Raw genomic sequence first — 56,238 nt, forward strand, 5'->3', positions numbered from 1 at the left:
CCAGCACGTCGTCGACGCGCACGCCCTCGCGGTCGGCGAGCTCGAGGATCTCGCTGCGCAGGGTGCCGTCTGGCAGCGACGAGAAGTCGTTGAAGAGCGGCTCGACCAGCACGGGGTAGGCGAACGAGCCGACCAGCACCAGCACCCCCAGCACACCGCCTGCCGCCGCCGGCCAGGCCCGGGCCCACCGCCGCGCGCAGCCCACCAGCATGAGCACCACGACGGAGGTGAGCACCACGTCGAGCGCCTCGTTGCGCACCAGGTCGGCCGCGAAGCCCGCCCACGACTGGTGCGAGAGTCCCTCCTCGAGCACCCGGCGACGCAGCAGCACGGCGAACGGCAGGGTCACCACCCGCCCCAGCACGTCGAGCGCGGCCACCGCCAGCACCGACCGCCACCACCACGGACCGCGCAGGCGCCCGACCACGCGGGCGCCCCACGGCCCCAGGCCCAGCACCAGCGCGACCGCGAGCGAGACGGCCAGCGACGAGTAGCGCCACAGCATCGAGACGCGCGAGAACTCCTCGGCCCGGGCGATCTCGGCGGCGGTGAAGACGTCCTCGGGCGCGGCCGGGCGCAGGGGGCCGCCGGGCACCGGGTCCCAGGGCACCAGCCACCACGCGAGCAGGACGAAGGTCGCGAGCCCGACGACCAGGACGCCGAGGGCGACCCGGCGGGCCGACGGCCCGGAGGGGCTGCGGGCGTCGGACGCGCCCGCGTCGTCCGGCTCGGTCGGCGCGGTCGTGCTCACCGCACCAGTCTGTCAGCCCGCCAGCTCGGTCAGCCGGGCGCGCCAGAGCCGGGTCAGCCCGGCGACGTCCAGCCCGAAGCCGCGGCGCAGCCCGGCCTCGACGTCGGCGCCGCCGGCCGTCTCCTCGTAGAGCCGCACCAGGGCGGCCTCTCCCCCGCGGTCGGCCAGCACCACGCAGGCCAGCCAGGCGCTCTCGTACGCCGCGCCGAGGTGGGTCGAGGCCTCGTCGAACTCCGCGGCTCCCGGCAGCTGGCGGGGCGCGCCGTCGCGGCGCACCTGCTCGATGATCTGGCGGGCGGTGAGGCTCAGCGGCAGGTCGGTGTCGCGCAGTGCGACGTGGTCGGCGAAGCCCTCCAGCAGCCACTGCGGCACCGACGGCGTCATCGGGGCGTCGGTGGCCAGGTGGGTGACCTCGTGGGTCATCACGACCTGGGCGCCGACCGGGTCGAGGGCGCCGAAGACGACCGGGTTGAGGAACACGTGCACCGGCGACTGCGGCGTCACGGTGCCGTCCACGGTGGCGGTGACCGCGGCGATGTTGGCGTAGGTGCCCTCGGTCGCACCCAGGGCGCGGTCGAGCATGCCCTGGGTCGACGGCACCTCGACGACGAGGCGGCCCCGCCACGCCGGCAGCACCGCCCGCACCGCGGGCACCGCCGCCCGGGCGAGCCGGGTGTACGACGCCGCGTCGGGCGCGCGCCCGGCCGCCAGCACCAGGGTGGTCGCCGTGCGGCTGACGGTGACCGGTCCGGCGAGCCACACCGGCGTGCGACGGTCCCCGCCACCGCCGAGGCCGGTGACGGCCACACCGTCGGGGGTGGACCGGAAGCCGACCAGCACCTCGACGTGCGCGGGGTCGCGGTCGAAGCCCTCGAACGCCCAGGCCAGGTCGACCGCCGCCTGCCAGGAGCCGTCCGCGGCCACCGCGCCGACCTCGTCGACGTAGCGCAGGGTCAGGTCGACCACCCGCAGCCCGGCGGCGTTGCGGGCGACCGCGGCGAGCAGCGACCGGGCCTCGTCGTCGGCGCCGAGCGCGGCGGCGGCGTCGGCGTCGCCGTCCGCAAGGGCCTGGCGCAGCTCGCCGAGCACCCGGGCCGCCTCGTCGGGGCTGGCCGCGGCCGGCACGCCCCGGTCGGGCTCGGCGACGTAGGTGTCACCCCGCAGCACCAGCCAGGCGACCGCGCCGACCAGCGCGAGCAGGACGACGGACGCGACCGCCACCCACGCGCGCGGGCGGCCGGCGACGTGGCGGGCCGGCTCAGCCAGGGCGGACCGCGCCGACGTAGGGCATGGAGTAGAGGTCGGAGACCCGGACCCCGGCACCCGGGTTGGCGGCGTGGACGATCAGGCCGTTGCCGATGTACATGCCCACGTGGCTGATCGGCGAGTAGTAGAAGACCAGGTCGCCGGGGATCAGGTCGTCGGCGGCGACGTGGGGGCCGCTGCCGTACTGCATCCGCGAGGAGTGCGGCAGGCCGACGCCGGCCTGGGCCCAGGCCATCATCGTCAGCCCGGAGCAGTCGAAGGCGTCGGGTCCGGCGGCGCCGTAGACGTAGGAGTCACCGACCTGGGCCATGGCGTACTCGATCGCGGCGGCGGCGCGACCGGAGGCCGGCACGTCGGACGGGACGGCGCTGCCGCCCCTGGCCAGGACCTCGGCGCGCTCGGCGGCCTTCAGCTCGTCGAGCACCTCCTCGGCCTCGTCGTGCTTGCGCTCGATCTCCTGCTTCTCGGCTGCCAGGTCGCGCTCGAGGTCAGCGATGTCGTCGGCCCGGTCCTCGGTCGCCTCGCGGCGGATCCGCAGCGCCTTGGCCTCGTCGGCGAAGTCGGCGAAGAGCTGGTCCTGGTAGGCGTTGAACGCCGACATCGTGGACATGCCCGAGAGGAAGGCGTCGGGGTCGTCGGCGACGACGACCGCGCCGGCGGCCGAGATGTCCTGGCCCTGGTACTGGGCGACGACGGCGTCGCGCACCTGCTCGCGGATCGCCGCCATCCTGCGGTCCTGCCGGGCCTGGTCGGCCTCCAGCGACCGCAGGTCGCGGCGCAGCTCCTCGAGCTCGAGCCGGGCGTCGTTGAGCCGCTCCGAGGCCTGCTCGGCCTGGTGGAAGAGGGTGTCGACCTTCTGCTGGACGTCCTTGATCTCGGGCTCCGCCGCGGCCGGCGTCGAGGGCACGAGTCCCACGGTGGCCGCGAGGGCGAGTCCGGCCAGGCCGGGGATGAGTCGGTTGCGGCTCCTGCGCACGGCCGGGAGATCTCCTCGGGGTGTCGTACGCCTACCGGGTGAGCTGACGGGTTCGGGCACGACCTGCCCTACTCCCGCTCCACGACGGTGGCCGCCTCGCGGGAGATTCACCCCAGGTGAGTTGGTTCCCCGGCTCCCGGTGCACGCGTGGTGCCCCGGAACTCAGCGCGGCCTCCGCGCGGACCGGTTGTCCACGTCCACGAAGGCCTCGCAGCACCGTAGCCGCCGCCTCGGCGGTGGTCCAAACTTTGACGGCCTGCGTCTCACGGTGTGTCGGGAACCGTGCGTCACAACCGTCACACTGGTCACATCATCACCAGGGGTCACGCCGGACACACCCGCCGTCAGGCGGACTCCTCGACCTCGGGCGGGTCGACGGGCTCGACCAGCCGCAGCGGCGGCACCAGCCCGCTGTCGGCCAGCACGTCGAGGGCGCGCCGTTCGTCGTCGTCGAAGGTCAGCTCCGGCGGCGGCCCCAGGAGCACGGTCACCACGCAGTCGTGGCAGGCGAGCCCCCGCACCACGCAGGTGTCGCAGTCGATTCTCGTCGTCATGGGGCCACCGTGACAGGGACCTCCGACAGTGCCTCGCCGCGGCCTGCCGGCACCCGGTCAACCCACCCGTTCAGCCCACCCGGTCAGCCGGCGCGGGAGAGCAGGTCGAGCAGCACCGCGCCCGATGCGGTGCGGGCGCCGTCGCGGCGCACGTCCTCGACGATCTCGCGGTCGTCGGAGACCACCACCAGGACCCGGCCGGCGGGCTCGGCCGCGACCAGGTCGCGGATCACGTCGTCGGCGATCACCCCGAACGGGCTGAACACCACCTTCACCCCGCGCGGCGGGTTGACCGGCGGCCGGGTGCTGACCTCGGCGGCGTCGAAGACCACCGTGGTCTCCGCGCCGGTGCGGGCCACCAGCGGGGCCAGCGCCGAGAGCAGGCGGATCCGCTGGGCGTCGAGCGGTGAGCTCGGCCAGGCGGTCTTGCTGACGTTGTAGCCGTCGACGACCAGCCGGGCCCGCGGCATGCCGAGCTGCTGCTCCAGCAGGGTCGCGGTCAGCGCGGCGGTCGGCGCTCCGCTGGGCTCGGTGGCCAGCGCCGCCTCGACCCGCTCGCCCGGGGCGGCGGAGCCGGCCGGCAGGCCCAGCTCGCGCCGCAGGCCCAGCGAGGCCTCCACGATGGTCTCGAGCAGCACCCGGCTGCGGGTGGTCGCCTCGTCGCGCTCCGTCCGCGCCGTCCGCCGGTCGGCGGCCGAGAGCTCGGCGTACTGGGCCACCTGGGCGCGCAGCGAGCGCACCTCGCGCTGGAGCTGCTCCTCGGTGGCCGCGGCCCGGCCCCGCAGCGCGTCGGCCTCGGCGACGGCCCGCTCGGCCTCCTCGCGCACCCGTCGCTCGGCGGTGCGGGTCTCGCCGAGCTTGCGCCGGAGGTTGGCGTTCTCGGACTTCAGCTCCTCGACCTGCGCCTTGTGCCGGGCGCGGGTGTCGCGCAGCGTCGCCTCGGCCTGGTCGAGCCGCTCCTGGAGGCGCTGCAGCCGCTCGTCGTCGCGGCGACCGCCGCCCTCGCGGGCGGCGACGGCGGCCAGCGCCCGCTCGAGCGCCGTCGTCCACTCCTCCCCGCGCAGCAGCCAGGCCAGCGCCCCCGCGTCGACCGGGTCGTCACCCGCGGCGTCGTCGCGCCGACGGCCGACCTGGGCGGCCACCTGCACCGCGGCCCGCTCGCGGAAGCCGTCGTCGGCCAGGGCGTCGGCGATGGCGCCGGCGCCCAGCCGCGCGCGGCGGGCGGGGGCGAAGTCGGCCATCCGGCGCAGCGGGGCGGGCAGGTCCGGGATCTCGGGGAGGCTGCCGGCGACGTGGGCCACCACCCGGTCCCGCACCGGACCGGGCAGGTCGGCGAGGACGGGGGTGCTCATGGCTGCGCGGCCGCCGTGCCGGGCCGTCCCGGGTGCTCGGCGTCGACCCCCGCAGCGACGTCGGCGGCCACGTCGGCCCCCACGTCGGCCCGGGCCACCACCTCGACGGCGTCGTCGCGGCCGCACCAGCGGCAGGTCACCGACTCGACGGTCTCCGCCTCGACCTCGGTCTCCTCCACCGCGTGCCCGCCGGCGAGGTCGAAGTGCCAGAACTCCGTGGTCCGCCGGGTACGTCGTACGTCGAAGCGGGTGAGGTTGCCGCAGCCACCGCAGCGCCAGCGCTGCGCGGGGTCGGGGATCGGCGTGCTCACGTGACCAAGCCTAGGGGGCGGGTGGGGCGCGTCGCGCCGGGAATGTCGGCGCCCGGTCCTACCGTCGTCGGCATGGGCAGCACCTCCACTCGCGAGCGTCCGGGCCGGGCCGGCGGCTGGGAGTCGCAGCGCAGCTTCGACGAGCTCGGGCGACCGCTGCGCGAGATCACCTTCACCGTGGTCGACCTCGAGACCACCGGCGGGTCGGCCGAGGCGGGCTCGATGATCACCGAGATCGGTGCGGTCAAGGTGCGCGGTGGCGAGGTCCTCGGCGAGTTCCAGACGCTGGTCAACCCCCGGGCCGAGATCCCGCCGTTCATCGCGGTGCTCACCGGCATCAGCAACGCGATGGTGGCCGACGCGCCTCCCGTCGAGTCCGCGCTGCCGGCCTTCCTCGAGTTCGCCGCCGGCACCGTGCTGGTGGCCCACAACGCGCCCTTCGACGTCGGCTTCCTGCGCCACTTCGCCGAGCGCCAGGGTCGCGCCTGGCCGACGTTCGAGGTCGTCGACACCGCGCGCCTGGCCCGGCGGGTGATCACCCGCGACGACGCCCCCAACTGCAAGCTCTCCTCGCTGGCCAAGGCGTTCCGCTCCTCGACCACGCCCAACCACCGGGCGCTCTCCGACGCGCGCGCCACCGTCGACGTGCTGCACGGACTGATGGAGCGCCTCGGCGGGCTGGGCGTCCACACCCTCGAGGAGCTGCAGACCTTCTCGGCGCGGGTCACGACCGCCCAGCGCCGCAAGCGCCACCTCGCCGAGGGCCTGCCGCACGCGCCGGGGGTCTACCTGTTCCGCGACGACAGCGCCCGGGTACTCTACGTCGGCACCTCCCGCGACCTGCGCACCCGGGTGCGCAGCTACTTCACCGCCTCCGAGACCCGCAGCCGGATGGGCGAGATGGTCGGGCTGGCCACCACCGTCACCGGCATCGAGTGCAGCACCGCCCTCGAGGCCGAGGTCCGCGAGCTGCGGCTGATCGCCGAGCACAAGCCGCGCTACAACCGGCGCTCGCGGTTCCCGGAGAAGATGCACTTCATCAAGCTCACCCGCGAGCCCTGGCCGCGGCTGTCGATGGTTACCAAGGTGCTCGACGACGACGCCGACTACCTCGGCCCGTTCGGCAGCCGGCGGGTCGCCGAGCGCTGCCTGGCCGCCCTCCACGACACCTTCCCGGTGCGGCAGTGCTCGGGCCGGCTGGCCCGCGAGCCCTCCCGCGCCCCCTGCGTGCTCGCCGAGCTGGGCCGGTGCCTCTCGCCGTGCGACGGCAGCGTGGACCGCACCACCTACGACGCCGTGGTCCGCCAGCTGCGCGACACCCTGCTGCGCCGCCCCGACGACGTGGTCGAGACGATCAGCGCCAAGATGGGCGCCCTCGCCGCCGACGAGCGGTTCGAGGAGGCGGGGGTCCACCGCGACCGGCTGGCGGCGTTCGTCCGGGCCGCCGCCCGCACCCAGCGGCTCTCGGCCCTCACCGGCTGCCCCGAGATCGTCGCCGCCCGCCGCGAGGACGACGGTCGCTGGCAGGTCCACGTGGTCCGCCACGGCAGGCTCGCCGCGGCGGGCGTGATCCCGCCCGGCGCCGACGCCCAGCAGTACGTCGACGAGCTGCGCGCCAGCGCCGAGACCGTGCTCAACGCCCCCGGCCCGGTGCCGGCCGCCAGCCCCGAGGAGTCGGAGAAGGTGCTGCGCTGGCTGGAGTCGCCCGGCATCCGCCTGGTCGCCGTCGAGGGCGAGTGGACCTGCCCGGTGGCCGGCGCCACCCGCCACCTCGCCGTCCACGCCGCCGCCGACGAGTCGCGGCGGTCGCTGGTCCCGTTCGCCGAGCGCCGCGACCTCGCCCCGGTGCACCGGCCGGCCCGCTGAGGCCCGCGCGGCTGAGTAGGGTCGGGCCATGATCACCGCCATCGTGTTCGTGAAGGCCGACGTCGCCCGGATCCCCGAGGTGGCCGAGGAGATCGCCGCGCTCGAGGGCGTCAGCGAGGTCTACTCCGTCACCGGCCAGATCGACCTGATCGCCCTGGTCCGGGTGCGCCGGCACGAGGACGTGGCGGCGGTCGTGGCCGACCGGCTCAACAAGGTCCCCGGCGTCATCGAGACCGAGACCCACATCGCCTTCCGCGCCTACTCCCGCCACGACCTGGAGGCGGCGTTCTCGCTCGGCCTGGAGTGATCCCGACGCCGCCGGCATGATCCGTTCGGGCCATGCCGGTGCCCGGTCGGTCAGTCCGCGCCGGTTCGGCCACGCGCTCCTCCGCCGCCGCCTAGCGTGCCCCTGACGCACTCGGTGACCTGGGGAGGGAGACGCTGTGCCGTCCAACCGTGCACGCCTGCGCGCGCTCATCTGCACGCTGTCCGGACTGCTGCTGGCCACGGGGCTGGTCACGGGGCTGGTCGCGCTCGGGGCGCCGCCGGCGACCGCCGCCGTGCCGACCGACCTGTCCCCCAGCGCGACGACCGTGACCGGCATCCCGACGCTGTCGTGGACCCGGGTGCCCGGGGCCGCCAAGTACGACGTGCAGGTGTCGCTGTCGTCGTCGTTCGCGACCACGCTGGTCAGCACCAGCACGGTCAACCAGCACCTGGTGCCGACCGTGCAGCTGCCCAGCGGCGAGCTGCACTGGCGGGTCCGGCCCGCCGGCAGCGGTGACGCCGGCTGGGCCGGCGCGTCGTTCGTCCGCGACCCGCTGGCGCCTCCGGCGCTGGTCGCCCCGGCCGACGGCACCGCGCTGGCGCAACCCTCCACGCCGCCGCTGCTCTCGTGGGAGCCGGTCGAGGGGGCGAGCGGCTACACGCTGCAGATCAGCACCGACGAGGCGTTCATCGACCCGGCGAAGATCAAGTCCTACCCCACCCAGGCGACGTCGTACATCGTCCCCGACCTGCAGCTGCCCACCACCTACTACTGGCGGGTGAACGCCCAGCTGGCCGCCGGGATCGGCACCGAGTGGTCGACCCCGCGCCGCTACGTGGTCGAGGGCCTGGCGGCCCCCGCGCTGGTCTCGCCCGCCAACGGGTTCGGCCGTGCGGTCACCGACGCCGTCCTCGACTGGGCACCGGTGCCGGGAGCGGCGACCTACGAGGTGCAGGTCAGCACCGACGAAAACTTCCTCACCGGCGTGGAGACCAAGGCCGACATCGTCGGCACCCGCTACGCGCGGATCAGGACGCTCGACAACGACCAGTACTACTGGCGGGTGCGGCCCTACGACGCCGCGGGCAACAAGCTCGACTGGTCGCAGGTGGCGACCTGGCGGTTCCGCCGCGCCTGGCCGGCCCAGCCGCGGCTCGAGCACCCCGCCGACGGCGCCACGGTCGGCGACCCGTTCTGGTTCCAGTGGACGCCCTCGGAGCAGGACGGCGACCACGACGACCGCAGCCTGGCCAGCAGCTACACGCTGCAGATCAGCACCACCCGCAGCTTCACGCCGGCCTCCGCCGTGCGCAGCTGCACGACGGTCAACACCACGCTCGTGCCGAGCACCGGCGGCTGCTGGCCGGCGGCCGCGGGCACCTACTACTGGCGGGTGCGCGGCAACGACGACTACTCGGGCGACCGACCCGAGACCGACCTCATCAGCGCCGAGGTGCGCTCGTTCACCTACCTGCCCGAGCGGGCGATCCAGGTCTCGCCGGCGCCGGGCGAGCCGGTGTCGGTGCCGACCCTGCGGTGGCGGCCGGTGGCGGGTGCAGCCCGCTACCAGGTCAGCATCACCGGCACGTCCGGCGGCTTCGCCCACACCGAGACGACGACCGGCACGTCGTACACGCCGCGCGCCAAGCTGCCCGAGGGCACCTACCGCTGGCAGGTGCGCACCGAGAGCCAGGACGAGCGCCTCGGCAGCGGCCTGCTGCTGGCCGCGCAGCCGACCTTCACCGTCACCTCCCCGCCGGCGGCCACCGCGACCGTGCCGGTGCCGACCAGCGCCCCCACGGCGTCCCGGTTCCCGACGCTGACCTGGGAGCCGGTGGTGGGCGCGACCCGCTACGCGCTGCTGGCGCGCCCGCTCGGCACCATCGGGTGGTCGTCGGTCGCCACCAACCTGCCCTACCCGGCCGGCGAGGGCGTCAACGCCGCGCAGCTCGAGCCGGGCACCTACGAGTGGTACGTCGACGCCTACAACGGCAACGTGCTGCTGGCGTCCGGCGCGGCGGCGACCGGCCGGTTCACGGTCACGCCGCTCCCGCCCGTCGACCCCGGCAGCCACCGGGTCGCCGCGGTGGGCACCGGCCTGCACGCCGACCCGGACCCCGCGGCGCCGGACCCCTACCGCACCGACGACTGGTGCGACAGCGTCGAGGACGCCTCACCGGACCTGTCCAGCGACTGCCTCGACCTGCGCAACACCCCGGTGCTCAGCTGGGCGCCCGACCCGACGGTGGGCTACTGGCTGCTCTACCTCAGCCACGACCGCGAGCTCACGAACCCGATCGCCGGCTTCACCGCCCCCCAGGTGCTGACCCAGCCGATGTGGACCCCGAGCACGGCGCTGAAGGACAGCCAGGCCGGCTCGGCGTACTACTACAGCGTGGTGCCGTGCTCGGCCGCCGGCGTCTGCTCGCTCCCGCAGCACGCCGAGCACTCGTTCAGCAAGCGCAGCCGCCAGGTCGAGCTCGTCTCGCCCACCGCGACGCCGGGCGAGACCGACCCCGGCGCCTACCCCGTCGTCAGCGACGACGTGACGCTCACCTGGCGCGACTACCGCGACACGGAGACCACGCCGCCGACGCCCGGCGAGACCGAGCGGCCCGAGACGCTGGCCGAGCCCGGGCGCACCGAGGCGCGCAGCTACGTCGTCGAGACCGCCACCGACCAGAACTTCCAGAACGTCCTGGAGCGGGTGGAGGTCGACCAGACGTCGTTCACCTCCTACACCCACACCTACCCCGAGGGCCCGGTCTACTGGCGGGTGCAGGCGATCGACGGCAGCGGCAACCCGCTCGCGTGGAGCCCGGTCGGCCGCTTCCGCAAGCAGTCGCCGGTGCCCGACCTGGTGACGCCCGACGGCACCCACCCGGTGCGCGGCGACCAGCCGCTGACGTGGGACCCGCTGCCGTTCGCCGCGTCCTACAAGGTCGAGGTCTACCGCGACGACGACCGGATCGGCAACGCCGCCAACCGGGTCACGAACGCCACCACCAAGCAGCGGGTGCTCGCCCTCACCAAGCCGCTGCCGGCGAGCACGACGCCGTACACCTGGCGGGTCAGCCGGGTCGACGCGCGAGGGCGCCAGGGCGACTGGAGCGTCTTCCGACCGTTCCTGGTCGAGGGGCCGGCTCCCGAGCTGGACCTGCCCGTGGCCGGGGCGACCGTGGCGCCCTCGGAGGCCCTGTTCACGTGGCGGCCGGTGGCCAAGGCGACCTCCTACCGCTTCGAGCGACGCCTCGTGGGCGCCACGGGCCCGGCAGAGACGGTGACGACCCGCGCGCTGGCCTGGGCGCCCACCGCCGCGATCGCCGGCGGCTCGTGGGAGTGGCGGGTCACCGCGCTCGACACCGACGCTAAGCCCCTGGGGGGCGCCGCGTGGCGACCCTTCGTCGTCGTCGACGCGCTGACCGAGGTCACGAGGGCTGCCGTCGTCGGCTCGGGCCGGGTCGGCACCGAGCTCGCCGTGCAGCCGGCGACCTTCGAGCCGGCGGCGACCGACGTGACCTACCAGTGGCGGCGCAACGGCCGCGACATCAGCAAGGCGACCGGGGCGACGTACCTCGTCACCTCCCAGGACGTCGGCCAGCCGATCACCGTGGTGGCCACCGGCCGGCGCGACGGCTGGAAGGTCGGCACCAGCACGAGCGAGCCCGTCCACGGCACCGAGGGCGAGCGGCTGCTGGCCAGCGCGCCGCCCGTGGTCAGCGGCGCGGCCCGGGTCGGCGCCGTGCTCACCACCACGACCGGCACCTGGCCGCACGCGCCCAAGCTGGCCTACCAGTGGTTCGTCGGCAGCGAGGCCGTGGCACGAGCGACCGGCAGCAGCTACACCGTGCGCACCCGCGACGCGGGGCTCCCGGTGCGGGTGGAGGTCCGGGCGAGCACGCCGGGCTACGCGCCCGGGGTGGCGTCGAGCCGGCCGGTGCAGGTCGCCAAGCTGGCCTCGCGGACCGTGGGCGTCCTGCTGAGCCGCAAGATCAGCCGCAAGGACCGGGGCCGGGTCAGCGTCACCGTCGTGGTGCCGAACTGGCTCGACCCGACCGGCCCGGTGCGGATCACCGAGCGTTCCTCGGTGCTCGGCACCGTGGTGCTCCGCGACGGCCAGCAGGGCCGGGTCACCGTGCGGCTGAAGAAGCTCAAGCCCGGCCGGCACCGACTGGTGGTCCGCTACCTCGGCGGCACGCCGACGCTGCCGTCGGTCTCCAAGGTGCTGGTGCTCACGGTCCGGCGGTGACCGGCCGGCCCGGCCCCGGGCCGGGTCCGCGGACGAGGGCCCGGGCGTGCCCGAGCAGGCCGGCCGCGGGACCCACGACCAGGGCGAGCAGCAGCGCCGGCCGCTCGTCGGGAACGAGCAGCAGCGGCCCGAACGACGCAGCCACCGCCACCAGCCAGCCCGCGGTCGACGCGGCGTGCCGGTCGAGCGCCACCAGCGCCAGGCCCGAGACGACCAGCATCGCGAGCAGCACCGTGGCCGCCGCGAGCACCGCCAGGTCGCCCGGGGGCACGGCGTACGCCTCGCCCAGCAGCAGCGTCACGACCGGGGGTCCGACGACGGCGGCGCTGCCCGCAGCCGGCAGCCCGGCACCGGCCAGCCGGAGCCACCACCCCCGCACCACCGCCGCGGGCCGGTCGGCGTCGAGCAGCGCGCGCAGCAGCACCGGGCGCAGGCCGTAGAGGACGACGAGCAGCGGGCTCCGCACCAGCACCAGCGTGGCGAGCAGGGCGCCCGCGACGGGTCCGAGGGCGCCGGGCCGGGCCAGCGCGACCAGGGCCGGGAACCCCGCCACGAGCAGGGCCGCGCAGGCGGTCGCGCCCATCGCCACCAGCGCGCGCCTGACCAACCCGGGCAGCGGATCGGCGCCGTGTGCCCCGAGCGCGGCGCGCACCGGCGTGGTCGCGGTCAGCGGCACCCAGGCGAACGCGCCGACGCCGATGGCCAGCGGCAGCAGCGCGAGGCGGTCGGCGACCAGGCAGGCCGCCACCGCCGCCGAGCGCAGCACCGCGTCGCCGACGAGCACTGCGGCGAGCACGGCCCACTCGTCCCGGGCCGCCAGCACGCCGTTGACGAGGGTCAGGCCGGTCAGTCCCACGAGGCCGGCGCCCAGCGCGGCGGCGACCGCGCCGGTGGAGCCGGAGACCGCGGCCGTCTGCGGGGCGGTGACGAGCGCGAGCACCAGCAGTGCCGCGACGCCGGGCACCACCAGGGCGGCGGCGGCCGACGCCAGGCGCGGCCCGGGGGACGCTCGCCCGGTCGAGCGGGTCACCGAGCGGGTGACCTCCTGCTGGAGCCCGGCGTACGCCCCGCCCACGCCGAAGAACACCGCCCAGAGCACCGCGAACGACGCGTAGCCGGCGGGATCGGTGCTGCGGCCGACCGCCACGACGGTGAGCCACCCCAGCAGCCCGGTGACCGCCGAGGCGAGCAGCGACCAGGCGACCCGCCGGTCGGTCGTGGCGCTCACGCCGGCCGGGTCAGCACCGCGGTGTAGGCCAGGGTCGGCTTCGCCGGGGCGAACCCGACGATGTCGCGCCGCGTCCAGCCGGTGGCGTCGAGGGCGGCCCGGTAGCGCTCGCGGTCGACGTCGTCGACGAGGAGCAGCCCGTCCGGGGCCACCTTCGGCAGGGCGGCGGTGGCGCACCGGGCCCGCTCGCGTCCGTCGACGACCACGACGTCGAAGTGCAGGTCGGGGTAGGCGTCGATCGCAGCGACGTAGGCGGCGTAGGCGTCGGCGTCGGAGCGGCGCAGCAGGGTCCACCGGTCCGCGGCCCAGCTGCCGCCCACGACCCGGGCCAGCTCGTCGGCCCAGCCGGGGTGGTGCTCGCAGGTGACGACCGTGGCGCCCCGGTCGAGGAACCACAGCGTGGACCCGCCGCCGCCGTACTCGAAGACCCGGGTGCCGGGGCCCACGACCGTGCCCAGCTCGTCGATCAGCCGGAACGGCAGCCAGGGCAGCCGCAGCGCCATCGTCCCGCGACCGCGGGTGGCCAGCAGCCGGGGCAGGTCGCGGGCCAGTGCGGGCTCGCCGGCGATGCGGCGCGCGCTGCGCCCGGCGTAGCGCGCCTGCCGGGCCAGCATCTCGGGGGTGATCCTCACGACGGCCGCCCTCCCAGGGCTCGGGGTTCCAGGCGCCGCGACAGCACCCGGTCGTAGGTCAGTCTGAGCGCCGGCTGGGGCAGCAGCCGGAAGCCGCCCCGGACGACCAGGTTGCGCGTCGCCCCCGCCCGGCCCACCACACCGTAGGACAGCAGTCGCCGCTGGAGGTCGACCTCGCGGCGCAGGAAGCCGGTCGTGGCCCGCCGACGCCGCATCCCGTCGCCGGCGCGGAACAGCACGAGCGGCTCGGGCAGGTTCGCCATCCGCGCCCCCGCGACCAGCATCCGGGCGAACAGGTCGTAGTCCTGCATCAACCGCAGCCGCGGGTAGCCGCCCGCGGCGAGGGCGACCTCGCGGCGGTAGAACGCCGTGGAGTGGTTGATCGGGTTGTTCAGGCGCATCCGCCGCGCGATGGCGACGTGGTCGGGCGGGTTGGCGCGGAGCCGCTGGGGGTGCTCGGGCTCGATGTCGAACTCCCACATCGCCGCCCCCAGCAGGTCGACGCCGAGCCGCTCGGCGGCCTCGACCTGGGTGCCGATCCGTTGGGGCAGCGACACGTCGTCGGCGTCGGCCTTGGCGATCCACTCCCCCGTCGCCGCCTCCAGGCCGGCCTGGTTGGCCACCCCGGCGCCGCGATTGCGAGGCAGCACCACCCGCACCAGGGGCAGCTCGGCGCCGACGTCGGCCAGCGCGGCGTGGTGGTCGTCGGTCAGCGGGCCGTCCTCGACCACGACGACCTCGTCGGCGGGACGGGTCTGGGCGCGCACGCTCTCGAGCGCCGCCCGCCAGTGGTTCGGGGCGATGCCGGCGTGCACCGGCACCACCAGCGAGACGCGGGTCACGGCCGCTCCCGCCCCGCGTCGAGGACCACCCGTCCCCAGGCCAGCCAGGCCAGGACCATCAGCCCCGCGACGACGACGGCCGGCGGCTGCAGCCAGGCGGGGTCGTCGGCGGAGACGTCGCGCGCGACCTCGGCCCGGAGCACGTGCACGACGCTGACGGTGTGGGCCACCGCCAGCGCGACCAGCGCGGTGACCAGCAGGCGCACGCGGTTCGGTGCTTCCCAGCCGGCCCGGTCGAGGAGGAGGCCGCACAGCGGCAGCACGCCGAGCACGAACGGGAACAGGTAGCGGCCCTGCCAGATCGAGCCCCGGGAGCCGATGGTCGCCGAGGCGACCACCACCGGCACCAGCAGCACGGCCACGGCCGAGCCGACCACCGACACCCGCTGCCAGCCCCGGGCCCGGCGACCCGCGGCCACGACGAGCAGCAGCACGACGAGCAGCACCAGCGGGTAGACGAGGACCGGCGCCGGCTGGTCGCGGTAGGGGAACGCCCCGACCAGCTGCAGGACCCACCGGTGCACGGCGACGGCGTCCGACGGGTCGGAGTCGGCCGCCGTCGAGGCGGCGTCGGACGGTGCGCTGTAGCTGCTGGAGTCGAGCGCCCACCACACGCCCGCTGCCATCGCTGCCACGACCACCCCCGCCACCGCGGTGACGGCCGTGGCGCGCCGCCGGACCAGCGCCCACCAGCGGCGCGGGCCGACGTGCACCAGCACCACCGTGGCGATCATCAGGACGAAGAACGGGCCGAGGGTGCGCAGCCCGGAGAGCAGCACCCCTGAGACCGCCACCTGGGCCAGCAGCCAACCCACGGGCACGGACGGCGCGCCCTCGTCCGCCGACCGGCCCAGGGCGAGCAGCGCCGCCCAGAGGCTGAGCCCGGCCGCGGCTTCGAGCCCGTTGGGCGCGGCCACCACCGTGGTGTAAACGAGGGTGGGGGTCAGCGCGGTCACCAGCCCCAGCGCGGTCCAGTGCCGCATCCCGGCGGCGCGGAGCGCGGCGGCGGCGGCGAGGACGACCAGCGCGCACAGCAGCGCCGAGGTGATCCGCATGGCCTGGAGCGCGGCGGCGCCCTCGAACGGCTCGGCCACGGTGCCGATCACCCAGTAGTAGACCGGGTTGTAGTTGCTGGCCGCCGTCGCGACCTCGACCCGGCCGGCCCCCGCGGGCCGCACCGGGTTGCAGTTGTCGTGCTCGGTGTAGGGCAGCGACGCGCACTGCTCGTGGGCGGCCTCGACGAGGTCGGCGGGCACCCGGACCAGCATCCCCCGCCCCTCGGTGGCCCGCTCGTCCAGCCGCCACTGGCCGCCGGCGACGCCGGCCGCCCGGTAGGCGTGGTCGAACTCGTCGCTCCCCCGGAACGGCGGGACCGCCAGCATCCACGCGCCCTGCGCCAGCAGGATGCCCGCGAGCACCCAGACCGGCAGGAGCCTCCCTCTCCTCACCGCGCAACCGTAGTGCCGCGCGACGCCGCCGCGGCCCCGAAGAGCGGCGAGCCGCCCGGGCGTGCGGGTGGCATGGCCCGAACGGGCCATGCCGGCACGGCCGCTCGGTCGGAGTTGGCCGGCGACGCCGCCGAGGGCCCCGCCCCGCCCCTAGCCTGCCGACAGGGAGATCCCGTGGCACGCGGTGAGGGTCGCGCGTCCGGGGTCAGGGAGAGGGAGTGACCGGATGGTCCCCACAGCAACGCCGCGTCCGCGCGACGCCGAGCCGGTCGTCGTGCCCGGCAACCACGACACCTGCGTCGTCGTGCCGATGTACGACGAGGCGGGAGTGATCGCCTCGGTCGTCGCCGAGCTGCGCGGCCGGTTCGACCGGGTCGTGTGCGTCGACGACGGCTCCCGCGACGCGAGCGCGACCCTGGCCGCCGCCGCCGGCGCCGACGTCGTGCGCCACCCGGTCAACCTCGGGCAGGGCGCCGCCCTCGAGACCGGCATCCGCTACGCGCTCGCCCAGCCCGGCGTCGACTACGTCGTGACCTACGACGCCGACGGGCAGCACTCGCTGGCCGACGCCGAGGCGATGGTGCGGCTGGCCCGGGCCGAGGGCCTCCAGGTGGTGCTGGGCTCGCGCTTCCTCGCCACCCTCAGCGACGTGCCGGCGGGCCGCCGCCGGCTGCTGCGGGCCGCCGTCCGCTTCACCCGGTCGACCACCGGGCTGGACGTCACCGACGCCCACAACGGGCTGCGGGTGCTGCGCCGCGACGCGGCCGCCGGACTCCGGCTGCGGCTGCACGGGATGTCCCACGCCAGCGAGATCCTCGGACAGGTGGCCCGGGGCGGCTACAGCTACGCCGAGCACCCGGTGACGATCCGCTACACCGACTACAGCCGTGCCAAGGGCCAGCGCGGCTGGAACGCCCTCAACATCGTCTTCGACCTCGTCGTCGACCGGCTCCGGGCCGCCGCATGATCATCAAGCTGATCCTGGTGGCCGCGCTCGCCGGGGCGGCGGTCACCCTGGTGCGCGGCCGTCGTACGGCGCTGAGCCTGCTGGTGCGGCGGGCACTCACGCTCGGCGTCCTCGCTGCGGGGGTGGTGGCCGTGCTGTTCCCGGCCACCGTCACTGAGGTCGCCCGCGCCGTCGGCGTCGGTCGCGGCACCGACCTGGTGCTCTACCTGCTGGTCGTCACCTTCCTGTTCGTGTCGATCTCGCTCTACCTGCGCCTGGGCGAGATGCACGACCGCTACGTGGAGCTGGCGCGGCGGGTCGCCCTCCACGAGGCCGACCCCGACGCACACGAGACCAACCGCCGGCTCACCCCGCGACGCTGAGCCCCGCGGCGCGGGACGGCCGGGCGGGCCGCCGCGTCGGTGCCGCTCCCCGCGCGGGCCGTGACTACCATTCCCCGGTGAACTGGCTCGGCGAGCACTGGCTCGACATCCTCGGCTGGGGCGGCAGCGCGCTGCTGGTCTTCTCGCTGCTCCAGGCCCGGGTGCTGCGCTTCCGCACCTACAACCTCGTCGCCTGCGTGATCCTCGTCGTCTTCAACGCCGCCATCGGCGTCTGGCCGATGGTCGGCATGAACGTCGTGCTCGCCCTCATCAACATCTGGTTCCTGGTGCGGCTGACGCGCGACCGTCACGACCAGGCGGCGTTCTCGGTGGTGGAGGTCGGCATCGACGACCACTACCTCGCGCACGTCCTCGGCGTGCACGGCGCCGACGTCGCGCGCTTCCAGCCCGACTTCACCTGGCCGGCCGCTGACCCGGCGGACCACGCGTTCGTGGTGCTGCGCGGCGACGAGACCGTCGGCGTGGTGCTGCTCGACGCCGACGGCGACGTCGCCCGGGTGCGCCTCGACTACGTGACGCCGCGCTACCGCGACTTCACCCCGGGCGAGTTCGTGTGGCGGCACAGCACCGTCCTGCGTGATCTCGGCCTGCGGCGGGTGGTCACGCCGCCCGGCATGGTGGGCGCCTACTACGACCGCCTCGGCTTCCGTCGCGACGGCGACCACTGGGTCCTCGACCTCTAGCCGTCCGCTAGCCCGAGGAGGCCGCGACCCACTTCTCCAGCGTCGCGGCGGCGGCCCCGCTGTCGATCGCCTCGGCGGCCCGGCCCACCCCGGTGGCGAGCGACTCCTCGACCGGCGCTCCCGGTGCGTCGTGCACGGCCAGGGCCGCGCCGGCGTTGAGCACGACGGCGTCGCGCACCGGACCGGTCTCGCCGGCCAGCACCCGGCGCACCACGTCGGCGTTGTGGGCGACGTCGCCGCCGCGCAGGTCGGCGGTGGTGGCAGGCGCGAGGCCGTACGCCGCCGGGTCGACCCGGGCCGTGGTCACCTCGCCGTCGTGGACCACCCACACCGACGAGGTCGTGGTGGTGGTCAGCTCGTCGAGCCCGTCGTCGCCACGGAACACCCAGGCGTCGACACCCCGGGCGGCGTAGACGCCGGCCATCACCGGCGCCATCCGCGGGTCGGCGCAGCCGATCGCGTTGGCCTGCGGGCGGGTGGGGTTGGCCAGCGGACCGAGGAAGTTGAACGCCGTGCCGATGCCGAGCTCGCGGCGCGGGCCGCCGGCGTGGCGCAGCGCGGGGTGGAAGGCGGCCGCGAAGCAGAAGGTGATGCCGGCCTCGTCGACCAGAGCGGCCACCCGGTCGGCCGGCAGGTCCAGGCGGATGCCGAGGGCCTCGAGCACGTCGGCGGAGCCGGACTGCGAGGAGGCCGAGCGGTTGCCGTGCTTGGCCACGCGCGCCCCCGCACCGGCAGCCACGATCGCGGCCATGGTGGAGATGTTGACCGACATCGAGCGGTCGCCGCCGGTGCCGACGACGTCGAGCAGCCGACCGGGCACCGTGATCGGGGTCGCGACCTCGAACATCGCCGCGACCAGCCCGGTCATCTCGGCGATGGTCTCGCCCTTGGCCCGCAACGCCACCGCGAAGCCGGCGATCTGGGCGGGGCTCGCCTCGCCGGAGAGGATCTCGCCCATCGCCCACCGGGCCTGGTCGTCGGTGAGGTCGGCACCCGCGACGAGCGCGCCGAGCACCTCGGGCCAGCTGGCCATGCGCGTCAGCCGGTCGTCAGGCCGTGGGGGCGGGCACGCGCGCGCGGAGCAGTCCCACGACGGTCTCGGCCAGCCGGATCGGGTCGATCGGGTGGGAGACCGCGGCCTCGGCGCGCGACCAGGTGGCCAGCCAGGCGTCCTGCGGGCGGCCGGTCAGCACGACCACCGGCGGGCACTGGTAGATCTCGTCCTTGAGCTGCTTGGCGATGCCCATCCCGCCGGCCGGGACCGCCTCGCCGTCGAGGATCGCCAGCGCGATGCCCCCGGCGTCCATGTTCTGGATGACGACCGGCTCGGTCGCCACCTCGACGTACTCCAGCTCGGGGAGGTCGGGGTGGGGACGGCGGCCCAGCGCCAGGATGACCTGCTGGCGGGTGTCGACGTCGTCGCTGTAGACGAGCACCTTCAGCGGGGCGGGCTTCGCGGTCGTGTCGCTCACGGGGCGATGCTACCGCGACTGCCCGCTAGCGTTCGGGGCGTGGTGGTCCCCCTCGTCGTCGAGCGTCGGGTCGTGCTGCCGCGCCCGGCGGCGCAGGTGTGGGCGCGGGTCACGACGCCGGAGGGCATCGCGGACGAGCTGCGCCCGGTGCTGGTGATGACGGTGCCGCCGGGGCTGCGCGGCCGCAGCATCGCCGAGGGCGACGCCCTCGTCGGCCGGCCGCTCGGCCGGGCCTGGCTGCTGCTGCTCGGCGTGCTGCCCGTGGAGTACGACGCGATGACGCTGGTCTCGGTGGGAGCGCGATCGTTCCACGAGCGCTCGACCATGCTCTCCCTGCGCCGCTGGGAGCACGAGCGCTCCGTCGTCGAGGTCGACGCGGCTCGCTGCGAGGTCGTCGACCGGCTCACGCTCGAGCCGCGCTGGGCCCCTCTCGGGGCGGTGGCGTGCCGGGTGGTCGGGGCGCTGTTCAGCCACCGCCACCGGCGGCTGGTCCGCTGGACCGATCAGCCGACCGGTCAGCCGGTCGGTCACTGACCCCCACGCTCGCGGCCCGCTCCCGTGCCTCGATGCGGTCGAGCCGGCGGTCCTCGCGCTCGGCCTCCTTCAGCGACGAGCGCACCCACTGGGCGAACAGCACCCCGAAGAAGATCAACCCGATCAGGTCGCCGGAGCCCCACAGGATGCCGCCGGCGAGGTGCTGGTCGTCGAGGGCGTCCGGCAGCCACCGACCCATCGGCCCCTCGCGCAGCGCGAGGTAGTGCTGCTCGCCGATCAGCGTCTCCTGGCCCATGATCGTGACGCCGAGGAAGGCGTGGAACGGCAGCGTCAGCACGGTCAGCAGCACCCGGAACGGGTAGCCGACCCGGCCCGGCACCGGGTCGATGCCCATGAGCGGCCAGAAGAACAGGGCGCCCACGGCGACCAGGTGGAAGTGCATCGCCTCGTGCACCCATGCCGAGTCGAGCGAGGCGTCGTACCAGCCGGTGTAGTAGAGCGCCCACGGCGAGACGACGTAGACGAGGAAGGTCAGCGGCGGGAACGACAGCACCCGGGCCACCCGAGAGTGCAGGACGGCGAGCAGCCAGCGGCGCGGCGCCGCCGGCAGCGTGCGCAGCGCCAGGGTGACCGGTGCGCCCAGCGCCAGCGCCAGCGGCACCACCATCGAGAGCAGCATGTGCTGGACCATGTGGACGCTGAGCAGGGTCTCGTCGTAGGCCGCCAGCCCGGACGTCGTGGCGAAGACGAACGAGCCCAGTCCGAGGCCGACGAAGGCCAGCGTGCGACCGACCGGCCAGGCGTCGCCGCGGCGGTGCAGCGAGCGCACGCCCACGAGGTAGAGACCACCCGCCCAGACGGCCACGACGAACGGCACCGGGGCCAGGCCCCACTCGGTGACGATGCGGCCCCAGCCCCACTCCGGGAGGTCGCCGCCGGCCGCGGCGAGGGGGCTCAGCAGCGGGACGACCACCTTGTGAAGTTTATGACGCGCCAAACCCGGGGGTCGGGGTGCCCTCCGGATCGAGCCAAGACATAATGAGCGCGTGGCGACAGCAGCGGCTTCGACGATCCCGGCATCCCGGCTCCACGGGCAGCACGGCCGACCGGACATGGTCAGCGTGGGGACCATCATCTGGCTCTCCAGCGAGCTGATGTTCTTCGCGGCCCTGTTCGCGTCGTACTTCACGATCCGGTCGGTCAGCTCCGACCTGTGGCAGCAGAACACGGACCTGCTGAACATCCCGTTCGCCTCGGTCAACACCACGATCCTGGTGCTGTCGTCGCTGACCTGCCAGCTCGGCGTGTTCGCCGCCGAGCGCGGACAGGTGGGCCGCACCGGGTCGCTGCTCGACGTGCGGGGCTGGGGCCTGCGCGAGTGGTTCATCCTGACCTACGTCATGGGCGCGATCTTCATCGCCGGCCAGGCCACCGAGTACGCCACGCTCGTGCAGGAGGACGTGACGATCCAGAGCTCGGCCTACGGCTCGATGTTCTACCTCACCACCGGCTTCCACGGCATCCACGTGACCGGCGGCCTGATCGCCTTCCTCTTCGTCCTGGGCCGCACCTACCTCGCCCGACGCTTCACCCACGAGCAGGCGGTCAGCGCCGTGGTCGTCTCCTACTACTGGCACTTCGTCGACGTCGTCTGGATCGGGCTGTTCGCCACGATCTACCTGGTCAAGTGACCGCCCGACCAACCCAAGGGACAATCGTGCGCTTCCTCAACCGCTCCGTCGGCCGGCTGTCGCGACACCGTCGCGGCCCCGTCGCGGGCCTGGTCCTCCTCCTGCTCGGCCTGCTGGTCTCGGGCGGCCTCTACGCCGGCCTGGCGCCGGCCAGCGCCGACGAGACCCGCACCGACGCCGAGCTGATCGCCGAGGGCCGCGAGCTCTTCCTGGTCAGCTGCGCCTTCTGCCACGGCCAGAACGGCGAGGGCCTCGAGACCCTCAACGGCAACATCCTCGGCCCCTCGCTGGTCGGCGTCGGCGCGGCGGCGGTCGACTTCCAGGTCGGCACCGGCCGGATGCCGATGGCCCAGCCGGGCGCCCAGGCCCCCACCAAGCCCGAGGAGCTCGACGAGGACGAGACCGAGGCGGTCGCCGCCTTCGTCGCCTCGCTCGGCCCCGGCCCGGCGGTCCCTTCGCCCGAGGACTACAGCCTCGACGGCCTCGACGACGAGGAGCGCGAGCAGGCCATCGTCCGCGGTGGACAGATCTTCCTCACCAACTGCACGGCCTGCCACAACTTCAACGGCAAGGGCGGTGCCATGCCTCGCGGCGGTGCGGCGCCCGACCTGAGCAACACCACGCCCGAGCACATCTACGAGGCGATGCTCACCGGCCCGGGCCAGATGGACTCCTTCTCCAACGGCAACCTCTCGCCCGAGGAGAAGCGCGACGTCATCGCCTACCTGATGAACCTGCGCGAGCAGCCCAACTACGGCGGCTTCACCCTTGGCGGCCTCGGTCCGGTCTCGGAGGGCCTGTTCGCCTGGCTGGGCGGCATCGGCGCCCTGGTCGCCTTCGCGGTGTGGATCGCCGCGCACACCACGCGTTCGAGCAAGAAGAAGGGCGAGACGGCGTGACCGACTCCCACGACACCCTGCCGGTCCCGGCCGATCGGCCGATCGACGACCCGGGCCTGCCCGAGCACGCCTGGCGGCCCACCGACGTCGACCCCGCGGCCGAGAAGCGCGCCGAGCGCCAGGTCGCCGGGCTGTTCGGCCTGTCCATGGTCTGCGCCGTGCTGTTCGTCGTCGCCTACTTCAGCCTCGACATCGGCGACAACCACACGACGTTCCTCGGCATGGGCGCCTCCACGCTCGCGCTCGGCGCGGCTCTCGGCGGCACCCTGCTGTTCTTCGGCATCGGCATCATCCAGTGGGCCCGCAAGCTGATGGGCGACCACGAGATCATCGAGATGCGCCACCCGGCCCGTTCCTCCGACGAGGACCGCGCCGCCACCCTCGAGGCGCTCAACCTCGGCCTCGAGGAGTCCGGGATCGGGCGCCGCAAGCTGGTGCTGTTCGGCATCGGCGGTGCCGGTTTCTTCATGCTCGCGCCGGCGGTGGTGCTGCTGCGCGACCTCGGCCCCACGCCCAACCAGGTCGCCGAGTCCGGCGTCGAGGGCGCCGGGCTCGAGCGCACCATCTGGACCAAGGGCATGCGGGTCGTGCGCGACGTCGTCGGCACCCCGATCCGTCCGGCCGACGTCGAGATCGGCGACCTGTTCAATGCCGAGCCGGCGGCGATCTTCGAGGTCGATGAGGAGGGCCACCCGCTCATCGAGGGGGTCGAGCTCCAGGTCGCCAAGTCCAAGGGCGCCGTGGTGCTGATCCGGATGGATCCCGAGGACAACAACCCGGGCCCGGGGCGCGAGAACTGGGACGTCGACGGCATCCTCTGCTACTCCAAGATCTGCACCCACGTCGGGTGCCCGATCTCGCTCAACGAGCGCAAGACCCACCACCTGCTGTGCCCGTGCCACCAGTCGACGTTCGACCTCGCCGACGCGGCGAAGGTGGTCTTCGGCCCGGCCGCGCGGCCACTCCCCCAGCTCCCGCTGGCGGTCGACGAGGAGGGCTACCTCGTCGCGCAGAGCGACTTCACGGAGCCGGTGGGGCCCAGCTACTGGGAGCGTGACTCCCAGGCAGACACGTCGAAGATCCCCGGAGAAGGTGACTCCGCATGAGCATCGACACCAGCAAGGTGGCGACCAGCAACTCCTCGGCAGCGATCGCCAAGAAGCCCGGCAGGGCGGGCGCGGTGGCCGAGTGGGCTGACGACCGCCTGGGCCTCGCCACGGCGATGAAGAAGAACCTGCGCAAGGTCTTCCCCGACCACTGGTCCTTCATGCTCGGCGAGATCGCGCTGTGGAGCTTCGTCGTGCTGCTCCTCAGCGGCGTGTTCCTCACCCTGTGGTTCAACCCCAGCATGGGCGAGGTCCAGTACAACGGCTCCTACGACGCGCTCCGCGGCATCCACATGTCCGAGGCCTACGCCTCGAGCCTGAAGCTGTCGTTCGACGTGCGCGGTGGCCTGCTGATGCGCCAGATGCACCACTGGGCCGCGATGATCTTCATCGCCTCGATGATGATCCACCTGCTCCGGGTCTACTTCACCGGTGCCCACCGCAAGCCCCGTGAGCTCAACTGGGTGATCGGCTGCCTGCTGCTGCTCCTCGGCACCCTGGAGGGCTTCACCGGCTACTCCCTGCCCGACGACCTGCTGTCCGGCACCGGCATCCGGGCCGCCGACGGCTTCATGAAGTCGATGCCGGTCGTGGGCTCCTACATGAGCTTCTTCCTCTTCGGCGGCGAGTTCCCGGGCGAGTCGATCATCCCGCGGCTCTACACCGTCCACGTGCTGCTGATCCCGGGCCTGCTGCTGGCCCTGATCGCCGCCCACATGCTGCTGCTCGTCTACCACAAGCACACCCAGTGGGCCGGCCCCGGCCGCACCGAGGAGAACGTCGTCGGCTTCCCGATGCTCCCGGTCTACGCCGCGAAGGCGGGCGGGTTCTTCTTCATCGTCTTCGGCGTGATCGCGCTGATGGGCGGTCTCCTCACGCTGAACCCGGTCTGGCTCTACGGGCCCTACGACCCGTCGAAGGTGACGGCCGGCTCCCAGCCGGACTGGTACATGGGCTGGCCCGACGGCGCGCTGCGGATCATGCCGGGCCTGGAGACCCACCTGTTCGGCCACACGCTGTCGTGGAACGTCTTCCTGCCGATCATCGTGCTGCCCGGCCTGATGTTCACGATCCTGCTGCTGCTGCCGTTCGTCGAGTCGTGGATCACCGGCGACAAGCGCGACCACCACCTGCTCCAGCGGCCGCGCAACGCCCCGACCCGCACCGCCACGATGGTCGCGCTGATGACCTTCTACGGCCTCATGTGGGCGGCCGGTGGCAACGACATCATCGCCATCCTGCTCGACCTGTCGATCAACCAGATCACCTACTTCATGCGGGTCGCGGTGTTCGTCGGACCGGTGATCGCGTTCATCATCACCCGGCGTTGGTGCATCTCGCTGCAGCGCAAGGACGAGGAGGTGCTCCTCCACGGCTACGAGACCGGCGTCATCATGCGGTCGCCCGAGGGCGGCTACTCCGAGCGCCACCTGCCGGTCAGCGAGTCGCGCGCCTACACGCTCACCGCGCGTGACCGCGACCCCGACGTCACCGCGCCGGAGTCGACGGTCGACGCCAACGGTCTCGAGGACCCGAGCTCGGGTCGCCTCTCCGGCCTGCGGCAGCGGCTGCGCACGCTGATGTACGCCGACAACGTGCAGCCGCCCACGCGCCAGGAGCTCGAGGCCGCCCACCACCACGCCGACCACGACGCCGACCACCACGCCGACCACCACGCCGACCACGAGCTGGAGTCGCGGGACCGCGACGCGCTGCCCGGTGGGCACTGACCACGACGCCTACGTCGTCCAGCTCGGGCTCGACACGTTCGGCGACGTGACGCTCGACGAGTCGGGCACGCCGCTCCCCCATGCCCAGGTGCTGCGCAACCTCCTGGAAGAGGGGGCGCTCGCCGACCGGGTGGGCGTCGACGCGTTCGGGATCGGAGAGCACCACCGCGACGACTTCGCGGTCTCCGCGCCCGACGTGGTGCTGGCCGCGCTCGCCTCGCGCACCGAGCGGATCCTGCTCGGCACCGCGGTCACCGTGCTCAGCTCCGACGACCCGGTGCGGGTCTACGAGCGGTTCGCGACCCTCGACGCACTCTCGAGCGGCCGGGCCGAGGTGACGCTGGGCCGCGGCTCGTTCACCGAGTCCTTCCCCCTGTTCGGCTTCGACCTGGCCGACTACGAGGTTCTGTTCAGCGAGAAGCTCGACCTGTTCGCCGCGCTCCGCTCGGAGCAGCCGGTCTCCTGGCAGGGCACCACCCGCCGTCCCCTGGAGGCGACCCAGGTGCACCCGCGCACCGAGCGCGGCTCCCTGCGCGCCTGGATCGGCGTCGGCGGCTCGCCGGAGTCGGTCGTCCGCGCCGCCCGCTACCGCATCCCGCTGATGCTGGCCGTGATCGGCGGCGACCCCGCCCGGTTCGCGCCGTACACCGACCTCTACCGGCGGGCGCTGACCGAGCTGGGCGCCGAGGAGCAGCTGCCGATCGGCGTCCACTCCCCGGGGTTCGTCTGGGACACCGACGCCGAGGCCCGCGAGCTGCTCTTCCCCCACTTCAAGGCCAACCGCGACCGGATCGGCCGCGAGCGCGGCTGGCCGCCCGCCACCCGCGAGCAGTTCGAGGCCGAGGCCGACGCCGGCTCCCTCTACGTCGGCTCCCCCGAGACCGTGGCCCAGCGGATCGCCACCACCGTCCGCACCCTGGGCCTCTCCCGCTTCGACCTCAAGTACAGCAACGGCCCCCTCCCCCACCCCCAGCTGATGCACTGCATCGAGCTCTACGGCACCGAGGTCGCCCCCCGCGTTCGCGAGCTCCTCGCCGCCGCCGCTGGTTGAGGAGCTTGCGCAGCAAGCGTCTCGAAACCCGGTGAGACGAACGCCCTTCCGCACCAACAGGCGACCCCCCGGCCCACGGCGTTTCGAGACGGGCCTTCGGCCTTCCTCAACCACCGGTGGCTCGGGCCCGGACGTGCCGCCAGGCACGCGAGGACAGCCCGGGCAGGTCCTCGAACCGACCCTCGATGAGGGCGATCCGCTTGGCCCGGTTCCAGCCCTGGACCCGCTTCTCGAACGCGTACGCCTCGTCGATCCGCGCGAAGTCCGCGGCCCAGGCCAGCACGACGGGACGCCGGCCACGACGGCGCGTGTACGACGCACCGAGGCCGTCCTGGTGCTGGGAGACCCGACCGTCGAGGTCGGTCGTGCTGCCGACGTAGAAGGAGCCGTCGGCGCACTCGAGGATGTAAACCCCAGGGCATGGACCGGTGGTGCCCGGTGCCCCGTGGCTTCGAAACGACGACTCCCGCTACCTGTGGACGGCCGTGCACCAAGCCGGTCTCCTCGCTGGTCGAGGAGCTCGCGCAGCAACGTCTCGACATTCACCAGGGCGCACGCCCACCCGTACCCAGGACCGACCTCGGCCCACCGGGTTTCGAGACGGGCCCTCGGCCCTCCTCAACCATCGGCAGCCGCCCCAACCGCCAGTGGGGGAGCCTGCGCACCAAGCGTCTCGAAACCCAGCAGGACGAACGCCCTCCCGTGCCCCGGACCGACTCCCGGCTCACCGGGTTTCGAGACGGGCCTTCGGCCCTCCTCAACCATCGGCAGCCGCCCCAACCGCCAGTGGGGAAGCTTGCGCACCAAGCGTCTCGAAACCCAGCAGGACGAACGCCCTCCCGTGCCCCGGGACCGACTCCCGGCTCACGGGGTTTCGAGACGGGCCTTCGGCCCTCCTCAACCAGCGGCGGCCGACGCTCGGCCCACCGGGTTTCGAGACGGGCCTCCGGCCCTCCTCAACCAGCGGCGATCAGGTCAGCATTTCTTGCGGTTGCGGCCGGGCTGGGAGACGACCTGCCACTTGCCGCCGGTGCCGGAGAAGGTGTAGCTGATGTCGCCGAGGGCGACCGTGACCCCCTTGAGGTCCTTGTTCGACCAGGTGTGGGCGTACTTGGTCCAGGCGCCGGTGACGCCGCAGGGGCGGCCCTTGGTCATCACCAGCACGTTGCCCTGGTACATGTTGAAGTCGTCGGGGCTCTCGCGGTGGTCGACGATGTCGGTCTTGCGGAACGCGACACCCCAGCGGTTGCGCTCCCACGCCTTGAGGGTGCGGGTGCCGCCGCCGTCGCGCCAGCCGAACGTCGCGGAGTAGCCGGTCACGTCGAGCACCTTGTTGAAGGCGATGCCGAACGCGTCCCGTCCCGGCAGCTTGCAGCCGTCGTAGATCGGCAGGCTGCACGACGGCGACTCGTCCTCGGTGTAGTCGTCGTTGAGCCAGGTGTAGGCACCGATCCAGTAGCCGCGGCCGCCCTCGTCCTTGAAGTACTTCGGCGGCATCACGTTGACGTCGTTGCGGCCCGAGCGAGCCAGCCGGGGCGGGGGCGCCAGGTTGTCGACCTTGCGCAGGCCGAGACCCTCGATCGCCCGGTCGAGGCGGGCGCCGCGGAGCCCGCGCTGCTGGAGCCGGAAGATCTTCTTGGAGAGCCGGTCGGCGCGGGCCTGGTCGGCCAGGGTGGTCCGGCTCGAGTCGGCTCGGGCGGCGGCCGGCTCGGCGCTAGCGGTGGTGGTGACCGGCGCGAGCAGGGTGGCGCCCAGGGCGGTGACGCCCAGGGCCAGCCCGGTCGCGCGGGCGAGCAGGGTGGTACGACGCATGGGGTGCTCCTCGGTGGGGTGGGGGCTCACGGGCGGTACGTCTTCTCCTGGTAGCGCAGGCAGGTCGGCGCCTTGCTGGCGTTGATCTCGCAGAGGCGGAGGGTGACGTAGCGGATGTTCTTGGCGTAGCTGCGCTTGAAGGTCGGGAAGGTGACCGGGTTGAAGCTGCAGCCGTCGTCGTCCTTGGCGATGATGCCGAGCTTCTTCTGCACGAACTTCTTCGGGCCGGTCAGCCCGACGAACGCCTTGAGGTAGGCGCCGTGGCCGTCGCCGCCGCCGTCACAGCGGTCCCAGGTGTAGCCACGGGTGATCTTGAAGGTGCCGCGCCGGGGGAACGAGATCATCCCGCCGGCCTCGACGTACGGCGTCGCGTCGCCGTTGGTGCTCAGGATGATGCTCTGCGGGGCCGCGGACGCCGGCGCGGCCGGCACCACGACGCCCAGCCCGGCGAGGAGGGGCAGGAGGGCGAGGAGGAGGCCGGGGCGCAGCCGTCGAGCGGGCACCCGGGACCTCGGGGATAGGAGGGTCATGCCCGCTCCCTACCCAGGTTCTTTGCCTTCAATCCCCCGGGCGCGCGTCAGCCCAGCGCGGAGCCCCGCTTGTACTCGCGGAAGGGCAGGTTCCAGTCGCCGTAGCCGTTCTCGAGGGTCATCGGCCGGTCGGTGCCGGTGTACTCGACGACGTCACCGCGCTGGGAGAGGTGGTAGAGCCAGTCGGCGTTGGCGGTGCTCAGGCCGGTGCAGCCGTGGGAGACGTTGGCGTAGCCCTGCGAGCCCACCGACCACGGGGCGGCGTGGATGAACTCGCCCGAGAAGGTCAGCCGCATCGCCCACTGCACGTTGTCGATGTCGTAGGCCTCGGCGCTGTCGGCGGGGATGCCGACGGTCTCGGAGTTCATCCGCCGCGCGTCGAACTTCTCGATGATCACCTTGGTGCCGGAGCGGGTGGTGAAGCCCGGCTTGCCGGTGGTGGTCGGCAGGGTGCGCAGCAGCTTGCCGTTGGCGAAGACCTTCATCTGGTGCGTGCGGGCGTCGACCTTGTAGACGTGGGAGTCGCCGATGTCGAAGGCGATCCGGCGGCTCTCCTGGCCGTAGATGCCGTTGCCGGCGTCGACCCCGTTGACGTCGACGTCGACGGTCACCTCGGTGCCGGGCTTCCAGTACTTCTTCGGCCGCCACCGGGCCTCGTTGTCGGAGAACCAGCGCCAGGCCCCCGGCTGCTGCGGAGACGAGGTCACCTTCATCTGCCGCTCCATCGCGGCCTTGTCGGCTACGGGCAGGTCGAACTGGACGACGACCGGCATCCCCACACCGACGGTCTCGCCGGCGAGCGGGGCGATGGTCGGGTAGGTCTGCTCGTCGAGCGTCAGCGCCCGGGTGGTGAACCGCTGGCGGCGGGTCACGGCCGAGCCTGCGCCGTCCTGGAGTCGCGCCTCGATGGTGTAGCGGGTGCCCGGCTCCAGCCGGTCGGAGGCCGACCAGCGGCTGCCGTCGCCGGCCAGCGTGCCCTCGACCGGCGGTGCGTCGCCGGTGCCGCGCACCGTCACCCCGGTCAGCGTGCCGTCGACGGCGCGGACCTCGACCAGCCGGTCGACCCCGACCGCCTTCGCGCCTCGCCGCACGTTGGCGGTGATCGTCGCCTCCGGCACCTCGGGGCTCTCCGAGGCACCCGGCGCGTCCGAGTCGCTGCCGGAGTCGTCGCCGGAGAGGGCGGAGCCCGCGTCGCAGGCGGTCAGCAGGGTCAGCCCGAGCAGGACCGCCGTCGCTGCCGCGAGTCGGCGCCGAGCAGGCGTCCTTACCGTCATCTGTGGGACTCCCCGTGAGCCGGTGGTGACATTGTGTGGTGACATGGTCAGGGCCCCCAGGTGCTCCCCAGGGGCCCTCGACAAGCGTAACCACGGCCGGGGACGAATCCCCAAACCCGGCTCAGTGAGCGTGCTCTCCGCGGTAGTACTCGAAGACCAGGCCGGAGAGCGCCAGCGTGCCGAGCACGGCGCCGATGATGACCAGCCACCAGGCGCCCATGGCCAGGCCGAAGACGATGACGCCGAGGGTGGCGCCGCACCACAGCGGCCACCACGAGTACGGCGGGAAGAACCCGAGCTCGCCCGCGCCGTCGGCGATCTCGCCGTCCGACCGGTCCTCGGGCCGCGGGTCCATCTTCTTGGCGTGGAAGCCCAGGTAGAGGGTGACCATCAGGGTCAGCAGCGTCGTCATGAACAGCGCCGACGTGCCGGTCCAGTCGCCGCCGTGCTCGCTGGCGTCGGTGACGAACCAGTACGCCGGGGTCACCAGCACCAGGAAGACGGTGCAGACCGCGAAGATCCAAGCCTCGGACTTCATCAGGACTTCTCCTCCGGGGTGTCGTCGTCCGACGTGTCGGCGCCGCGGTCCTCCAGCATCTCCTCGCGCCCGGACATGTCCGGTGCGTCGGCGAGGCCGCCGTCACGGGCCGCCTCGTTCTCCTCCAGGTCGAGCACGGCGACCTCGGGGTGGTGCAGGTCGAAGGCGGGCGACTCCGAGCGGATCCGCGGGATGGAGGTGAAGTTGTGCCGCGGCGGCGGGCACGAGGTGGCCCACTCCAGCGACCGGCCCCAGCCCCACGGGTCGTCGACCTCGACCTTCGGCCCGCGCGCGGAGACGTAGACGTTGTAGAAGAACGGCAGCGTCGAGGCGCCCAGCAGGAACGCACCGATGGTGGACACCTGGTTGAGGGTGGTGAACCCGTCGCTCGGCAGGTAGTCGGCGATCCGGCGCTGCATGCCCTCGACACCCAGCCAGTGCTGGACCAGGAACGTGGTGTGGAAGCCGACGAAGAGCAGCCAGAAGTGCACCTTGCCGAGCCGCTCGTCGAGCATCCGGCCGGTCATCTTCGGCCACCAGAAGTAGAAGCCGGCGAACATCGCGAACACCACGGTGCCGAACACGACGTAGTGGAAGTGGGCGACCACGAAGTAGGAGTCGGAGACGTGGAAGTCCAGGGGCGGGCTGGCCAGGATGATGCCGGTCAGGCCGCCGAACAGGAACGTCGTCAGGAAGCCCACCGACCAGAGCATGGGGGTGTCGAAGGTCAGCGACCCGCCCCACATGGTGCCAATCCAGTTGAAGAACTTCACCCCGGTGGGCACCGCGATCAGGAACGTCATGCCGGAGAAGAACGGCAGGTCGACCGCGCCGGTGACGAACATGTGGTGGGCCCACACCGCCACCGAGAGGATCGCGATGCCGAGCGTCGCGCCGACCAGGCCGATGTAGCCGAAGATCGGCTTGCGGCTGAAGACCGGCAGGATCTCGGTCACGATGCCGAAGAACGGCAGCGCGATGATGTAGACCTCCGGGTGCCCGAAGAACCAGAACAGGTGCTGCCACAGGATCGCGCCGCCGTGGGCGGCGTCGAAGACGTGGGCCCCGAGCATCCGGTCGGCCTCGAGCGAGAGCAGGGCGCCGGCGAGGACGGGGAACGCGATCAGCACCAGCAGGCTGGTGATCAGCGTGTTCCACACGAACAGCGGCATCCGGAACATGGTCATGCCGGGCGCGCGCATGCAGATGATCGTGGTGATGAAGTTGACCGCACCCAGGATGGTGCCGAGACCGGCCATCCACAGACCCATGATCCACAGGTCGCCGCCGACGTGGGGGGTGTTCACCGCGTCGGAGAGCGGGGTGTAGGCGAACCAGCCGAACGACGCCGCGCCGCCGGGGGTCAGGAAGCCGGAGGCCGTGATCAGGCCGCCGAACAGGAACAGCCAGTAGCTGAACATGTTGAGCCGCGGGAACGCGACGTCGGGGGAGCCGATCTGCAGCGGCATGATCACGTTGGCGAAGCCGAAGAACAGCGGCGTCGCGAACAGCAGCAGCATGATCGTGCCGTGCATCGTGAACAGCTGGTTGTAGAGCTCGTCGTTGACGACCTGCTGGCCGGGGAAGGCGAGCTCGGAGCGGATCAGCATCGCCATCAGGCCGCCGATGATGAACCAGGCGAACGACGTGCCGAGGTAGAGCTTGCCGATCAGCTTGTGGTCGGTCGTGGTCAGGACCCGGACGACCTGCTGACCCAGCGTCCGACGGGGCTGGCTCACCCCGACCGGGTTGGAAGCGGTGGCGGTCACGACGTCTCCTCGTCCTCGTGCATGCCGGCCGGCTGGTAGGCGCCCGCGGGGCCCTCGACGATGTCGTCGGCATCGTTCTTACCGGTGGCCGCGAGCTCCTCGAGGTAGTCCTCGTACTCCTCGGGGCTGACGACGTCGACCGTGAACAGCATCCGTGAGTGGTAGGTGCCGCAGAGCTCGTAGCAGGCACCGCGGTAGGTGCCCTCGGCGGTGGGCTTGATCTCGTAGTGGTTGTTGCGGCCCGGGATGACGTCCATCTTCATGAGGAAGCCGGGAACGCCGAAGTCGTGGATCACGTCGGGCGAGCGGAGCTCGAAGCGGGTGGTCTCGCCGACGGGCAGCACCAGCTTGGGGATGTAGGAACCGGTGCCGGCCTCGAAGAGCACCTTGCCGTCGCCGGCCGGCTCCTCGACGTAGTTGAACGTCCAGGACCACTTCTGGCCCACGACGTAGACGGTGTGGTCGGGCCGCTCGGACTCCTCCAGCACCAGGTTCTGGGTCTTCACCGTGTGGTTGAAGAACACGATCACCATGATGACCGGCGCGATGGTGTAGAAGATCTCCAGCGGCAGGTTGTAGCGCGTCTGCACCGGGATCGGGTCGTCGGCGCTGCGTCGGCGGAAGCGCCAGGTGGCGTAGAAGATCAGCCCCCAGACGAGCCCCCCGGTGATGAGGGCGGCGATCCACGCGCCCTGCCACAGGTTGAGGATGTGCTCGCCCTGCTCGGAGGCGGGGTCCGGCATCGCGAGCCGACCGGCCGCGGTCTCGTCCGAGCATCCGGCCAGGAACAGGGTGCTGAGTCCGAGCACGACAAGGGCGGCGGTCCTCGGGATGCCGCGTTTCCCTGCCGCGCGCCGGGGGAGCTGCAGACTCACCGAAGAGCCTTCCTCTCGAGCGATCACGGGTACTCCGCACACTATCCGAATCGGGTCCCGATGTTGGCGGAGGGGGGCCTAGATTGCACGGTGTGACGAATGCCGCGGCGGCCCCGACGACGTACCTCGACGCCGCCTCCTCCGAGCCGCTCCACCCGGCCGCCCGCGAGGCGCTGCTGGCCGCGCTCGACCGGGGCTGGGCCGACCCCCGGCGCCTGCACTCCCCCGCCCGCTCGGCGCGGCTGATCCTCGACAACGCCCGCGAGGCGGTGGCCGAGGCCCTGGGCGTACGCCGCGACGAGGTCTCGTTCACCTCGTCCGGCACCGACGCGGTGCACCGCGGCCTCCTCGGGCTGGTCGCCAGCTCCCGCCGCGGTCGGGTGGTCGTCCACTCGAGGGTCGAGCACTCCGCGGTCCTCCGAGCCGTGGAGTGGGGAGCCGAGGCAGATGTCGTCGAGGTCGACGGGAGCGGTCGGGTCTACGACGGCGACCTCGTCGAGCACGCGATTGGCCCCGATGTCGCCGCAGTCGCCCTCCAGACCGCCAACCACGAGGTCGGCACCATCCAGGATGTCGGACGCTTCGAACTGCCGAACGACGTGCCCCTCTTCACCGACGCCTGCGCCTCGATGGGCCGCCTCCCGCTGCCCGAGGGCTGGGCGGTCGCGGCGGGGTCGGCCCACAAGTGGGGCGGGCCGGCCGGCGTCGGCGTGCTGCTGGTGCGCAAGGGCGCCCGGTGGCGCAACCCGTTCCCGGCCGACGACCGGGTCGACGACCGGGTGGCCGGCTACGAGAACGTGCCGGCCGCCCTCGCCGCGGCCGCCGCCCTCCAGGCCGTGGTCGCCGAGCGCGACGCCGTCAACGCCCGCCAGCACGCGCTCGTCGACCGGGTGCGGGCCGCGGTCGCCCGGGTGCCGGACGTCGACGTCGTGGGCGACCCCGTCGACCGGCTCCCCCACCTGCTCACCTTCTCGGTGCTCTACGTCGACGGCGAGGCCGTGGTCGATGCCTTCAACCGCCGCGGGTTCGCGGTGGCCAGTGGGTCGGCGTGCACCTCCTCGACCCTCGAGCCCAGCCACGTGCTGGCCGCGATGGGCGCGCTGACCCACGGCAACGTCCGGCTCGCGCTGACCCGCGACGTCACCGAGGAGCAGGTCGAGGCGTTCGTGGCCGCGGTGCCCGAGGTGGTCGCCGAGCTGCGGTCGGGGACCGGGCTGTGACGCCGGCGCTCGAGCTCGACTGCCGGGGCCTGCCGTGCCCGCGTCCGGTCATCGAGCTGGCCCGCCACCTCGGCGACGTCGCGGTCGGCGAGACCCTCGCGGTCGTGGCCGACGACCCCGCCGCGCGCCACGACGTGCCGGCGTGGTGCCGGATGCGCTCGCAGCGCTACGACGGGGAGGACGCCGCCGCGGACGGCGTGCCTCGCTACCTGGTGACCCGGCTGTCCTGATCCCCCGACCGACCTGGCAGACCCGACCGGCCCGCCGTGGTCAGCGGACGACGGAGAGGTGCGGCTTCACCGCGCCGGCCGCCTCGGCGCCGTAGGACGCCTCGACCCGGGCCAGGAACTGCTCGGCGGTGAAGGAGTACTCCTGGGTGCCGACGGTCTCCACGACGTACGCCGCGAGCACGCAGCCGACCTGGGCGGCGTTCTCGTGGCCCAGGCCCCAGGCCAGGCCGGCGAGGAAGCCCGAGCGGAACGCGTCGCCGACCCCGGTGGGCTCGACGGCGGTGACCTCGGTCGCGGCGTGGAGGGTCAGGTCGACGCCGTCCTTGCTGCGGATCCGCACGCCGTCGGCACCGAGGGTGGTCACCTGGGTGCCGACCCGGGCCAGCACCTCGTCGGCGGTCCAGCCGGTCTTCTGCTCGATCATGTGCGACTCGTACTCGTTGGAGAACAGGATCGCGGCGCCGTCGATGAGGTCGCGGATCTGCTCGCCCTCGCTGAACGCCAGCTGCTGGCTGGGGTCGGCGATGAACGGGTAGCCGCGCTGGCGGCACTCGTCGGTGTGGCGCAGCATCCCGTCGGGGTCGTCGGCGCCGATGAGCACGTAGAACGGCTCGCCGACCTTCTCGACGATCGGCGCCAGCTCGATCAGCCTGGCCTCCGACATCGCGCCGGGGTAGAACGACGCGATCTGCGCGCCGGTCGGGTCGGTGGTGCACACGAAGCGGGCGGTGTGCTTGCTCTCCGAGATCCGCACGTGGCCGCAGTCGACGCCGTGCCGCTCCAGCCAGGAGCGGTAGTCGGCGAAGTCCTCTCCCGCCGAGCCCACCAGCACCGGCCGCAGGCCGAGGCGGCCGAGGCCGAAGCACATGTTCGCCGCGACGCCGCCGCGGCGGATCTCGAGGTCGTCGACGAGGAAAGAGAGGGAGATCTTGTCGAGCTGCTCCACGACGAGCGAGTCGCGGAACCTCCCGGCGAAGTTCATGAGGTGGTCGGTGGCGATGGAGCCGGCGATCAGCAGGGACCCGGGGGAGGTGTCGGACACGGAGAGGAACACTACTGCGAAGTAGTGCTGGGAGTACCAATCAGTAGCCCATAACGTCGAGGCATGACCGCCTACGACGACCTCTCCAGCACCTCGGACATGCTCGCCGACTGCCGCGCCACCGAGACCAACCTGCGGCTCGAGCGGACCGCGTGGCGAGCGGTGCGGCCGGCGCCCAGCATCCACTTCGACGAGGTGCCCACCGACCTGCCCAAGGGCGAGATCGAGATCAGCGACGCCGCGCTCCGGCTCGCCAACGCGCTCTCGCTGCACCTGGACTGAGCGCGGCCGCCCGGACCAGCGCCGAGCGGCCCCCACCGACGCGAACAGCCCCCGACGCCTCGGCGTCGGGGGCTGTTGCTCGCTCGAGCCCGGCGTGCGGGCCTGCGGATCGGCTCAGTGGAAGCTGTCGCCGCAGGCGCAGGAGCCGGTCGCGTTGGGGTTGTCGATGGTGAAGCCCTGCTTCTCGATGCTGTCGACGAAGTCGATCATCGCGCCGTTGAGGTAGGGGACGCTCATCCGGTCGACGACGACGGACACGCCGTCGAAGTCGGTGGCGACGTCGCCGTCGAGCGTGCGCTCGTCGAAGAACAGCTGGTAGCGGAGGCCCGAGCAGCCGCCGGGCTGCACGGAGATCCGCAGCGCGAGGTCGTCTCGGCCCTCCTGCTCGAGGAGGCTCTTGACCTTGGCCGCAGCGACGGGGCTGAGGTTGATGCTGTCGGTGCGACGCTCGGTGGTGGTCTCGACCTGCTCGGTCATGTGTCGGCTCCCGGGTGGACGCTGGTGAGTGGGAAGGGACGGTCTGTCACTGGTTGCAATGGTCGCACACCGGGGTCTATTCCCGCGGTGTCGGCCGGATCACCGCGACCACGTGCGCGCGACCCGCTCGGCGAGGTCGGCCAGCGAGCCCGCGGGGTCGGCGAACGCGATCTCCTCCCCCACCAGGTCGACCAGCGAGTACGCCGACTCCACGCCCAGCGCCCGCATCTCCCGCGACCCCACCAGCACCGCCCCGGCGAGGGCCACGCACGGGCGCAGCGCCTCGGCGGCGACCTCCGCGACGCCGTAGGGCACCTTGCCCGAGCGCGAGGAGAAGTCGAAGGCGCCCTCGCCGGTCACCACCAGGTCGGCCGCCCGGGCCCGCTCGGCCAGCCCGACCGCGTCGGCGACCAGCCCGATCCCCGAGACCCGCTCGGCGCCGAGCGCGAGCAGGCCGAAGCCCAGCCCGCCCGCCGCCCCGGCACCCTTCTCGAGCGCCAGCCTCCGGTCGACGGCGGCGGCGTACTGCTCGAGCTTCGCGTCGAGCTCGACCAGCAGGTCCTCGTCGATGCCCTTCTGCGGGCCGAAGGTCTTGGTGGCGCCGAACAGCCCGGTGAGCGGGATGTCGACGTCGGTGGCCGCGACCAGCCGGCGCCCGGCCACCCGGGCCCGGGCCGGCGCGAGGTCGACGGAGGTGACGGTGTGCAGGTTCACCCCGCCGACCTCCATCACCCCGTCGCTGGTCGCGCCGAGCACCGACAGCATCCCGCCGCCGCCGTCGTTGGTGCCGCTGCCGCCCAGCCCGACCACGATCGTGGTGGCCGGGGTGGCGAGCGCGGCCGCGACCAGCTCCCCCACGCCCATCGTCGACCCGTGCTCGGCACCGCCCTCGATCAGGTGCAGGCCGCAGGCCTGGGCGCTCTCGACGTACGCCGTGTCGCCGGCCAGCAGCACCGTCGCCGGCACCCGCTCGCCGTGCGGCCCCTCCACGGTGACGCCCAGCAGCTCCCCGCCGAGCGTCGCGTGCAGCACGTCGACGAAGCCCGGGCCGCCGTCGGACATCGGGGCGAGGTCGAGCTCGTCGCCGGGCGCCCGGCGGCGCCAGCCCTCGGCGATGGCGTCGGCTGCCTCCACGGCGGTGAGGGTGCCGGCGAACTTGTCGGGGGCGACCAGAACTCGCATGCGGCCATCCTCGTGCATGTCCTAGCGTCGGCCGGGTGACGGGACCGGTGACGGGACGGGCGACGGGACGGACGGGCTGGGTGGTGCGACCGATGCGGGCCGAGGACGTGCCGCTGGCCGAGCGGCTCAGCGCCGAGGCCTTCCTCGAGCTCGACGTCCGCCAGCGGCGCGCGGACCTGCCGCCCCCGGTGATCCGCAGCGAGCGGCACGCCTCGGGATGGGTGCGCCGGACCCACCACCTGCTGGAGACCGATCCCGGCGGCTGCTGGGTGGTCGAGGGCGACGAGGGGCTGGTGGGGATGGCCACCTCGCTGGTGCGCGAGGTGACCTGGTGCCTCGCGACGTACGCCGTGCGACCCGGCCACCAGGGCCGCGGCATCGGGCGCGCGCTGCTCGAGGCGGCCCTGGCCCACGGTCGGGGCTGCACCCGGGCGATGCTGTCGAGCTCCGCCGACCCGCTGGCGGCGCGGCGCTACCGACTGGCGGGGTTCTCGCTGCACCCCCAGATGTTCCTCACCGGCACCGTCGACCGCACCGCGATCCCGGTCGACACCGGTGAGAAGGTGCGCGAGGGCGCCGAGGCCGACCGCGAGCTGATGGACTCCCTCGACCGGCGCACCCGCGGCTCGGCGCACGGACCCGACCACGCGCACCTGCTGGCCGAGCACCGGCTGCTGGTCTCGGACACCACGACCGGCTCGGGCTACGCCTACGTCGACGGGGGCAGCGTGCTCCTGCTGGCCGCCGACAACCGGCGCACCGCTGCCCGGCTGCTGTGGGCCGCGCTGGCCGACTCCTCCGGGGTGGTCACCCAGCCGCACCTGACCGACGCCAACCAGTGGGCCCTCGACGTGGGCCTGGGCGCCCGGCTGGCGCTGCACACCGAGGGCTACCTGGCGCTGCGCGGGATGAAACCACCCGCGCCGTACGTTCACCATGGTGCCCTCCAGTGAGGGACCGGGGACGGTCGCCGATCCGGCGTCCGCCCGGGCCGACGAATAGGATCCGCCCATGACCACCGTCGACCTCCCGCTGCTCCCGCTGGGGCGCGGCACCGACCTCAACAGCGAGCGCGGGGTGGAGTGCCCCGGCGACCTGCCCTCGCCGTCCGACCCCGACCTGGTGGCCCGGGCGATCGCGGCCAAGGAGGCCCTGGGCGACCGGGTCTTCGTGCTCGGCCACCACTACCAGCGCGACGAGGTCATCCGGTTCGCCGACGTCACCGGCGACTCCTTCAAGCTGGCCCGCGACGCCGCCGCCCGGCCGGAGGCGGAGTTCATCGTCTTCTGCGGCGTGCACTTCATGGCCGAGTCGGCCGACATCCTCACCGGTCCCGACCAGAAGGTGATCCTCCCCGACCTCGGCGCCGGCTGCTCGATGGCCGACATGGCCCGCCTGCGCCAGGTCGAGGACGCCTGGGAGGCGCTGGCCGCGGCCGGGATCGGCGACGCGGTGGTGCCGGTGACCTACATGAACTCCTCCGCCGACATCAAGGCCTTCTGCGGTCGCAACGGCGGCACGGTCTGCACCTCCAGCAACGCCGAGGTGGCGCTGGAGTGGGCGTTCGCCCAGAAGCCGGACGTCGCGGGCGGCGCCAAGGTGCTGTTCCTCCCCGACCAGCACCTGGGCCGCAACACCGCGGTGCTGCAGCTGGGCCTCTCCCTCGACGACTGCGTGGTCTGGGACCCGCACCGGCCCCACGGCGGCCTCACCGTCGAGCAGCTGCGCGACGCCAGGATGATCCTGTGGAAGGGTCACTGCTCGGTGCACGGCCGGTTCGCGCCCGAGGTCGTCGACGAGCTGCGCGCGACCATCCCCGACGTCAACATCCTGGTCCACCCCGAGTGCCGTCACGAGGTGGTGCTCAAGGCCGACCTGGTCGGCTCGACGGAGTTCATCATCAAGACCATCGAGGCCGCCCCCGCGGGCTCGAGCTGGGCGATCGGCACCGAGCTCAACCTGGTGCAGCGCCTCGCCCACGCCCACCCGGACAAGAACATCGTCTTCCTCGACAAGACCGTCTGCTACTGCTCGACGATGAACCGGATCGACCTCCCCCACTTCGTGTGGGCGATGGAGTCGCTGGCGGCCGGGCAGGTCGTCAACCAGATCGAGGTCGACCCGGAGACCGAGAAGTGGGCCCTGGTCGCCCTCCAGCGGATGCTCGATCTCCCCGGCAAGTCCCACAAGGACTGAACCGGCCGGTCGCCCTACGCCGGTTCGACCGGCGTCGGGTCAGGCGGGCAGGGCGAACCAGAACGTCGAGCCGCCACCGGGGACGGGGTCGCAGCCGAGCGTGCCGCCGTGCGCGGACAGGATCCGCCGGCACGTCGACAGCCCGATCCCGGAGCCCTCGACGGAGCGGTCCGCCCGGGTGAGCGGGTCGAAGATCGAGCCGCGCGCCTCCGCGGGCACCCCCCGGCCGTTGTCGACGACCTCGACCCGCCAGCAGTCGTCGACGCGAGCCGACGAGACCGAGATCGTGGGGGCGCGGTCGGGGTGGCGGTACTTGGCGGCGTTGTCGAGGAGGTTCTGCAGCACCGAGCGCAGCAGCACCGGGTCGCCGACGACCACCGGTAGCGGACCGACCCGGACCTCGACCCCCGCCAGCACCCCGTCGAGGTCCTGCAGCACCTGGCCGACCACGACCCCGAGGTCGACGGCCTCCGTCTTCAGCGAGCCGCCGAGGCGGGCGTAGTCGAGCACCTGGTCGATGAGCCGCGCCATCCGGGAGGAGCCGTCGATGGCCCGGTCGAGCAGACCGTCCTCCACGCGGATCGAGCCGTGCTCCTCGAGCTGGTCGCGCATCACCTCCAGCGACAGCGACAGGCTCGCCAGGGGCGTCTTCAGGTCGTGGCTGACCTGGCCGGCGAACGACGTCAGCCGCTCGTTGCTCAGCTCCAGCTCGGCGAGGGTGCGCTGGAGGGCGCGACCGACCAGCTCCAGCTCGAGGATGTCGACGATCCGCTCGGCGAGCGTGCCGAGCGCGACCCGCTGGTCCTCGTCGAGGTGGCGCACCCGGTCGTCGAAGACGCACAGCGTGCCGATCGTGACGCCGTCGGGCGTGACCAGCTTGTGGGCGGCGTAGAACCGCACATCGCCGAGGCTGCCGGTCACGAACGGGTTGTCGCGGAACCGCGGGTCCTGGCTCGCGTCGGGCACGACGACGGGGGCGTCCTCGCCGAGGATCGCCGCGCACATGGAGTCCTCGCGGCTGCAGATCGAGGCGTCGAAGCCGACCGCCGCGGCCTGGTGCTGCTCGGTGTCGGTGATCAGGTTGATGGTCGCCATCGGCACGCCGCAGATCCGGGCGGCCAGGTCGACGACGGCGACCAGCTCGCGCCGCGGCGGCTTGAGCAGCACGTCGTAGGCCGCCAGCGCGGCGGTCCGGCGCGCGTCGTCTCCCACCTCGTCCACGCCCCGCATCGTAGGTGGCGCGGCCGTCGTGTCCCCCCGGACGCCGACGGCTGGACCTCAGCCCTCGCGACCGGGCGCCTCGGGGCGGGGCTCGGCACCGGTCTCCCCCGCAGCGTCGACGGCGGCGTCCGGGGCCTCCTCGGCGGCCTCGATCGCCTCGGGCCGGTAGCTGGTGCCGGCGCCCTTGAGCGCAGCGAGCTCGGCCTCCACGTCGGCCTGCGAGCTCATCGCCTCGAGCTCGCGGGCGATGTCGTCGCCGGCGTTGAGAGCTCCGGGGGTGTCGAGGGCCCCGGTGGCGATCAGCTCGTCGATGGCGCCGGCCCGGGCCTGCATCTGGGCGGTCTTGTCCTCGGCCCGGGCCATCGCGGCGTTGATGTCGCTCATCTCGGTGCCGAGCCCCGACATCGCCTCGTTGACGCGGGTCTGCGCCTCGGCGGCCGTGTAGGTCGCCTTGATCGTCTCCTTGCGGGTGCGGAACGCCTCGACCTTGGCCTGCAGGCGCTGCTGGGCGAGCGTGAGCTTCTCCTCCTCCCCCTGGAGCTGGGCGTGCTGGGCCTGCAGGTCGGCGATCTGCTGGCTCAGGCCGGAACGGCGGGTCAGCGCCTCGCGGGCGAGGTCCTCGCGCTCCACCTTCAGCGCCTGCTGGGCCTGCCCGTGGAGCTTCTCCGCCTGAGCCTCGAGCTGGCGGACCTGGAGCTCGACGCGCTTGCGGCTGGTCGCGACCTCGGCGACCCCTCGACGCACCTTGGAGAGCAGCTCGAGCTGACGCTCGTAGCTGTAGTCGAGGGTCTGGCGCGGGTCCTCGGCGCGGTCGAGCGCCTGGTTGGCCTTGGACCGGAAGATCAGGCTGAGTCGCTGCATGAGGCCCATGGGTCGAGTCCCTTCGTCGGATCCGTCGACACCCACCCTAGTCGGCGCCGGTAGGCTCGTGCCGTTCCACCGACCCACCCAGACCCCGAGGCAACCGTGTTCCGTCGCGCCAAGTCCGAGGCCCCCGTCGCCGACCCCGCCCCCGTCAAGCCGGGCGGCAAGGGCCGGCCGACGCCGACCCGTCGCGAGGCGGAGGCCGCCGCCCGCGAACGGGCCAAGACGCCCCGCACCCGCAAGGAGATGGCGGCCGCCCAGCGGGCGTCGCGCTCGGAGTCGAGCCAGAAGATGCGCCAGGCCATGAAGACCGGCGACGAGCGCTACCTGCCGCCGCGCGACAAGGGTCCGGTGCGCCGCTTCATCCGCGACTTCGTCGACAGCCGGTTCTCGCTCATCGAGCTGATGATCCCGCTGCTGGTCGTCACGATGATCCTCGGCTACTCCGGCAGCAGCCGGCTCGCCGCGATCGGCAACTCGGTGCTGTTCGGCACCCTGCTGGTCGTGGTGCTCGACCTGGTGATGCTGCGCCGCCGCCTGCGCCGGCAGCTGGCCGCCCGGTTCCCCGAGGAGCCCACCAAGGGCACGTTCTACTACGCCGCGATGCGCTCGCTGCAGATGAAGTTCATGCGGCTGCCCAAGGCGCAGGTCAAGATCGGCCAGGAGCTCCCCGAGCACTACCGATGACGACGCGGGCGGGACGCCGGCGGTGAGCTGGCTCGGCCTGGTCGCGGGGCTGCTCTCGGCCACCGTGTTCGGCCTCGCGGCGGTCGCCCAGGCCCACGCCGTACGACGCTTCGCCGACCGGCCCGACAGCCTGGTCGGCTTCGTCAGCCTGTCGGTACGCGACGCCTGGACGATGGCGGTGGTCGCGGCGTACCTGCTCGGCTTCCTGCTCCACGCGGTCGCGATCTGGCTGCTGCCGCTCTACCTCGCCCAGGCGACGGTCGCGATGTCGCTGCCGGTCACCGCGTGGGCGGCGCGGCGTGTCGACGCCGCGCTCGCCGCGCGGCACTGGGCCGCGGTCGGCACCGTCACCCTCGGCCTGGTGCTGCTCTCGCTCGGGGCGGGTGCGCCCGGCGAGGTGGTGACCACCCCGCTGTTCACCGCCCTGCTGTGGGCGGCGGTGCTCGGCCTGCTGGTCGCGGCGCTGCTGCTGCATGACTCCCCCGGCGGGCTGCTCGGCACCCTCGCCGGCCTGGGGTACGCCGGGTCGGCGATCGCCGTGCGGGGCGTGGAGACGCCGGTGTCGGCCGTGGTCGTGCTAGCCGCCCTCGCGGTGCCGTCGTTCAGCCTGGTGGCGTTCTGGGTCTACTCCCTCGGCATGCGCGGCGGCGCGGTCGCGGCCGCCACGGCGCCGATGATCGTGGGCCAGACCTTCGTGCCGTCGGTGGTCGGCGTCGCCCTGCTGGGCGACGGGGTCCGCGGCGGCTGGTGGCCGGTCGTGGTGGCCGGCCTGCTGCTCTCGACCGCCGGCGCCGTGGCGCTGGCCCGCCAGGAGTCAGAAGTCGCGCTTCCCGGGTGACTGCGTCCTGGCCGGGTCGCGCTCCACGACGTCGCCGAGCACCTCGTCGATCGAGGTGAGCAGGTCGGCCTCGAGCCGCACCCCGGCCGCCTTAACGTTCTCGGTCACCTGCTCGGGGCGGCTGGCGCCGATGATCGCCGAGGAGACGTTCGGGTTCTGCAGCGTCCAGGCCACCGCGAGCTGGGCCAGGCTGAGCCCGGCCTGCTCGGCGAGCGGCTGGAGCCGCTGCACCTTGGTCAGCACGTCGTCCTGGAGCCAGCGCGAGATCATGTCCGCGCCGCCCTTGTCGTCGGTCGCCCGTGACCCCGCCGGCGGCGGCTGGCCCGGCTGGTACTTGCCGGTGAGCACGCCCTGCGCGATCGGCGACCACACGACCTGGCCCAGCCCGAGCTCCTCGCAGGTGGGCACCACCTCGGCCTCGATGACCCGCCAGAGCATGTTGTACTGCGGCTGGTTCGACACGAGCGGGATGCGCAGCTCGCGGGCCAGCGCGTGCGCCGCCCGGATCTCCTCGGCCCGCCACTCCGAGACCCCGATGTAGTGGGCCTTGCCGGCGCGGACGACGTCGGCGAACGCCTCCATGGTCTCCTCGAGCGGCGTCTCGTAGTCGTAGCGGTGGGCCTGGTAGAGGTCGACGTGGTCGGTGCCGAGCCGGCGCAGGGAGGCGTCGATCGACTCCAGGATGTGCTTGCGCGACAAGCCGTGGTCGTTGTGCTTGCCGGGCCCGGTGGGCCAGTAGACCTTGGTGAAGATCTCCAGGCCCTCGCGCCGCTCGCCGGCCAGCGCCTTGCCGAGCACCGTCTCGGCCGCGGTGTTGGCGTAGACGTCGGCGGTGTCGAAGGTGGTGATGCCCTCGTCGAGGGCCTGGCGCACGCACCGCAGGGCGGCGTCCTCCTCGACCTGCGAGCCGTGGGTGAGCCAGTTGCCGTACGAGATGGCGCTGATCTTCAGACCGCTGGCGCCGAGGTTGCGGATCTCCATGGGGTCGAGCCTAGGACGCGGGGCCACGGGACGACCCTCGGGCCGGGGGCTGCGAGGATGGGGGCATGAGCAGCCCCACCGCCGACGTGTCGGTGCGCGTCGCCTGGGCCGACGACGCCGCCGCCATCGCCGAGCTCCAGCTGCGCAGCTGGCCGGGGCTCTACGCCGGCGTGGTACCGCCCGAGGCGTTCCCCACCGGACCGGACGCCCTCGCCGCCGCCGCCCGGGCCTGGGCGGAGTCGCTGACCAAGCCCGGCGACGCCCGCAACCGGGTGCTGGTGGCCCTCGAGCGCAACCGGGTCGTGGGCTTCGCGATCACCGGGCCCGCGGCCGACCCCGACTGCGACCCCGTGGCCGACGCCGAGCTGCGCGAGCTGACCGTCGATCCCGACGAGCGCGGCCGCGGCCACGGCTCGCGGCTGCTGCAGGCCGCCGCCGACACGATGGTGGCCGACCGGTTCACCCGCGCGGTGCTGTGGGCCAACGCCGGCGACGACGCGTTGCGCGCCTTCCTGGCCGGCGCCGGCTGGGCCCCCGACCAGGCCCACCGCGAGCTCGACCTCGACGGCACCGGCGCGACCACGGTCAAGCAGGTGCGCCTGCACACCGCCCTGACGTGAGCCCCGACCCGGCCGGCGCCGACGACCTCGAGGCCGCCCGCCGGGGCGTCGTGCGCGACAGCCTCGGCGTCGGCGTCGCCACCGGGCTCTACGGCGTCTCGTTCGGCGCCGTGTCCGTCGCCTCGGGGCTGGACGTGTGGCAGACCTGCGTGCTGTCGCTCGTGATGTTCACCGGCGCCTCGCAGTTCGCCTTCGTCGGCGTGCTCGCCGGGGGTGGCTCCCCGGTGTCGGCGGCCGCGACGGCCCTCCTGCTCGGCACCCGCAACACCCTCTACGGCCTGCGGATGGCACCGCTGCTGGCCTGGCGCGGCCGGCGGCGCGCGGGCGCGGCCCACCTCCTGATCGACGAGTCCACGGCGATGGGCGTCACCCGCGCGACGACGCCGCTGGCGCGAACCGGCTTCCTGGTCACCGGGGTCACCATCTTCGTGCTGTGGAACCTCACCACCCTGGCCGGCGCGGTGGCCGGGGAGGCGCTCGGCGACCCGCGCACCTACGGCCTCGACGCCGCCGTCGGCGGGGCCTTCCTCGCGCTGCTGTGGCCACGGCTGCGCGAGCCCCGGCACCGGGTCGTGGCGGTGCTGGCGGTGGCGGTCGCGCTCGGCCTGGTGCCGCTCACCCCGGCCGGCGTGCCGGTGCTCGCGGCCGGCGGCGTGGCGCTGCTGGTCGGGCTGCTGGGGCGCCCACCGGGGAGGCGGGCATGACCTGGCTAGCGATCGCGGTCGCCTGCGCGGGTTGCTACCTGCTCAAGCTCGCGGGCCTGTCGGTGCCGGAGCGGGTGCTCGACCGGCCGGTGGTGCGCCGGGTGGCCGACCTGATCCCGGTGGCGCTGCTGGCCGCCCTGGTGGCGGTGCAGGTGGCGGCCGACGACCAGCGCCTGGCCCTCGACGCCCGGGCCGCCGGGTTGGGCGCGGCCGTGGTGCTGCTGGTGCTGCGGGCGCCGTTCCTGCTCGTGGTGGTGGGCGCCGCGCTCACCGCGGCCCTGCTGCGGTTGCTCTGACCCCGCCGACGGGTGACCGACGGCCCCGGCCGGCGCCGCCGACCGGGGCCGCGGGTCCCCCGCGCGGGTGGCTCAGGCCGGCTGCACCTGGCCGAGCACGTCGAGCACCTCGTCCACCGACCCGGCGGCCTCGAGGCGGGCCACCTGGTCGGCGTCGAGGAAGACCTCGGCGATGCGCTGGAGCAGCTTGAGGTGGTCGGTGCCGGCGCCGGCGATGCCGACGACGAACTTGACCTCCTTGCCGTTCCAGTCGAGGCCGCCGGGGTAGCGCACGAACGAGATGCCGGTGCGCCTGATCGCGCTCTTGGCCTCGTTGGTGCCGTGGGGGATCGCCAGCAGGTTGCCCATGTAGGTCGAGACCGACTGCTCGCGGGCGTGCATGGCCTCGACGTACGACGGCTCGACGGCCCCGGCCGCCACCAGCAGCTCGCCGGCGCGGGTGATCGCGGCCTCGCGGTCGTCGGCGCCGCCGTCGAGCACGACCGACTCGGCGCCGAGCAGGCCGGCGGACAGCCCCGGGGCCTCCTCGGCCGCGGGCGCGCCGGAGCCACCGCCGTTGCCGCCGCCGTTGCGCTCGTCGAGCAGCGCCACGATCTCGTCGTAGCGCGGGCTGCCCATGAAGTTCTCCACCGACACGTGCACCGCCGACGGCGTCCGCTGCTGGGCCCGCGCCGTGAGGTCCTGGTGGGTGACCACGAGGTCGTAGGTGTCGCCGAGGTTCGAGATCGCCTTGTTGACGACCGTGACGTCGGCGTGCCCGGCGGCCTGGATCTTCTTGCGCAGCACCGAGGCGCCCATCGCGCTGGAGCCCATGCCGGCGTCGCAGGCGAACACGATCTGGCGGATCGGGCCGGTGCCGCCGCCGGTGAGGGCGGAGGCGACCGACGACTTCCTGCCCTTGCGCGCCTCCATCTCGGCCGTCGCGCCGGCGAGGTCGCCCTCGGAGTCGCGGTCGAGCCGCAGCAGGAAGCCCGCGACCAGGAAGGTCACCGCGGCCGACAGCACGACCGAGAGGGTGACCCCCACCAGGCTGCCGGCCGGCGACTGGAGCCAGACCGCGATGATCGAGCCGGGTGCGGCCGGGGCCCGGAGGCCCGAGTCGAAGAGCACGTTGACGCCGACACCGGTCATGCCGCCGAGGATCACCGCGACGATCAGCTTGGGCTTCATCAGCACGTAGGGGAAGTAGATCTCGTGGATGCCGCCCAGGAACTGGATGACCGCGGCGCCGGGCGCCGACGCCCGCGCCAGGCCCTTGCCGAAGATCGCGAAGGCCAGCAGCAGGCCGAGGCCCGGGCCGGGGTTGGCCTCGATGAGGAAGAGCACCGACTTGCCGTCCTCGACCGCCTGCGAGGTGCCGAGCGGGGTGAAGACGCCGTGGTTGATCGCGTTGTTGAGGAAGAGCACCTTGGCGGGCTCCACGAAGATCGACGTCAGCGGCAGCAGGTCGTTGCCCACGAGGAAGTCGACGACGTCCTCGGCGACGTTGGAGAACGCCTTGACGAAGGGCCCGGCGATGAGGAAGCCGAAGATGGCCAGCACCATCCCCCAGATGCCGGCGGAGAAGTTGTTGACCAGCATCTCGAAGCCGGGCTTGATCCGGCCGTCCCACAGCGCGTCGAGCTTCTTCATCGACCAGCCGCCGAGCGGCCCCATGATCATCGCGCCCAGGAACATCGGCACGTCCGCGCCGGTCACCGAGCCCATGGTGGCGATCGCCCCCACGACGCCGCCGCGCAGGTTGTCGTCGTACATCATCCGGCCGCCGGTGTAGCCGATCAGGATCGGCAGCAGGTAGGTGATCATCGGCCCGACGATGCCGGTGCCGTCGGCCCCCGACCCCCAGGCGCCGAGGTCCTCGACGAAGCCGTAGCCGCCGTCGTAGCCGAAGACCTTGTCGCCGATGAGGGTGATCCAGCCCTTCTCGATGAACAGGGCGGTGATCAGGCCCCAGGCGATGAACGCGGCGATGTTGGGCAGCACCATGTTCGACAGGAACGTGCCGAACCGCTGGACCTGCACCCGCATCCCGCCCGTGGTGGGCGCCGTGGCTGTTGTCGTGGTGGTCATCGAACCTTCCCCTGGACCTCTCGGGTTCCGTGCTCACCTGTGATCGGGGTCACGGAGATCTTTGAACATGTGTATATCGGACCGATATCGGGCGTCAAGAGGTCTGAAACCAACACATCCAAAGTGACAACAACATGAAACACGACTACGGTCGGGAGTGGCGGCACGGTGTGGTCTCCTCGGAGGGACCGCCCGCGGCCGCCCGGACCACCGCCCCCACTCCCGGAGGAGACCCCCATGAAGGCCCTGAGGTTCTACGCACCCGAGGACGTCCGCCTCGAGGAGGTGCCGGAGCCCGGGTGCGGCCCCGACGAGGTCAAGCTGCGGGTGCGCAACTGCTCGACCTGCGGCACCGACGTGAAGATCTTCCACAACGGCCACCAGAACCTCACTCCCCCGCGCACCATCGGCCACGAGATCGCCGGCGAGGTCGTCGAGGTCGGCGCCGACGTCAACGCGACGTACGGCTCGGACTGGGCGGTGGGCGACCGGGCCCAGGTGATCGCGGCCGTCCCGTGCGGTGAGTGCCACGAGTGCCGCAAGGGCTGGATGGCGGTCTGCCAGAACCAGACCTCGGTGGGCTACCAGTACGACGGGGGGTTCGCCGAGTACATGGTTGTGCCCCGGCAGGTGCTCAAGGTCGACGGGCTCAACCGGATCCCCGACAACGTCGGCTACGACGAGGCCTCGGCCGCCGAGCCGTTCGCGTGCGCCATCAACGCCCAGGAGCTGCTCGGCATCGAGGAGGGCGACACAGCGGTCGTCTTCGGCGCCGGTCCGATCGGCTGCATGCACATCCGGATCGCCCGCGGCGTCCACCGGGTCGGTCCGGTCTACCTCGTCGACGTCAACGCCGAGCGGCTGGCGATGTCGGCCGCCGCGGTCGGGCCGGACGAGGTGATCAACGCCGCCGAGGTCGACGTCGTCGAGCGGGTGATGGAGCTGACCGGCGGGCGCGGCGCCGACGTCGTCATCACCGCCACCGCCGCCAACGTGACCCAGGAGCAGGCCATCGCGATGGCCGCCCGCAACGGCCGGATCTCGTTCTTCGGCGGCCTGCCCAAGACCGACCCGACCATCACCTGCGACTCCAACGTCGTCCACTACCGCCAGCTGCACATCCACGGCGCCAACGGCTCGGCCCCCGAGCACAACAAGCGCGCCCTGGAGTACATCTCCTCGGGCCAGGTGCCGGTCAAGGACCTGATCACCGCCCACATCCCGCTCGACCGCGTGCTCGACGCCTTCGACCTGGTGCGCAAGGGCGAGGCGATCAAGGTCACCGTCGAGCCCTGACCCGGCCTGTCGAGTCGTCGTTACTCGTGCTGAGTAACGACGACTCGCCCTACCCCAGCCTGTCGAGTCGTCGTTACTCGTGCTGAGTAACGACGACTCGGCGCGCTCAGCCGAGGTCGAGGACGTGCTCGAGGCCTACGGTGAGGCCGGGGTGCGACCGGATCGCGCGGAGCCCGGCCAGCACGCCGGGGGCGAACGACGACCGGTCGAGGGAGTCGTGGCGGATGGTGAGGGTCTCGCCCGGGGAGCCGAGCAGCACCTCCTGGTGGGCGACCAGGCCGCGCAGGCGGATGCTGTGCACCGGCACGCCGTCGACTGACGCCCCCCGGGCGCCGTCGAGCGCGGTGGAGGTCGCGTCGGGCATCGGGGCGCTGCCCGCCGCGCGCCGGGCGGCGGCGACCAGCTCGGCGGTACGGCGCGCGGTGCCGGACGGCGCGTCGGCCTTGGTCGGGTGGTGCAGCTCCACGATCTCGACCGACTCGTAGAACGACGCCGCGGCCGCGGCCCAGCGCATCATCAGGATCGCGCCGATCGAGAAGTTGGGGGCGATCAGCACGCCGGTGGCGGGTTCCTCGCCCAGCCAGCCGCGCAGCGTCGCCAGGCGGTCGTCGTCGAAGCCGGTGGTGCCGACGACGGCGTGGATGCCGCTCTCGACGCAGTAGCGCAGGTTGTCCATCACCACGTCGGGGTGGGTGAAGTCGACGACCGCCTCGGCGCCCGACGACGCGAGCACCTCCACGTCGTCGTCGACGTCGACCTCCGCGACCAGGTCGAGGTCGTCGGCCGCGGCGACCGCGCGGCACACCTCCGACCCCACCTTGCCGCGCGCGCCCAGCACCCCGACCCGGAGCGGTCCCGTCGTCTCGTCAGCCACGGCACCACGCTATCGGCCGGCCGGACGCCGCGGGCCGTGCGTCCGTCCGGGCCCGGGTTCTGGCAGGCTGGACCCATGGCTGTGCAGGCGATCCCGGCCCGGATCCGGTGGGCGGTGGAGTTCATGGACCCGCAGCCCGGCGACCACCTCCTCGAGATCGGGTGTGGCGCGGGCGCGGCGGCGGAGCTGATGTGCAGTCGGCTCGAGACCGGCAAGCTGTTCGCCATCGACCGCTCCGAGTCCGGTGTCGACCGCACCAAGCGGCGCTGCGCGGCGTACGTCGCCGCCGGCCGCCTCACCGTCCGCCAGATCGACCTGGCGACGCTGCGGGTGCCGGTGAAGCGGCTGCACAAGGTGTTCGCCTTCAACGTCAACCTGTTCTGGGTGCGCGACTGCGCCGACGAGGTGGCGCTCCTGCACGAGCGGGTGCTGCCCGGCGGGGCGGTGCACCTGTTCTTCGAGGTCAAGCTCCCCGAGCAGATGAAGACCATCGTCGAGAACGCCTCCGCGGCGCTGCAGGGCGCCGGCTTCCGGGTGTCGGTGGTCGAGAACAAGGAGCTCGCGGTCATCGGCATCATCGGCAAGCGCTGATCGGGCCGTCGCCCCCGCGGGGGAAGGAGATTTCCTCCGGCCCGCCAACCTTAGGACATTTCCTAAGGATTGGGCTACGTTAGGGAATCTCTCACCACGGAGGTGCCGATGCGTGTCGTCGTCGTGACCGCCGACCAGCGGTCCAGCCGGTCCGGGCCGGACCTGGTGCCCGCCCTGCTCCGCGACCTGGCCCCGCTCCCCCACCTGCGCGCCTTCGAGCGCACGGCGGGCGACGAGGTGCAGGGGGTGCTCGCCGCCGACGAGCTGCCGGCCGTCGTCGAGCTGCTGCTGCGCGACGGCGGCTGGAACGTCGGGATCGGCGTCGGGCCGGTCGACCCGCCGCTGCCCGACAGCACCCGGGCCGGCCGCGGACCGGCCTTCCTGCTGGCCCGCGACGCCGTCACCGCGGCCAAGACCAGCCCCTGGCACCTGCGCGCCCTGGCGCCCGGAGACGCCGCCACCGACCTCGAGACCGTGCTGTGGCTGTGGGCCGCACTGCTCGGCCGCCGCACCCGGGGCGGCTGGGAGGTCGCCGACCTGCTCGACGACGGCCTCACCCACGAGGAGGCCGCCGAGCGGCTCGGGGTCACCCCCTCGGCCGTCACCCAGCGCGCCCGCACCGCGGCGGTGCAGGAGGGGCGGCGCGCCCGCGCCACGGTGGCCGCCCTCGCAGCCGCGCTCGTCGGCGGGGAGGTCGCGGCATGAGCGGCGACACCGCCCTGGTCGTGGTCCTGGCCCTGCTGGGCGGGGCCGCGGTCGCGGGCGTCACGGCCTGGTCGGACGCCGTACGGCGCGCGGGCTCGCTCGCCGTCCCGCTCGGCACGGCCGTCGCCGTCGCGGCGGCGGGCCTGGTCGTGGCGACCGTGCCGGCCGCGGCCACCGACGACCCCGGGCCGCAGGCGCTCGCCGTGCTCCTCGCGGCCGTCGCGGCGGTGGCGGGCGGCGGGCCGCTCACCACCGCCGTGTTCTCCGTCGTCGACGCCGCGGAGCCCGCACCGGCGGCCGGGTCCGGTCGCACCGGGCTCGACGCCGCGGCCAGCGTGCTGCGCGGCGGTGCGTGGATCGGCGTCCTCGAGCGGGTCGCGGTCTTCGCCAGCCTGGTCGCGGGCCTGCCCGAGGGCATCGCCCTCGCGCTGGCCCTCAAGGGCCTGGGCCGCTACGCCGAGCTCAAGGCCAACGACTCCGGCGCCGCGGAGCGGTTCATCATCGGCACCTTCGTCAGCGTGCTGTGGGCCGCGGGCTGCGCCGCGGTGGTGCTGGCGGTGCGCTGAGCCCGGCGGTGCGCTGAGCCCGGCTCAGGGCTAGGCCGGCCCGACGACCGCGAGCAGCTCGGGACGGTCGAAGACCAGCCGGGCGACGTCGCGCACCTCGTCGAGGTTGACGGCCTCGATCCGGGCCAGCACCTCGTCGACCGAGAGCAGCTCGTCGTGCACGAGCTCGGCCTTGCCGATCCGCGACATCCGCGACAGCGAGTCCTCCAGGCCCAGGACCAGCCCGCCGCGCAGCTGGCCCTGGCCGCGCACCAGCTCCTCCTCGGTGATGCCGTGGGCCGCGACCCGGGACAGCTCGGTGCGCACCACCGCCAGCACGTCGTCGAGCTTGGTGGGCAGGCAACCCACGGAGACCCCGACCAGGCCGGAGTCGGCGTGGTGGCTGGCGAAGGAGAAGACCGAGTAGGCCAGGCCGCGGCGCTCGCGCACCTCCTGGAAGAGCCGGCTGGAGGTGCCGCCGCCCAAGGCGGTGTTGAGGACGCCGAGTGCGAACCGCCGGTCGTCGGTGCGTACCAGCCCCTCGCGGCCGAGCACCACGTTGACCTGCTCGAACGGCCGGGTGGCCTCGACGACGCCGGGGTGGACCCGGCGCGGACGGGCCGCCGAGCGCGGAGGGACGGGCGTCGCGTCCGGGTCGAGGAAGCCGTGGCGGCCGAACGCCCTGCGCACCCGGCGCACGACGTCGGCGTGGTCGAGGTTGCCGGCGACCGCGACGACCATGTTGGCCGCGCGGTAGTGCCGCCGGTAGAAGCGCTGGATCTGCGCCCGGGTGAGCGCCTCGATCGAGCCGACGGTGCCGGCGATCGGTCGACCCAGCGGGGAGTCGCTCCCCCACGCCAGCTCGGCGAAGAGGTTGTGCACCACGTCGTCGGGGTCGTCGTCGTGCATCGCGATCTCGTCGAGGATCACGTCGCGCTCGGCCTCGACGTCCTCGGCGGCGAGCAGCGAGCCGGTGACCATGTCGCCGAGGACGTCGACCGCCAGCGGCAGGTCCTCGTCGAGGACCCGCGCGTGGAAGCAGGTGTACTCCTTGGCGGTGAAGGCGTTGAACTCGCCCCCGACCGCGTCGAGCGCCACCGAGATGTCGAGCGCCGAGCGCTCGGCGGTGCCCTTGAACAGCAGGTGCTCGAGGAAGTGGGAGCAGCCGTGGAGGGTCGGGGACTCGTCGCGCGAGCCCACGCCGACCCAGACACCGATGCTGGCCGAGCGGGCACCGGCGAGCTGCTCGGTGACGACCCGGAGGCCGCCGTGGAGCACCGAGCGCTTGACCAGCGAGGTCACCTGGCCGGCGTCGTCGCTGGTGGACTGGAGCGTGCGGGTGGTGCCGGGCCGCTGACTGGTGCCGGAAGCCGACGACCGGCCGGCGGTTGCCCGCCGGCCGGTCGTCGTGGGAGACGAGCTCACGTGGAGGTCAGTCCTCCTCGGACGCCTCGACGTCGCCGGGCTCAGCGTCGCCGCCGGCGGCGTCGTCCTCCTCGACGACGGGGACCAGCGACAGCTTGCCGCGATCGTCGATCTCGCCGATCTGGACCTGGACCTTCTGGCCCACCGACAGGACGTCCTCGACCGCCTCGACCCGCTTGCCGCCGGCCAGGGCCCGCAGCTTGCTGATGTGGAGCAGGCCGTCCTTGCCCGGCATGAGCGAGACGAACGCACCGAAGTTGGTCGTCTTGACGACCGTGCCGAGGTAGCGCTCGCCGACCTCGGGCATGGTCGGGTTGGCGATCGCGTTGACCGCGGCGCGCGCGGCCTCGGCCGCCTCGCCGTTGGTCGCACCGATGTAGACGGTGCCGTCGTCCTCGATCGACAGCGAGGCGCCGGTGTCGTCCTGGATCTGGTTGATCACCTTGCCCTTGGGGCCGATGACCTCGCCGATCTTGTCGACCGGCACCCGGACGGTGATGATGCGCGGCGCGTGCACCGACATCTCCTCCGGGCCGTCGATGGCCTCGTTCATCACGTCGAGGATCGCCAGGCGGGCGTCCTTGGCCTGGGTCAGCGCCGCAGCGAGGACCTCGGCCGGGATGCCGTCGAGCTTGGTGTCGAGCTGGAGCGCGGTCACGAACTCGCGGGTGCCGGCGACCTTGAAGTCCATGTCGCCCATCGCGTCCTCGGCGCCGAGGATGTCGGTCAGCGCGACGTACTGGGTCTCGCCGTCGACCTCGCCGGAGATGAGGCCCATCGCGATGCCGGCCACGGGGGCCTTGAGCGGCACGCCGGCCTGGAGCAGCGACAGCGTCGAGGCGCAGACCGAGCCCATCGAGGTGGAGCCGTTGGAGCCCATCGCCTCCGACAGCTGCCGGATCGCGTAGGGGAACTCCTCGCGCGAGGGCAGCACCGGCAGCAGCGCGCGGCGCGCCAGCGCGCCGTGGCCGATCTCGCGGCGCTTGGGCGAGCCCACCCGACCGGTCTCGCCGGTGGAGAACGGCGGGAAGACGTACTTGTGCATGTAGCGGCGGTGCTTCTCGGGGCTCAGCGTGTCGAGCTGCTGCTCGAGCTTGAGCATGTTCAGCGTGGTGACGCCCAGGATCTGGGTCTCGCCGCGCTCGAACAGCGCCGAGCCGTGCACCCGCGGGATCACGCCGACCTCGGCGTGCAGCGGCCGGATGTCGGCCAGGCCGCGACCGTCCATGCGCACCTTGTCGCGCAGCACGCGGTCGCGCATGAGCGCCTTGGTGACCGACTTGAACGCCGCGCCGATCTCCTTCTCGCGGCCCTCGAACTGGGCTCCGATCTGGTCGAGCAGCGAGGCCTTGACGGCGTCGAGGCGCTCGTCGCGCTCCTGCTTGCCGACGATGGCCAGTGCCTCGGCGGTCTGGGTCGAGACCGCGGCCTCGACGGCGGCGTAGACGTCGTCGTCGTAGTCGAGGAAGACCGGGAACTCCTGGACGGGCTTGGCGGCCTGCTTGGCCAGCTCGGCCTGCGCGTCGCAGAGCTGCTTGATGAACGGCTTGGCGGCGTCGAGGCCACCGGCCACGATCTCTTCCGACGGTGCGGTCGCGCCACCGCTGACGAGCTCGTAGGTGTTCTCGGGCGCCTCGGCCTCGACCATCATGATCGCGACGTCACCGGTCTCGGTGACCCGGCCCGCGACGACCATGTCGAACACGGCGCTCTCGAGCTGGCTGTGGCTGGGGAAGGCGACCCACTGGCCCTCGATGAGGGCGACGCGGACGCCGCCGACCGGGCCGGAGAACGGCAGGCCGGAGAGCTGGGTCGACATCGACGCGGCGTTGATCGCGAGCACGTCGTAGGGCTGGTCGGGGTCGAGCGCCATCACGGTGATGACGACCTGGACCTCGTTGCGCAGGCCCTTCTTGAACGTCGGGCGCAGCGGCCGGTCGATCAGGCGGCAGGTGAGGATCGCGTCCTCGCCGGGCCGGCCCTCGCTGCGGAAGAACGAGCCGGGGATCTGGCCCACGGCGTACATCCGCTCCTCGACGTCGATCGTGAGGGGGAAGAAGTCGAAGTGGTCCTTGGGCTGCTTGCCGGCCGTGGTGGCCGAGAGCAGCATGGTCTCGTCGTCGAGGTAGGCGGTGACCGCGCCGGCGGCCTGGCGGGCCAGGAGACCGGTCTCGAACTTGACCGTGCGCTGGCCGAACTTGCCGTTGTCGAGCACGGTCTCGACCGCGGAGATCACAGGCTCCGAGTAGGTGTCAGTCAAGGGTTGAACCTTTGCGTGTCGCGGAGCGATCCGCGGCGTCCCGCGTCGAGGCGGGAGGTCTCTCTCGAGGGGTCCCGCCGGGTGGTCGCCTCGCCGGTCGTGGTGCTGGCGAGGGGGCCGGTCTTCGATCGAGGCCCGCAGGTCGCCCGGCCGGAGCCGTGCCTGAGGGCCACTACCGAGGACCGGGCCAGAACGTGCGGGTCGCTCCTGGTGTGGTGTTGTGCAGTTGTGGTGGTGCGGTGTGGTCGTGCGGTGGGTTCTTCGGGTGTTCGTTCGGGTGGTGCTACGGGTCCGACCCTAGCGTCACGGACCCGCAAATGGCGCGGAGCGACCGCCCACGAGGGACGATCGCTCCGTCCGACGGACCGTCGGTCAGCGGCGCAGGCCGAGACGCTCGACGATCGAGCGGTAGCGCTCGATCTCCGTCTTGTTCAGGTAGTTGAGCAGCCGACGGCGCTGGCCGACGAGCAGCAGCAGACCACGACGGCTGTGGTGGTCGTGCTTGTGCTGCTTGAGGTGCTCGGTGAGGTGCTGGATGCGGTGGCTCAGCAGCGCGATCTGCACCTCCGGCGAACCGGTGTCGCCCTCGGTCGTGGCGTACTCGGCGATGATCC

At 73.1% G+C, this 56,238-nt stretch carries 57 protein-coding genes and 1 riboswitch (2 of these 58 only partly in view); of the genes, 26 read left to right on the top strand and 31 right to left on the bottom strand.

Annotated elements, in window-relative coordinates; genetic code table 11:
- The 6 genes from JT721_RS18270 to JT721_RS18295 form a co-directional block, all read right to left on the bottom strand.
- On the bottom strand, positions 1-751 hold the 5' portion of the coding sequence (locus JT721_RS18270) for a M48 family metallopeptidase (RefSeq protein ID WP_205474700.1). It extends 569 nt beyond the left edge of the window; 751 of the gene's 1,320 nt are visible here — the first part of the coding sequence; the start codon lies at positions 749-751; its stop codon lies beyond the left edge, outside the window.
- Between the two features lie 12 nt (positions 752-763).
- On the bottom strand, positions 764-1,972 hold the full coding sequence (locus tag JT721_RS18275; protein WP_205474701.1) for a hypothetical protein: 1,209 nt from the start codon (positions 1,970-1,972) through the stop codon (positions 764-766).
- 37 nt (positions 1,973-2,009) lie between these two features.
- The gene (locus JT721_RS18280) at positions 2,010-2,993 is read right to left on the bottom strand and encodes a C40 family peptidase (protein ID WP_205474702.1); all 984 of its coding nucleotides are present in this window, start codon (positions 2,991-2,993) and stop codon (positions 2,010-2,012) included.
- A gap of 26 nt (positions 2,994-3,019) precedes the next feature.
- Positions 3,020-3,161: riboswitch (cyclic di-AMP (ydaO/yuaA leader) on the bottom strand.
- 176 nt (positions 3,162-3,337) lie between these two features.
- Complete coding sequence (locus JT721_RS18285; RefSeq protein ID WP_205474704.1) at positions 3,338-3,547, bottom strand: hypothetical protein; 210 nt, start codon at positions 3,545-3,547, stop codon at positions 3,338-3,340.
- 83 nt (positions 3,548-3,630) lie between these two features.
- Positions 3,631-4,899 (bottom strand): NYN domain-containing protein, encoded by a 1,269-nt coding sequence (locus tag JT721_RS18290; RefSeq protein WP_205474706.1) that lies wholly within the window; start codon positions 4,897-4,899, stop codon positions 3,631-3,633.
- Positions 4,896-5,210, bottom strand: a complete 315-nt coding sequence (locus tag JT721_RS18295) for a hypothetical protein (protein ID WP_240341032.1) — start codon at positions 5,208-5,210, stop codon at positions 4,896-4,898. Before JT721_RS18295 ends, JT721_RS18290 begins: the two co-directional genes overlap by 4 nt.
- Positions 5,211-5,282: 72 nt before the next feature.
- Here JT721_RS18295 and JT721_RS18300 point away from each other — a divergent pair, with 72 nt between their 5' ends.
- The 3 genes from JT721_RS18300 to JT721_RS21870 all read left to right on the top strand — a co-directional run bounded on the left by JT721_RS18300 (position 5,283) and on the right by JT721_RS21870 (position 11,593).
- The gene (locus tag JT721_RS18300) at positions 5,283-7,076 is read left to right on the top strand and encodes a DEDD exonuclease domain-containing protein (RefSeq protein ID WP_205474712.1); all 1,794 of its coding nucleotides are present in this window, start codon (positions 5,283-5,285) and stop codon (positions 7,074-7,076) included.
- Positions 7,077-7,104: 28 nt separating this feature from the next.
- The gene (locus JT721_RS18305; protein ID WP_205474713.1) at positions 7,105-7,383 is read left to right on the top strand and encodes an Lrp/AsnC family transcriptional regulator; all 279 of its coding nucleotides are present in this window, start codon (positions 7,105-7,107) and stop codon (positions 7,381-7,383) included.
- A 136-nt stretch (positions 7,384-7,519) separates the two neighbouring features.
- A complete protein-coding gene (locus JT721_RS21870) occupies positions 7,520-11,593 on the top strand; it encodes an Ig-like domain repeat protein (protein WP_205474714.1) in 4,074 nt (1,357 codons plus the stop codon).
- Here JT721_RS21870 and JT721_RS18315 read toward each other — a convergent pair.
- Genes JT721_RS18315 through JT721_RS18330 form a run of 4 tightly spaced genes read right to left on the bottom strand, consistent with a single transcriptional unit; the run spans position 11,577 to position 15,743 of the window.
- Complete coding sequence (locus JT721_RS18315) at positions 11,577-12,821, bottom strand: hypothetical protein (RefSeq protein WP_205474715.1); 1,245 nt, start codon at positions 12,819-12,821, stop codon at positions 11,577-11,579. The two genes, JT721_RS21870 and JT721_RS18315, sit on opposite strands and share 17 nt — an antisense overlap.
- Positions 12,818-13,453: a class I SAM-dependent methyltransferase gene (locus JT721_RS18320; protein WP_205474716.1), complete on the bottom strand. Its 636-nt coding sequence runs from the start codon at positions 13,451-13,453 to the stop codon at positions 12,818-12,820. Before JT721_RS18320 ends, JT721_RS18315 begins: the two co-directional genes overlap by 4 nt.
- Entirely contained in the window at positions 13,450-14,295 is an 846-nt protein-coding gene (locus tag JT721_RS18325) for a glycosyltransferase (protein ID WP_205474717.1), read from the bottom strand. The genes JT721_RS18320 and JT721_RS18325 overlap by 4 nt, the downstream gene beginning before the upstream one ends.
- Entirely contained in the window at positions 14,292-15,743 is a 1,452-nt protein-coding gene (locus JT721_RS18330) for a DUF2142 domain-containing protein (RefSeq protein WP_205474718.1), read from the bottom strand. Before JT721_RS18330 ends, JT721_RS18325 begins: the two co-directional genes overlap by 4 nt.
- A gap of 226 nt (positions 15,744-15,969) precedes the next feature.
- Here JT721_RS18330 and JT721_RS18335 point away from each other — a divergent pair, with 226 nt between their 5' ends.
- The 3 genes from JT721_RS18335 to JT721_RS18345 all read left to right on the top strand — a co-directional run bounded on the left by JT721_RS18335 (position 15,970) and on the right by JT721_RS18345 (position 17,776).
- Positions 15,970-16,710 carry a glycosyltransferase family 2 protein gene (locus JT721_RS18335; RefSeq protein ID WP_205474719.1) on the top strand — a complete coding sequence of 247 codons (741 nt, stop codon included), beginning with the start codon at positions 15,970-15,972 and terminating at the stop codon, positions 16,708-16,710.
- Positions 16,707-17,072 carry a DUF2304 domain-containing protein gene (locus JT721_RS18340; protein WP_205474720.1) on the top strand — a complete coding sequence of 122 codons (366 nt, stop codon included), beginning with the start codon at positions 16,707-16,709 and terminating at the stop codon, positions 17,070-17,072. The genes JT721_RS18335 and JT721_RS18340 overlap by 4 nt, the downstream gene beginning before the upstream one ends.
- 77 nt (positions 17,073-17,149) lie before the next feature.
- The gene (locus JT721_RS18345) at positions 17,150-17,776 is read left to right on the top strand and encodes a YgjV family protein (protein ID WP_205474721.1); all 627 of its coding nucleotides are present in this window, start codon (positions 17,150-17,152) and stop codon (positions 17,774-17,776) included.
- A gap of 7 nt (positions 17,777-17,783) precedes the next feature.
- Here JT721_RS18345 and trpD read toward each other — a convergent pair whose 3' ends face one another.
- Together trpD and JT721_RS18355 are read right to left on the bottom strand one after the other, a co-directional pair.
- The gene (gene trpD / locus JT721_RS18350) at positions 17,784-18,809 is read right to left on the bottom strand and encodes an anthranilate phosphoribosyltransferase (protein WP_205474724.1); all 1,026 of its coding nucleotides are present in this window, start codon (positions 18,807-18,809) and stop codon (positions 17,784-17,786) included.
- Between the two features lie 16 nt (positions 18,810-18,825).
- The gene (locus JT721_RS18355; RefSeq protein ID WP_205474725.1) at positions 18,826-19,248 is read right to left on the bottom strand and encodes a response regulator transcription factor; all 423 of its coding nucleotides are present in this window, start codon (positions 19,246-19,248) and stop codon (positions 18,826-18,828) included.
- 39 nt (positions 19,249-19,287) lie between these two features.
- Here JT721_RS18355 and JT721_RS18360 point away from each other — a divergent pair, with 39 nt between their 5' ends.
- Positions 19,288-19,782: a hypothetical protein gene (locus tag JT721_RS18360; protein ID WP_205474726.1), complete on the top strand. Its 495-nt coding sequence runs from the start codon at positions 19,288-19,290 to the stop codon at positions 19,780-19,782.
- Here the strand turns inward: JT721_RS18360 and JT721_RS18365 are convergent.
- Positions 19,715-20,716 carry a cytochrome c oxidase assembly protein gene (locus tag JT721_RS18365; protein WP_307828133.1) on the bottom strand — a complete coding sequence of 334 codons (1,002 nt, stop codon included), beginning with the start codon at positions 20,714-20,716 and terminating at the stop codon, positions 19,715-19,717. The two genes, JT721_RS18360 and JT721_RS18365, sit on opposite strands and share 68 nt — an antisense overlap.
- A 97-nt stretch (positions 20,717-20,813) precedes the next feature.
- Between JT721_RS18365 and JT721_RS18370 the strand changes: the two genes are divergently transcribed.
- The 5 genes from JT721_RS18370 to JT721_RS18390 are packed head-to-tail and all read left to right on the top strand — an operon-like array spanning position 20,814 to position 26,220.
- The gene (locus JT721_RS18370) at positions 20,814-21,434 is read left to right on the top strand and encodes a heme-copper oxidase subunit III (RefSeq protein ID WP_307828137.1); all 621 of its coding nucleotides are present in this window, start codon (positions 20,814-20,816) and stop codon (positions 21,432-21,434) included.
- Between the two features lie 26 nt (positions 21,435-21,460).
- On the top strand, positions 21,461-22,333 hold the full coding sequence (locus tag JT721_RS18375; protein WP_205474728.1) for a c-type cytochrome: 873 nt from the start codon (positions 21,461-21,463) through the stop codon (positions 22,331-22,333).
- Entirely contained in the window at positions 22,330-23,439 is a 1,110-nt protein-coding gene (locus JT721_RS18380) for a ubiquinol-cytochrome c reductase iron-sulfur subunit (RefSeq protein WP_205474729.1), read from the top strand. The genes JT721_RS18375 and JT721_RS18380 overlap by 4 nt, the downstream gene beginning before the upstream one ends.
- Positions 23,436-25,169 (top strand): cytochrome bc complex cytochrome b subunit, encoded by a 1,734-nt coding sequence (locus JT721_RS18385; RefSeq protein WP_205474732.1) that lies wholly within the window; start codon positions 23,436-23,438, stop codon positions 25,167-25,169. The genes JT721_RS18380 and JT721_RS18385 overlap by 4 nt, the downstream gene beginning before the upstream one ends.
- Complete coding sequence (locus JT721_RS18390; RefSeq protein WP_205474734.1) at positions 25,159-26,220, top strand: LLM class flavin-dependent oxidoreductase; 1,062 nt, start codon at positions 25,159-25,161, stop codon at positions 26,218-26,220. The genes JT721_RS18385 and JT721_RS18390 overlap by 11 nt, the downstream gene beginning before the upstream one ends.
- 106 nt (positions 26,221-26,326) lie before the next feature.
- Here the strand turns inward: JT721_RS18390 and JT721_RS18395 are convergent, their stop codons facing one another.
- The 7 genes from JT721_RS18395 to coxB form a co-directional block, all read right to left on the bottom strand.
- Complete coding sequence (locus JT721_RS18395; RefSeq protein ID WP_205474791.1) at positions 26,327-26,626, bottom strand: GIY-YIG nuclease family protein; 300 nt, start codon at positions 26,624-26,626, stop codon at positions 26,327-26,329.
- A gap of 569 nt (positions 26,627-27,195) precedes the next feature.
- Positions 27,196-28,032: a hypothetical protein gene (locus JT721_RS18400; protein ID WP_205474735.1), complete on the bottom strand. Its 837-nt coding sequence runs from the start codon at positions 28,030-28,032 to the stop codon at positions 27,196-27,198.
- A gap of 26 nt (positions 28,033-28,058) precedes the next feature.
- Positions 28,059-28,562 (bottom strand): hypothetical protein, encoded by a 504-nt coding sequence (locus JT721_RS18405; protein ID WP_205474736.1) that lies wholly within the window; start codon positions 28,560-28,562, stop codon positions 28,059-28,061.
- 47 nt (positions 28,563-28,609) lie between these two features.
- Entirely contained in the window at positions 28,610-29,836 is a 1,227-nt protein-coding gene (locus tag JT721_RS18410) for an Ig-like domain-containing protein (protein WP_205474737.1), read from the bottom strand.
- A gap of 121 nt (positions 29,837-29,957) precedes the next feature.
- A complete protein-coding gene (locus JT721_RS18415; RefSeq protein ID WP_205474738.1) occupies positions 29,958-30,374 on the bottom strand; it encodes a cytochrome c oxidase subunit 4 in 417 nt (138 codons plus the stop codon).
- Entirely contained in the window at positions 30,374-32,143 is a 1,770-nt protein-coding gene (ctaD, locus tag JT721_RS18420; RefSeq protein ID WP_205474739.1) for a cytochrome c oxidase subunit I, read from the bottom strand. The genes JT721_RS18415 and ctaD overlap by 1 nt, the downstream gene beginning before the upstream one ends.
- Complete coding sequence (gene coxB / locus JT721_RS18425) at positions 32,140-33,018, bottom strand: cytochrome c oxidase subunit II (RefSeq protein ID WP_307828134.1); 879 nt, start codon at positions 33,016-33,018, stop codon at positions 32,140-32,142. Before coxB ends, ctaD begins: the two co-directional genes overlap by 4 nt.
- Before the next feature lie 92 nt (positions 33,019-33,110).
- Between coxB and JT721_RS18430 the strand changes: the two genes are divergently transcribed.
- Positions 33,111-34,238 (top strand): aminotransferase class V-fold PLP-dependent enzyme, encoded by a 1,128-nt coding sequence (locus JT721_RS18430; protein ID WP_205474741.1) that lies wholly within the window; start codon positions 33,111-33,113, stop codon positions 34,236-34,238.
- Positions 34,235-34,468, top strand: a complete 234-nt coding sequence (locus JT721_RS18435; RefSeq protein ID WP_205474743.1) for a sulfurtransferase TusA family protein — start codon at positions 34,235-34,237, stop codon at positions 34,466-34,468. The genes JT721_RS18430 and JT721_RS18435 overlap by 4 nt, the downstream gene beginning before the upstream one ends.
- Before the next feature lie 40 nt (positions 34,469-34,508).
- On the opposite strand, the gene JT721_RS18440 is transcribed toward JT721_RS18435, so the two are convergent.
- Positions 34,509-35,450 carry a carbohydrate kinase family protein gene (locus JT721_RS18440; protein ID WP_205474793.1) on the bottom strand — a complete coding sequence of 314 codons (942 nt, stop codon included), beginning with the start codon at positions 35,448-35,450 and terminating at the stop codon, positions 34,509-34,511.
- Positions 35,451-35,573: 123 nt separating this feature from the next.
- On the opposite strand from JT721_RS18440, the gene JT721_RS18445 reads away from it, so the two are divergent.
- Entirely contained in the window at positions 35,574-35,792 is a 219-nt protein-coding gene (locus JT721_RS18445; RefSeq protein ID WP_205474744.1) for a hypothetical protein, read from the top strand.
- Positions 35,793-35,906: 114 nt separating this feature from the next.
- Here the strand turns inward: JT721_RS18445 and erpA are convergent, their stop codons facing one another.
- Both erpA and JT721_RS18455 read right to left on the bottom strand, forming a co-directional pair.
- The gene (gene erpA / locus JT721_RS18450; RefSeq protein WP_205474745.1) at positions 35,907-36,269 is read right to left on the bottom strand and encodes an iron-sulfur cluster insertion protein ErpA; all 363 of its coding nucleotides are present in this window, start codon (positions 36,267-36,269) and stop codon (positions 35,907-35,909) included.
- Positions 36,270-36,368: 99 nt separating this feature from the next.
- Entirely contained in the window at positions 36,369-37,451 is a 1,083-nt protein-coding gene (locus tag JT721_RS18455; RefSeq protein WP_205474746.1) for a glycerate kinase, read from the bottom strand.
- A 35-nt stretch (positions 37,452-37,486) separates the two neighbouring features.
- Between JT721_RS18455 and JT721_RS18460 the strand changes: the two genes are divergently transcribed.
- Complete coding sequence (locus tag JT721_RS18460) at positions 37,487-38,404, top strand: GNAT family N-acetyltransferase (RefSeq protein WP_307828135.1); 918 nt, start codon at positions 37,487-37,489, stop codon at positions 38,402-38,404.
- A gap of 58 nt (positions 38,405-38,462) precedes the next feature.
- Positions 38,463-39,647, top strand: a complete 1,185-nt coding sequence (gene nadA / locus JT721_RS18465) for a quinolinate synthase NadA (protein WP_205474747.1) — start codon at positions 38,463-38,465, stop codon at positions 39,645-39,647.
- A gap of 39 nt (positions 39,648-39,686) precedes the next feature.
- Here the strand turns inward: nadA and JT721_RS18470 are convergent, their stop codons facing one another.
- Together JT721_RS18470 and JT721_RS18475 are read right to left on the bottom strand one after the other, a co-directional pair.
- Complete coding sequence (locus JT721_RS18470; protein ID WP_205474748.1) at positions 39,687-40,868, bottom strand: ATP-binding protein; 1,182 nt, start codon at positions 40,866-40,868, stop codon at positions 39,687-39,689.
- A gap of 57 nt (positions 40,869-40,925) precedes the next feature.
- Positions 40,926-41,738, bottom strand: a complete 813-nt coding sequence (locus tag JT721_RS18475) for a PspA/IM30 family protein (protein WP_205474749.1) — start codon at positions 41,736-41,738, stop codon at positions 40,926-40,928.
- Positions 41,739-41,834: 96 nt separating this feature from the next.
- Here JT721_RS18475 and JT721_RS18480 point away from each other — a divergent pair, with 96 nt between their 5' ends.
- Together JT721_RS18480 and JT721_RS18485 are read left to right on the top strand one after the other, a co-directional pair.
- Complete coding sequence (locus JT721_RS18480; RefSeq protein ID WP_205474750.1) at positions 41,835-42,419, top strand: DUF3043 domain-containing protein; 585 nt, start codon at positions 41,835-41,837, stop codon at positions 42,417-42,419.
- A gap of 22 nt (positions 42,420-42,441) precedes the next feature.
- Positions 42,442-43,257, top strand: coding sequence for a hypothetical protein (locus tag JT721_RS18485; protein ID WP_205474751.1), 816 nt, complete (start codon positions 42,442-42,444; stop codon positions 43,255-43,257).
- Here JT721_RS18485 and JT721_RS18490 read toward each other — a convergent pair.
- Positions 43,234-44,238, bottom strand: a complete 1,005-nt coding sequence (locus JT721_RS18490; protein ID WP_205474752.1) for an aldo/keto reductase family protein — start codon at positions 44,236-44,238, stop codon at positions 43,234-43,236. The two genes, JT721_RS18485 and JT721_RS18490, sit on opposite strands and share 24 nt — an antisense overlap.
- 65 nt (positions 44,239-44,303) lie before the next feature.
- On the opposite strand from JT721_RS18490, the gene JT721_RS18495 reads away from it, so the two are divergent.
- Genes JT721_RS18495 through JT721_RS18505 form a run of 3 tightly spaced genes read left to right on the top strand, consistent with a single transcriptional unit; the run spans position 44,304 to position 45,858 of the window.
- Entirely contained in the window at positions 44,304-44,858 is a 555-nt protein-coding gene (locus tag JT721_RS18495; protein WP_205474753.1) for a GNAT family N-acetyltransferase, read from the top strand.
- Positions 44,855-45,562, top strand: a complete 708-nt coding sequence (locus JT721_RS18500) for an AzlC family ABC transporter permease (protein ID WP_205474754.1) — start codon at positions 44,855-44,857, stop codon at positions 45,560-45,562. Before JT721_RS18495 ends, JT721_RS18500 begins: the two co-directional genes overlap by 4 nt.
- On the top strand, positions 45,559-45,858 hold the full coding sequence (locus JT721_RS18505; RefSeq protein ID WP_205474755.1) for an AzlD domain-containing protein: 300 nt from the start codon (positions 45,559-45,561) through the stop codon (positions 45,856-45,858). The genes JT721_RS18500 and JT721_RS18505 overlap by 4 nt, the downstream gene beginning before the upstream one ends.
- 72 nt (positions 45,859-45,930) lie before the next feature.
- Here the strand turns inward: JT721_RS18505 and JT721_RS18510 are convergent, their stop codons facing one another.
- On the bottom strand, positions 45,931-47,928 hold the full coding sequence (locus JT721_RS18510; protein WP_240341034.1) for a PTS mannitol transporter subunit IICBA: 1,998 nt from the start codon (positions 47,926-47,928) through the stop codon (positions 45,931-45,933).
- 237 nt (positions 47,929-48,165) lie between these two features.
- Here JT721_RS18510 and JT721_RS18515 point away from each other — a divergent pair, with 237 nt between their 5' ends.
- The gene (locus tag JT721_RS18515; RefSeq protein WP_205474757.1) at positions 48,166-49,224 is read left to right on the top strand and encodes a zinc-dependent dehydrogenase; all 1,059 of its coding nucleotides are present in this window, start codon (positions 48,166-48,168) and stop codon (positions 49,222-49,224) included.
- Between the two features lie 106 nt (positions 49,225-49,330).
- On the opposite strand, the gene dapB is transcribed toward JT721_RS18515, so the two are convergent.
- Positions 49,331-50,098, bottom strand: a complete 768-nt coding sequence (gene dapB, locus JT721_RS18520; RefSeq protein ID WP_205474759.1) for a 4-hydroxy-tetrahydrodipicolinate reductase — start codon at positions 50,096-50,098, stop codon at positions 49,331-49,333.
- Between the two features lie 75 nt (positions 50,099-50,173).
- On the opposite strand from dapB, the gene JT721_RS18525 reads away from it, so the two are divergent.
- The 3 genes from JT721_RS18525 (at position 50,174) to JT721_RS18535 (ending at position 51,960) form a co-directional block, all read left to right on the top strand.
- Positions 50,174-50,689, top strand: a complete 516-nt coding sequence (locus JT721_RS18525) for a trans-aconitate 2-methyltransferase (RefSeq protein WP_205474760.1) — start codon at positions 50,174-50,176, stop codon at positions 50,687-50,689.
- A 108-nt stretch (positions 50,690-50,797) separates the two neighbouring features.
- The gene (locus JT721_RS18530; protein ID WP_205474761.1) at positions 50,798-51,394 is read left to right on the top strand and encodes a transposase; all 597 of its coding nucleotides are present in this window, start codon (positions 50,798-50,800) and stop codon (positions 51,392-51,394) included.
- Entirely contained in the window at positions 51,391-51,960 is a 570-nt protein-coding gene (locus JT721_RS18535) for a hypothetical protein (protein ID WP_205474762.1), read from the top strand. Before JT721_RS18530 ends, JT721_RS18535 begins: the two co-directional genes overlap by 4 nt.
- Positions 51,961-51,990: 30 nt before the next feature.
- On the opposite strand, the gene JT721_RS18540 is transcribed toward JT721_RS18535, so the two are convergent.
- The 3 genes from JT721_RS18540 to rpsO form a co-directional block, all read right to left on the bottom strand.
- Positions 51,991-53,364, bottom strand: coding sequence for a pitrilysin family protein (locus JT721_RS18540; RefSeq protein ID WP_205474763.1), 1,374 nt, complete (start codon positions 53,362-53,364; stop codon positions 51,991-51,993).
- Between the two features lie 7 nt (positions 53,365-53,371).
- Positions 53,372-55,624 carry a polyribonucleotide nucleotidyltransferase gene (locus JT721_RS18545; protein WP_240341035.1) on the bottom strand — a complete coding sequence of 751 codons (2,253 nt, stop codon included), beginning with the start codon at positions 55,622-55,624 and terminating at the stop codon, positions 53,372-53,374.
- A gap of 372 nt (positions 55,625-55,996) precedes the next feature.
- Positions 55,997-56,238, bottom strand: partial view of a 30S ribosomal protein S15 gene (gene rpsO, locus JT721_RS18550; protein ID WP_205474769.1) — the 3' portion only. It continues 34 nt past the right edge of the window; the window shows 242 of its 276 coding nt (coding positions 35-276); its start codon lies off the right edge, out of view — the gene reads right to left on this strand; the stop codon is at positions 55,997-55,999.

This window comes from Nocardioides sp. SYSU D00038, assembly GCF_016924665.1.
Lineage (GTDB): Bacteria > Actinomycetota > Actinomycetes > Propionibacteriales > Nocardioidaceae > Nocardioides.

Bases quoted from the DNA above. Each gene is read 5' to 3' on its own strand.
- JT721_RS18285 (WP_205474704.1), bottom strand. From the start codon at position 3,547: ATGACGACGAGAATCGACTGCGACACCTGCGTGGTGCGGGGGCTCGCC.
- JT721_RS18290 (WP_205474706.1), bottom strand. From the start codon at position 4,899: ATGAGCACCCCCGTCCTCGCCGACCTGCCCGGTCCGGTGCGGGACCGG.
- JT721_RS18300 (WP_205474712.1), top strand. From the start codon at position 5,283: ATGGGCAGCACCTCCACTCGCGAGCGTCCGGGCCGGGCCGGCGGCTGG.
- JT721_RS18305 (WP_205474713.1), top strand. From the start codon at position 7,105: ATGATCACCGCCATCGTGTTCGTGAAGGCCGACGTCGCCCGGATCCCC.
- JT721_RS18335 (WP_205474719.1), top strand. From the start codon at position 15,970: ATGGTCCCCACAGCAACGCCGCGTCCGCGCGACGCCGAGCCGGTCGTC.
- JT721_RS18340 (WP_205474720.1), top strand. From the start codon at position 16,707: ATGATCATCAAGCTGATCCTGGTGGCCGCGCTCGCCGGGGCGGCGGTC.
- trpD (WP_205474724.1), bottom strand. From the start codon at position 18,809: ATGGCCAGCTGGCCCGAGGTGCTCGGCGCGCTCGTCGCGGGTGCCGAC.
- JT721_RS18385 (WP_205474732.1), top strand. From the start codon at position 23,436: ATGAGCATCGACACCAGCAAGGTGGCGACCAGCAACTCCTCGGCAGCG.
- JT721_RS18400 (WP_205474735.1), bottom strand. From the start codon at position 28,032: ATGCGTCGTACCACCCTGCTCGCCCGCGCGACCGGGCTGGCCCTGGGC.
- JT721_RS18405 (WP_205474736.1), bottom strand. From the start codon at position 28,562: ATGACCCTCCTATCCCCGAGGTCCCGGGTGCCCGCTCGACGGCTGCGC.
- JT721_RS18410 (WP_205474737.1), bottom strand. From the start codon at position 29,836: ATGACGGTAAGGACGCCTGCTCGGCGCCGACTCGCGGCAGCGACGGCG.
- JT721_RS18415 (WP_205474738.1), bottom strand. From the start codon at position 30,374: ATGAAGTCCGAGGCTTGGATCTTCGCGGTCTGCACCGTCTTCCTGGTG.
- JT721_RS18440 (WP_205474793.1), bottom strand. From the start codon at position 35,450: ATGAACTTCGCCGGGAGGTTCCGCGACTCGCTCGTCGTGGAGCAGCTC.
- JT721_RS18445 (WP_205474744.1), top strand. From the start codon at position 35,574: ATGACCGCCTACGACGACCTCTCCAGCACCTCGGACATGCTCGCCGAC.
- erpA (WP_205474745.1), bottom strand. From the start codon at position 36,269: ATGACCGAGCAGGTCGAGACCACCACCGAGCGTCGCACCGACAGCATC.
- JT721_RS18455 (WP_205474746.1), bottom strand. From the start codon at position 37,451: ATGCGAGTTCTGGTCGCCCCCGACAAGTTCGCCGGCACCCTCACCGCC.
- nadA (WP_205474747.1), top strand. From the start codon at position 38,463: ATGACCACCGTCGACCTCCCGCTGCTCCCGCTGGGGCGCGGCACCGAC.
- JT721_RS18475 (WP_205474749.1), bottom strand. From the start codon at position 41,738: ATGGGCCTCATGCAGCGACTCAGCCTGATCTTCCGGTCCAAGGCCAAC.
- JT721_RS18490 (WP_205474752.1), bottom strand. From the start codon at position 44,238: ATGGAGATCCGCAACCTCGGCGCCAGCGGTCTGAAGATCAGCGCCATC.
- JT721_RS18495 (WP_205474753.1), top strand. From the start codon at position 44,304: ATGAGCAGCCCCACCGCCGACGTGTCGGTGCGCGTCGCCTGGGCCGAC.
- JT721_RS18505 (WP_205474755.1), top strand. From the start codon at position 45,559: ATGACCTGGCTAGCGATCGCGGTCGCCTGCGCGGGTTGCTACCTGCTC.
- JT721_RS18510 (WP_240341034.1), bottom strand. From the start codon at position 47,928: ATGACCACCACGACAACAGCCACGGCGCCCACCACGGGCGGGATGCGG.
- JT721_RS18515 (WP_205474757.1), top strand. From the start codon at position 48,166: ATGAAGGCCCTGAGGTTCTACGCACCCGAGGACGTCCGCCTCGAGGAG.
- JT721_RS18525 (WP_205474760.1), top strand. From the start codon at position 50,174: ATGGCTGTGCAGGCGATCCCGGCCCGGATCCGGTGGGCGGTGGAGTTC.
- JT721_RS18530 (WP_205474761.1), top strand. From the start codon at position 50,798: ATGCGTGTCGTCGTCGTGACCGCCGACCAGCGGTCCAGCCGGTCCGGG.
- JT721_RS18535 (WP_205474762.1), top strand. From the start codon at position 51,391: ATGAGCGGCGACACCGCCCTGGTCGTGGTCCTGGCCCTGCTGGGCGGG.